This window comes from Rhodonellum psychrophilum GCM71 = DSM 17998 (assembly GCF_000381545.1).
GTDB lineage: Bacteria > Bacteroidota > Bacteroidia > Cytophagales > Cyclobacteriaceae > Rhodonellum > Rhodonellum psychrophilum.
This window is the reverse complement of record NZ_KB906674.1, coordinates 493,514-551,184: the sequence shown is the minus strand read 5'-3', so window position 1 is coordinate 551,184 and position 57,671 is coordinate 493,514. Positions and strand designations below refer to the sequence as shown.

Genomic DNA, 57,671 nt, shown 5'->3' with positions numbered 1-57,671 from the left:
ACATAGGGGAGTTTTACAAAAATACCAAAAATGGCACTTAAATAATTTCTATGAAATGAGTAAATCTCTGTGGCAAAGCTCAATAATTTTATTTCGCCACCTTATACAAGGGCACTGTACTGCAAGGCTCGCCATACATGATGGATTTTGCATGACCTTGTATCTTGGCAACGATCCTTCCATAGGCATACATGGGGACTGGAAATTTACTGCAACCTTTGATCACGACCGGTTTATCTTTGAAATCCACAGGGTTGATTTTTGAAATTGCCTCCTCAAAAAGAAATTGCTCTAGGGACTTCAAATCACCAATGACATATTCCACCCCTATTTTGGTCAATTGAATCCCTACAAGCATAAAGGCCCAGTTCGGAACAATAGCATCCACACTGCAATCTATGGCCACCAATTTCCCTCTGTATGCTTCCCAATCCAAATCTTTCAATGCTAACCGAAAGTCTTTTTCCCTCAACACCAATTCCTGGAATAAATAATCCTTGAGGTCAAAAACCATTCTTTCCTCCGGTCTATAGAAATTTTCTAAATCTATCGTGACAAGAGGGCTGTTTGCTACTTTGTTGATGATTTCACTCATACCAGAAATGGGTTTTTCTTCGATTTCACAATCCTGAATTCCTTGATATAGTTTGGCTCGAAGTAAGCCAAGCTTTCAAAATCAGCCTTCAGAAATTTTTTGTATGCCAATTCACCGATGGATTGGCTAGAATTGAAAAGTGGGACAAATCGCGAATTTGGATGGGAAAGGATCTCTTTGGATTTAGGTACTCCATCACCCAAAAAAAACACCTTCCCCTTTTCCAGGTATTCCATAAAAGGATTATCCTCCAAAATGAACGGCTGAGGGGAGATGAGGGTATCCCCAAGACCATCCATTACCAAAGCATACACTTCCATTCTTCTTGCGTCCAGCATTGGAATGATGGTGTCCGTTGAATCAGAAAAAGGAATGGCCCTAAAGGCAAGTGCTTCAAGCGTTCCAACACCAATAACGGGTTTGTCCAAGGCATAAGCCAAACCTTTGGCAACAGAGACCCCGATCCTTAACCCAGTATAAGAACCTGGACCAGAGGAAACCGCTACGGCATCCAAGGCTGTTTTCTCAAGGCCTGCTTGCTCAAACACATTCCGCACCAGCCCCATCAAACTTCTGGCATGAACGTTATCTTGATGGAGCTCATGGAACGCCATCAGACGTCCATCTTCGTGTAAGGCAACTGAACAAACCGCAGTAGCGGTTTCTATAGATAAAATTAAAGCCATTTGGGGAATTAAGATTCCAAAATCTTACTTACTCCTGTTTGAAGCAATCAACAATTTGGTCATCCTTGATCGATCGTTTAAAACCTCCAAGGATTTTTCGACCTCAGCATCTTTTCGCAACGATGCTTCGATGATACCTTCCTGAAAATAATACCTAGAAACGATTTCCTCCAGCAAAGCATCTTTAATATCCTGTTTGAAAGTGACTAAGTCTTGTTCCTTGCTGTGACTGACCTTCTTCTTCAAGTCTTCAATTTGGACTTTGATTTCGTCATAATACTTTTCTTTTTGGGCGTACTTTTCAAGGTCCTCGATACTTTTTTCCACGTATGTGGTATAATCATATTCTTTTCCTTCGAGAGACTTGATAAATCCGTCGTAGATCTTGTCGGTAATCTCAAATTCCCTTGGTGAAGCGATTTCTTTGTTGGCTCTGAAAAACTCAGTCCCAAAATCAAATACATGGTTTCTGGCCACCAAGCTATAGGCAATAGGTGAATAGGATTTCAATTCTACTTTAGTGTCTGGTTCGATACCAGCGCCATCAAGTACAATCCGCCCATTTTTGGTCTTGAACTCTTTTCTCAAGGAGTCAGGAATGGCAATCGAATTACCATTCTCATCCCGATTGCTATAATCAATGGCTTGGATACAACGGCCACTTGGAATATAATATTTAGCGGTTGTCACTTTCACCTGGGAATTATACGAAAGGGGAATACTCGTCTGTACCAAACCTTTACCGAAAGTTTTCCTTCCTATCAACACTGCTCTGTCATAATCCTGCAATGCCCCCGCTACGATTTCCGCCGCAGATGCACTCCTTTCATTGATGAGGACCACCAATGGAATGTCTTTGTCCAGTGGTGTTTTTGTGGTTTTATAGACAGCGTTGACACTCTCAAGCTTTCCGATGGTCTTCACCACTTCTTTTCCTTTGGGGATAAAAAGGTTGACGATTTCGACGGCCTCTTTTAGGATCCCACCGGGATTGTCCCTTACATCGAGTACCAATCGGGTAATCCCCTGCGACTTCAAGTCGATTAGGGCTTTTCTTACATCTGCTGAAGCATTGGTGGTGAAGTCTGTCAGTTTGATATAACCTGTCTGCTCATCAAGTTTCCCATAGTAGGGGACATTGCTGATGACGATTTTCTTTCTTGTCAAATTTACCGAAAGCGTATCATCGCCTCTTTTCACCTCCACCATTACAGGTGTATTGGCGGGGCCTTTCAAAAGTTTAGAAATATCAGAGGTTAACTTTTCCCTGACATTTACTGTGTCAACCATTAGAATCTCATCCCCTATTCTCAGCCCACCTACTTGTGCCGGGAAACCTTTGTAGGGCATCAATATCATATTTATACCGGTGCGGTTACCGATCAGCGCACCTACGCCACCATACTCCCCTGTGGTCATCAACCTGAAGTCATCCGAATTTTCTTCGGGGATAAACTCAGTATAAGGATCCAATTCTTCGAGCATTGCCGCGATTCCAACCGTGACCAATTTTTCGGGATCGATTTCGTCCACATAATAAGAATCAAGCTCCCGAATCAATGAAGCGAAAATATCCAGGTTTTTGGCAATGGAAAAAAGCTTGTCGTCTTTGTTGGAAAATGAAAAAAGAAGCCCCAGCGTCAAAACCGAAGCGAGCAGGACCAATACCGTTTTGTTTTTTAATTTCATCATATTCTTTTAGAATCAAGAGGAATGTCCCAATGTTTGCAGTTTTTTCAAAATTTTCTGAATTTTTGACTGGATGATTTCAAAGCTGGACTTATCGGTAGAAACGTAAATCAGAGCAATTAATTTCTTGTGCTCTGATTCGTGATTCAAAAGGTGCTTGTGAAGCCTATAGGCTTCCTTTACCCTTCTCTTCACGAAGTTCCTGTGGACAGCTTTTTTAATCTTCTTCTTTGAAACGGAAAAAAGTACCTGATGGGTTCCGTTTTCAATTATTGATTGATCAAGGTAGAGTACCTTGAAGGGATATAAAAAAAAAGAGGAACCTTTGTCAAAAAGTTCCTTTATAGACTTTTTCGAATGTACTCTCTCATTCTTGGGAAGTTTGTAATTCATTGCATTTACTTTCACGTATTAAAAATACGAAATATAATGCAATGGATTACTTCTTCAGCGTTTTTTCGGAGGAAACGGAAAGTTTGTGTCTTCCTTTTGCTCTTCTGGCTTTGATTACTCTTCTACCATTTGCTGTAGACATTCTTTCTCTAAATCCGTGCTTGTTTCTTCTTTTTCTGCGAGAAGGCTGAAATGTTCTTTTCATGACAATATCCTTTAATAATATGTTTGTTTCTTAATTCGCTTTATGGGATCTACCCCGAAAAGGACTGCAAAGATAGATAGGTTTTTTTTATTTACAAACCAGTCGATTACTTTTGTTTGAATCCCAAAAACAAAGATACATGCATTATTTGATTTCCAGAAAATCTGTAGCCTCTCAATTTATCCAAATCGAGATTTCTCTTGCCTGTTTGGATCATGAAACCTTAGACCTTCAGCTGCCTGCTTGGAGACCGGGAAGATACGAAATGGCCAATTATGCTCAAAAAATTCGGGGTTTTCAGGTGAAATTCAGAGGAAAGGATATCGCATGGAACAAGCCCACAAAGGATTTATGGCAATTCAGGGCAGATGAAAAGGGCACTTACCAAATCATCTATGAATTTTATGCCAATCAGATGGATGCTGGAGGCAGCTGGTCAGATGATGTTCAATTGTATTTGAATTTCACAAATTGTGCCTTTGAAGTTTTGCAAAGGAAGATGGAAAACATCACCATCGAACTCAAGATCCCCGAAAGTTTTCAGGTAGCCACGTCTATGCCCAACAGAGAGGGGTTCAAGTTCGAAGCTACGGATTTCCAAAATTTAATCGATAGTCCCTTACTCGCAAGCGAAAATTTAAAACATTTCCAATATAAAATCGCCCATACCACTTTCCACTTGTGGTTTCAAGGTGAAATCCATTTTGATATGGATGGTCTCATTGCCATTTTCCTGGCCTTCACTCAAAAACAAATCCTTGCCTTTGGCGAATTCCCTTCCGAAGACTATCATTTCATCTTTCAATTGCTCCCCTATCCACACTACCATGGCGTAGAACATGCCATGAGCACAGTCATCACCTTTGGGCCTGCAGAAAGCCTGAAGGAAAAGAATAATTTAGACAAACTTATCGGAGTAAGTTCGCACGAGCTTTATCATTATTGGAATGTCTGCCGGATCAGGCCAAAGGAGCTCCTCCCCTTTGATCTCTCTAAAGAAACCTATCTTGACACCGGACTTGTCTTGGAAGGCGTTACGACCTACATGGGTGACTTGATGCTCCTTAAATCGGGGTATTATAGTCTAACCGAATACCTCGCTATTTTGGAAAAACAGATCCAGCGGGAATTCGATGGCTTGGGATGGAAAAACCAATCAATAGTGGAATCAAGTCTTGATCTATGGGTAGACGGCTACAAGCCAGGTATCCCGAATAAGAAAGTCAATATTTATAACCGGGGTGCTTTGATTACCCTCTGTTTGGATTTGATGCTGGTCAGTGAGGGATCCTCGATCGAAGAAATCATGAAAGAAATGTGGTTGAATTATGGTAAAACCCAATTGGGGTACACACTAAACGACTATGAAGAACTGATCACCAAGAAATTTTCCGCCGGAAACAATTCAATCCAAAACTTTTTCCAGTCTTTTGTTTATGGCAAAGAGGACATTTTCAATACCCTTGAAAAATTATTGGCGGGCATTGGTGTCAAGGTGATTCAAGAATACAACTCAGACTTCCTTGTCCATCGGTATGGAATTAAATTCGATCCCTCCGGTAAAATCATCGAGGTACACCCGGAATCGAAAGCCTACTATCAGGTAATGCTCGGTGACAAAATTTTGGAACTCAACGGAATTGAATTTTCAGCAGAGATCACCCACGAACCTTCAGAAGTAACCCTGATCCTTTTGAGATGGGGAAGAATAATCAATGTCGATTTGAAAAAAGATCCCACTTTGTATTTTCCTAATTATTCCTTGATGGCTCCGGATAAAGTTGGGTATCAAGAAATGTGGAAGCCCTAAGAAAAGGACATAATACATTGTTATACTGATGATTATAAATAAATAATTGGCAATTCATTCCAATTTTTAGTAAATTGAAATGTACAATAAATCAATTGAAAAAAATGGATGCTGTAGCCAAAATCGAAAAATGGGCGGACAAGCATCATCCTATTTGGATAGATTATGTCCGCATTGCCTTGGGTTTATTTATCCTTTATAAGGGTATCTTGTTTATTTCCGACACTGATGCATTGATTGGGATTTCAAAAACGGCAGATTTAGCGTTTTTTAATATGGCATTGGCGCACTATGTTGCTTTTGCACATTTGGTGGGTGGTATTTTGATAGCCCTCGGTCTTGTGACCAGGTTGGCGGTGTTATTTCAATTGCCTATACTTTTTTTTGCTGTCTTTTTTGTCAATATCCAACAGGGATTTCTTTCCTTGGGAAACAACCTTGAATTTGAAATTTCATTGGTTATCCTACTACTTCTGATTGTTTTCCTTGTCTATGGATCGGGTAAATACTCCGTAGACCATTGGATGAAAACCCATCCTAATGCATAAAAAAAGGCTTTCCGGAAATGGAAAGCCTTTTTTTCTTAATATGTTTTCAAACTTATTTAAAATCCGCATCCGTCAATTTCTGATTGAAAACGATAGAAGTCACTTTGCCTTCCAAAGCAATTGGCAGCATTGCATTTTTGATAGTCAGTGTCATTGGGATCAACAGCCCATCCACTTCCTGGTAATCTGAATAATCGATGTCACCTGTTGCATCAGAACTCGTTTTCAGTTTCAAACCACTGGCTACACTGTAATATTCCATGATCTTCATTCCATTTGGAAACGTGATGACAAGAGCATTGGCATCTTCCCCGCTTATGGTTTCGGTACCCCTGATTTCCAAGCCAAATCCCATTTCCTTATAATGCTCCTCTGGAAAAAGGTACATCTGGGATTTAATCATTTGCATCATTTCTTCAGTGATCGCCTGCTCCTGCCCCATTGCTGAGATTGTTCCCACACCGTTGACAACGACGGTTTTTTGGACCACATTTCCCATTACACTGGTCTCTTGGATCATGCGACTGTTTTCTTGATCACTGATTCCTTTGATCAAAATTGTATTTCCTTGAAAATCCGCTTCCATGACCCTTACCGAGTTCAGGATTTTTGCAATTTTTTCTTTTCCTCCAACAGCCTTCAAGTATTTTGCAATTACCTCTGATGGATCTATCTCCCTAATCTTTAATTTTGTCTCGGTTTTTGAAGTAAATCTTTTGCTTTCCATGGCCTCAGTGCCAGCCATTGCAGAGACATGAAGTGCTCCTACTGTCAATATTGTTGCGAATAAACCAAGTTTTTTCATGAATGTTGATTTGTTTTAAATTGTTCGATGGGAAAAACAAAAAGAGGGCCAAGACCCTCTTTTTGTTTTTCTTTAATTCATTTCCTCACTAGAAATGGCAACATTGAATTCTATTTTTTCAACTTTACTTTCCAAGGGAACAGGAATCATCGGGGATTTGATGACCGTTTCCATCGGGTATTTTACCCCTTGAATTTCTTCATAGCTCCCAAATGAGGAATCACCCGCCTCAGCATTCTCATTTTTGATTTTCAAACCCGTGGCAACGCTGTAATAATTCACTTGTTTTGAACCGGTTGGATTAGTGACAATGACTTTGTAAGCTTCCTCTCCCTCCACATCTTTGATACCATCTAATTCTATGTTGTATCCTAGATCTTCAAAATGGAGCTCTGGAAAAATAAACATCCCCATTTTTGCAGCCTCGAATTGCTCGTCAGTCAACTCCTGAGTTTGTCCACCTGCGGACATCACGGCCTTTCCATCCTTAATGGTTGTATTGGAGGCAACGTTACCCATCATCATTACTTTTTGGTTGAAAGCCGCTTTTGGCTCATCATAAAGGAATAAAAACGACAATTTCATTCCTTGGATCTCTGCGGAAGATTCAATTTTTGCAGTCTTGATCTTTTTTAGATTTTCTTCTCCGCCGATTGCTGTGATATAATTGTCGATGACTTTACTGGCGGTCATGTCCGCATCTGCCATTTGCATTTCCTTTTCAGGTTCCCCCATATTGGTGAAGGTTTTGATTTCTCCGAAAGCCGTCAGCTTGTCCTTGATTTCGCTTCCATTGCCAACAACGGTGATATACATGTTATCAGGTTTAAGGTGTTTTTTTGCGGCAGCATTTACATCCTCTATGGTGATCGCATTCAATCTCTGTAGGTAGGTAGTATAGAAATCCTTCGGCAATTTATATCTCTCCGTGTTGATGGCGAAATTGGCGATTGTGGAAGGACTCTCCAGTGATCTTCCAAATGAACCACTCAGATTGGCTTTGGCTGTTTCCAATTCAGATTGGGTAATCCCTTTATCGGCCAAGTTCCGGATTTCATAAATCATTTCATGAATGGAACTATCGGTCGCAGTTTGTTTAACGCTGGCATTTGCAGAAAAACTGGTTACCAATTTATCCGCTCCGATGGAGGAATAGGCACCATAGGTATATCCTTTGTCTTCTCTTAGATTTAAGAAAAGCCTTGAAGAAGATCCTCCACCCAAGATATAATTCAACACCCTTGTGGTCAAATACTCAGGATTGTCCAATCTCATTTCCATGGGATAGGTAATGTTAACGACGGTTTGTACTGACGCAGACCTATCTACCAATGCCACCTGATTTTTTTCAGGTAAGGCAGGTTTGGCATACGTTTTCTTTGGCACTTCTCCTTTTTTCCACTTGCTGAAATATTGTTCTACCAATTTCCTTGCTTCTTTTTCATCGATGTCTCCCACGATGGCCAAGTATGCAATGTTGGGCTTGTAATAAGTCTGATAATATCCTTTGATATCCTCCACCGTGATGTTATTGATCGTGGCTTCTGTCTCAGACTCTCCATACGGGTGATCTTTTCCATAAACCAAGGCAGCACTCAATCTTCTTGATATCGAATTTGGATCGTCCTTGCTTGTTGCCAAGCCGGAGATGGATTGTTTTTTCAATTTGTCCAATTCTTCTTGTGGAAAAATCGGATTGAACAAGACATCCGACATCAGTTCCAACACTTTTCCTTGGTGTTTTTTCAAGGAGGAGGCAAAAATGGAATTGGCACTGGCGCTCAACGAACCACCGATGAAATCGATTTCCTGATCCAGTTGGTCTTTCGTCCTGTTCGATGTGCCAGCAGTCATCATTTCTCCCACCAATCCCAGCATACCGGCTTTATTCCCCTCAAAGATCGGGTCACGCTCCAACACCAAAGAGAAAGCTACGCGAGGAAGTTTTGAGTTCTTAACCACAAATACCTTCAAGCCATTCTTCAGGGTAAAGGACTCAGCATCCCCCAATTTGATTTCCCTGGCTGGACCAGCTTCTGGATAAGTCGACCTATCAACCTGAGCCATTCCCGCAGGAATCATCAAGCTCATAATAAAATATAGCAATATCTTTTTCATGTTTCTCTTATTTTAAAAGGATCAAAAATTATTCGGCTGGTTGAGCGGATTTTGGAAGGTAATAAAGTACTACCCTTCCATCGAGATTGAGGTATTGTTTGGCTACTCTCTGGAGATCTTCTCTTTTCACTGCCCTGAAAAAACTCAATTCATTGTTGATGTAATCGGTTCCGCCAAAGAACAATCTTGATTCTGCAAGATTCTGAGCAATTCCAGCCATGGAGCTGTTTTTGCTGACCAAATTGTTTTCTATGATATTCTGGAGTTTTTGGAAGTCATTTTCAGAAATCCCTTCGTCCTGTACTTTTTTCAATAAACCATCCATTTCGGCTTCCAAATCTTTTGGTTCCACCCCCATATTGGTAATTGCATACATCAAAAACACGCCGCCATCTTCCAAATCCAAAGGAATGGCTGCTACCGCAAGTGCTTTCTGCTGATTGTCCACCAATTCCTTGGTCATCAAAGAAGATTTCCCTCCTGTCAAATAGGTAGAAAGCATGGACATTGCATAAGAATCCGGGTGGTTTTTGGGAGGAAGATTGTAAGACTGGATAATAGCTGGAATTTGTATGTTGTCATACACGATATCCCTAACTTCAGCAGTTTTCACTGCCTCTTTCACATTCGGCCTGTAAAACTCGCTGGGTCCTTTAGGAATTTCAGTAAAATAAGCCTTCACCCATTCTTCTGTTTGGTCATAATCAATATCCCCTGCAATGGTCAATGTTGCATTGTTGGGGACATAATACGCTTTGTGGAACGCCATAAATTCTTCCAGCTTCGCTGCATCCAAACCTTCCATGGATCCGATCACCGGCCACATGTAGGGATGTGTAAGGAAAGCACGTTTCATCGTTTCTGGAAGGATGGTGCCATAAGGCCTGTTGTCATAAGACTGACGCTTTTCCTCCTTGATCACCTCACGCTGTGTATCCACGCCAACCTGATCGATTTTGGGATGGAGCATCCGCTCACTTTCCATGTAAATCGCAGTTTCCAGTTGGTTGGAAGGTACTATTTCGTAATAATACGTAATGTCATTTGAGGTGAATGCATTGAGGGTGCCGCCGATCGACTCGATCTTGGACATGTACTCCCCCTTGCCAATGTTTTCTGTTCCCTCGAAAAGTAGGTGTTCGAAAAAATGGGCAAATCCAGTTCTCTCTGGATTTTCATTTTTGGAGCCAACATGATACAATACTGATGTGGCTACAATCGGAGTCGTATTGTCTTGGTGGAGAATCACATGCAGTCCATTGTCCAAGGTAAATTCCTTGAACTCGATTTTGTTTTGAGCGATTGATGAGAGACTTGTCAGTCCGGTCAACAACATTAAAAAGGTAAACTTTCTCATATTGGTTCTATTTGAATTTGGATTTGATTCGGCTTTTTAGTTAAACACATTTTCATAGGGTAAAGGTTTTGCAGAGGGCACCAAAAACAACCAATTATTTATGAATCTCTAAAAAGGGTTGGAAAAATATAATTAATAATCAAAAGAAACAAACTTGGGAACTAATTTATATTTAAATATAGATTAGTTCCCCCTAAACATTAAAAAATTCGATTCTGGGGTACGCGGAGATACTTGAGAATGCTCTCTTAAAAAAAATAATCCCATCACTCTTCTCAGAAATGCTTGAAAAAAAAGCATTAAAAAAAATAAAACCCTTCCCGATTTTCAAGATCGGAAAGGGTTTTGAACTCATGGTGTCAACCTGGTCAAAACTTCTTTGGCTTCGTGCCACTTCAACCGTGGGCCAAACTGACTTACGATTTTGGAACTGGCCATGGACGCAAGTTTTCCACTGGAAGCATAGGAATGTCCATTGGTAATGCCATACATAAAGGCTCCTGCAAACATATCCCCTGCTCCATTGCTGTCAATCGCCGTGGTTTTGTAGGGTTCGATATCGATAAAAGTATCCCCATCGTAAATCATCGCCCCATTCTTTCCTTGGGTGATGACAAAGTGTTTTGCCGCTTTTTTCAGTTCTTCTCTGGCTTCCAGAATATTATCCTTTTCGGTAAAGATCATGGCTTCCTCCTCATTGGCAAAAAGCAAGTCTACGCTGGGTCCAATCACATCATCAAAACCTGCCTTGAAGTATTTGACCATGGCCGGATCGGAAAAGGTCAGCGCAACTTTTGTCCCAGCCGCTTCTGCGATTTTCTTTGCATGGGCCATCGCCTCTTTCCCATTGGGAGAGGTGACCAAATAACCTTCTATGAACAAATACTTGGAATCCTTGATCGCAGCTTCATTGACATCCGCCTTGGAAAAGTTCTGTGTGATGCCCAAAAAGGTGTTCATCGTACGCTCTGAATCCTCGGTCACCATCACCAAACATTTTCCGGTGATGCCTTCGGCAAGATTGTCTGAAACAAGATTGTTATCTACGCCGGAATCTTTCATGTCCTGAACAAAGAAATGCCCCAACTCATCATTGGCCACTTTGCAGCAATAAAAGGAATTCCCACCAAACTGACTGACGGCAATAACTGTATTGGCAGCAGAACCTCCACATTGTTTTTTTGCTTCCTCAGTATCGATCACTTCCATCAGCGCATTTTGGCGCTCTTCGTCCACCAATGTCATCAAGCCTTTTTCAACCTTGTAATCCACAAAAAATTGATCTTTCACTTTGAACTCTATGTCCACCAAGGCATTTCCTATGCCCGTTACATCGTATTTTTTCATGTTTATATCTATTTAATTTTCGGTATTCAATTCATCTTGGCACGCGGTCGCCAGCTATCCAACGCCAAATTCGATGAGGTGTTCAAAAGTCCAGTTGGGGGTTTCCATTCATGTGACAACCCCAATTGTTGAAAATCTCCCGAGCCTTCATTTTCACTTTTATTTAATTATTCAAAAATTTTATGCCTTTCAAAGGGTTTTCTGCTGTCAAAAAGGAGACGGTAGGTGTGATGCGTTTTATAGATTTCGGCGTTGAGCTGCTCACAGACGCGCATCATTTTCGGATTGAAATCACCGATCCAATTCATTTCAATGGTTTTGTATGAGAAATGATCCTGACTGGCAAAGGTTTTATTGTACTGCATGATCATCGCACTTTCCACGCCCATGCCCTGAACTTCGGGGACGACGCCAAATACCAATCCAAGCATCTTGTCAGGCGGATTGAAAGTCTTATTCCAAAGAAACTTTAATTTTCCGATCAAATCCATTTTGCCATTCACAAATTTGAAAATCTGGTTAATTTCTGGAATATTGATGAAAAAAGAAACGGGTTCACCTTTGTGAAATCCAAAATAAATCAATCTAGGATCCATAATGGGTTTCATTTTCGCAAACATGAATTTGGTTTCCTTAAGTACCAAGGATTTGCCCATGTGTCTCGCCCAAGCCTTGTTGTATACCTCCATAAAATATTCAGGCGCCTTTTCCGACAATTCCTTTCCTTGCATGTGCCTGAATTCGAAATCGGAATCTGCCAATATTTTATTGGCCCGCTCTATCATTTTGGGATCAAAACCGAGCCCTTTCACGGGTCTCATATAGGTATATTGTTTGAAATATATCTGAAACCCATAATTTTCAAAAAACGCTTGATAATAGGGGAAGTTCCACGGCATATTGTAATTGGGGGGATAAAAACCATCGACCAAAAGCCCCCACCATTTGTCCCTTTCCCCAAAGTTGACTGGACCATCCATGGCTTCCATTCCCTGCGTTTTCAACCATTCCTTGGCAGTATCCATAAGCAAGAAAGCGGCAGCCTGATCCGCTATACATTCAAAAAAACCCATTCCTCCCGTTGGTTGCTTTTCTTTCCATTTTGGATGGACAAATGCAGCGATTCTTCCTATCGTTTCTCCGTAATCATTTACCAGCAACCATCTTTTGGCTTTCCCTCCCTGCTTAAAAAGTTTATTGGTCTCAGGTTGAAAGATGCCTTCAATATCTTTATCCAAAGGTCTGATCCAGTTTTTCTCGTTTTTATACAGCCTAATGGCCATTTCCAAAAACTCTCTTTCTTGCTTTTTACTGATGACTTCCAGTACCCTCATGGACATTTATATATTTGAATGGCCAAAAATAGAGAGATTAATTCAGGGCGCCAAGGGAGAGAGCCGGTGTGGAAAAAAAGTATTTGGTACTTGGTCTGTGCGCTGAGGGTTGTCGATGCAGGCGATGAATCTAAACCTGAAGGTCACATACTAAATACCCTATACCATAAAACTATCGCTTCGGAGCCAAATTCGGATAATCCGTAATGATACCATCCACGCCCATATCCAAAAGGGCTTCCATCTGTTCGGTGGTATTCACGGTCCAGGGAATGACTTTCATTCCTTTTTTATGCATTGCAGCCACTGCCTCTGACGTGAGTTTTGGGAAGTAGGGGGAATAAATCTGGGGTTGAAAACCCAGTTCATGGAGCTGCTCGGATGATTTGGAGGCGTCCTCCACCAACATGGCCAAAACGACCTCTGGATAAGTTTTGTGGTAATACTGCAACACCCTAAAATCAAAAGATTGGATATTGATTCTTTCCCAATCGATCCTACCATTGATCAATTGAAAAACCTTATCGGAAAAATCCCGCGGCACTGGATGGTAAATCCCATCTCCATCCGGTTGGCTTTTGATCTCAATATTGTAATTGGGTTGAGGCAGTCCAAAATCTTTTACATATTTCTCGACGGCTTCAAATAAGTCTGCCAGTTTTGGTTTGGCGACATTGAAATTGACTTGCTTTGGGAAACCTGAATGAGTTTTCGATCCACAATCATATTTCAACACCTCCGAGAAAGTCATTTTATAAATGTTGTGACCATGATCCCCCGCAGGGATCTGCGCTCCTTCTGGCGTGAGGCAAATCAAAGGATTCATCCAAGGTTCGTGGGAAACGATGATTTCCCCATCTTTGGTTACTGCCAAATCCAATTCCAAAGTGGTCACTCCCAAATCCAAGGCTTTGATCATCGCAGGAATGGTGTTTTCCGGCATTAAGCCTCTGGCACCTCGATGGCCCTGGAGATCGAAAGAAAATTGCGCCTGTGAAATCATGGGAAACAGGATTAGAAAAATGAAAGTCAACTTTTTCATGTCTTTTTTTGGGAAATTAGTCATTGTCTCTTTAAATAATCAACCTAGGGACTTTATAAAATTGTTATTTTTCAAAGTCCCAAAATAAGTTTTACTATTTCTTTGTCCAATTCCTTCCAGTCAGCGCATAGAACCTGGCCTTTAAACTTGTATTCTGCATTGCCAATTCTATTCCAGTCTGAGTTTACTTAATTAACAGTCTTTGTTTACAGTTTTTGACTTCACCAAATCGCTAAAATCCGTTATCCTCCAAACAGTCTGATTTTCTTTCCGTTTCAAGCCCCATTAGGAAGGCCAATGCATCACTCGGATTAAAATTAATTTCTCTGGAATTTGGTCCAAAAAATGGATCCGGTGCAAAAAAAATACCCAATGATCTTGAAATCATTGGGCAGCTATTTTGCTTTTTTTGAAAGCATCAATTTAAAACTTCTCCATATAGATCAAACTCTGTCGCATCAGTGATTTTCACCTGAACGAAATCCCCGACCCTGCAATAATGTTTGGCTGCATCGATCAGCACTTCATTGTCAACCTCCACAGAATCAAACTCTGTTCTTCCGACAAAATGTCCATTTTCTTTTTTATCGATGAGGACTTTGAATTCCTTACCGATTTTTTCTTGGTTCAGATCATAAGAAATCTGCTCCTGGATTTCCATCAAATGGTTTGCTCTTTCCTGTTTGACTTCCTGAGGAATGATGTCTTCCATCGTGTGCGCGTGGGTATTTTCCTCATGGGAATAGGTAAAGACGCCCAATCGTTCAAATTTCATTCTTTCCACGAAATCAACCATTTCCTGGAATTCAGCTTCGCCCTCGCCCGGATGTCCGGCGATCAAAGTGGTTCGGATTGCTATTTCAGGAATCAAATCCCTGATCGAATGGATCAATTCTTCCTGTTTTTCGCGGGTCGTTCCCCTTCGCATGCTTTTAAGCACGGCACTGGAACCATGCTGCAGGGGAATGTCCAAATAATTACAAATATTGGGTCTTTCCTTCATCACCTCAATCACGTCCATGGGAAAACCTGTTGGATAGGCATAATGCAACCTGATCCAATCAATTCCTTCCACGTCGGAAAGTGCGCGCATCAGGTCGGCAAGCCTTCTTTTTTTGTACAGATCCAGTCCATAATAGGTGGAATCCTGTGCAATGAGCAAGAGTTCCTTGGTACCATTGGCAGCTTTGTGCTGGGCTTCCTTGACCAAATCCTCGATGGATCTTGAAACATGTCCTCCTCGCATGATGGGAATGGCGCAGAAAGAACAAGGCCTGTCACAACCTTCGGATATCTTCATGTAGGCATAATGTGCGGAATGGGTGAGCAAACGCTCCCCTACCAACTCATGCTTGTAATCCGCCTTGAATTTTTTCAGAATGGCGGGAAGCTCTCTTGTCCCGAAAAATGCATCTACCTGAGGGATTTCCAATTCCAACTCTTCCCGGTAACGCTGTGAAAGACAACCTGTCACATATACCTTGTCCACCTTGCCCTTCTCCTTGGCTTTCACATATTTAAGAATGGTATCAATGGATTCCTGTTTGGCATTGTCAATAAATCCACAAGTATTGATGATGATGATGTTGTTGTCTTTGGTATTGGATTCATGCGAGGCATCAATCCCGTTCCCTATCAACTGCGTCAATAAAACCTCTGAATCTACCAGGTTTTTGGAACAACCCATGGTGATGATATTGACCTTGTCTTTTTTTAATGTTCTCGCTTTCACTGATTTCCTGCTTTGGGGGCAAAGGTATAAAATTTAAAGGTTGGAACATTGAAAAATTAAAAGATTAGCTTTTTCCAAGTTTGATAGATAGGAGAATTTCCATCATTCAAGAGGTTTTAAATCCAAAAATGCTCTCCGGGAAGAAGAATGAAATTTTGCCGAAGGCTTTTACCAGAGAAGGATGTGATCGTGAAATCCAAAAGGCTGAAAAAACAAGGTTATCAAATCGTTACGATTAAGAGGTTTTTTGCATGCATAATTAAAGTATTCTTAATGATTTGGTTGCCGTTGCCCATTAGAATCTCCCTAGATTTGAGACATACAGCAAACGAACATTTTTTAAGCTTCTTGCATTATTTTTAGGCGTCGACGAAAGTCGACGCCTTTGCTGTTTTTCAGGGACTTGACGCTTCCCAACCTTGTCCACTTTTACTTTTTAGCTTCTTGTATGCCGAGGGAGTCATCCCTGTCAACTTTTTAAATTGGGAGGAAAGATGCTGTACACTGCTATAATTTAGCTTCCACGCCATTTCACTCAGGGAAAGTTCTTCATAAAAAAGCCATTCCTTGACTTTGTCAATTTTCATTTGGATCAGGAATTTCTCGATGGTGATGCCTTCCAAACTGCTAAAAAGATGGCTGATACTGCTGTAATCCTCGGGAATACTTTCGGTGAGGTAACTGGATATTGTAAACCCGGAAGGGATTTCCTCCTTTTGAAATAGTGCCGACAAGAGATTTTTTATCTTTTCTATGCGTTGGACATCCTTTCCTTTTAGGATTTCAAATCCGAGTTGCCGCAAAGCGCCTTCGAAGGCCTCGTTTTGACTACTACTCAATGATTCCTTTATCACCGCCTTACCCAGTACCACTTTCGAGAAAGGGATTCCCTGAACCTCGAGCACATTTTCAACCGCCATCACACAACGGGGACAAACCATGTTTTTGATCAGGATTTCCTCCATGTTCTTTATTTCTAAAGGTATTTAAAATTTGACCTGGCTTAAATTTAGCTCTTTTTAATCCCTCTTACTGCCCAATGCCAAATAGAAAGAGGCCACTCTGTTTTTCCTAGAACCAATATTTTTTCAAAATAAGTCGGTTTCCATGAACAAAAAAGCGCCTATTACTTCAATTCGTTCGAACGCACTATTTCCTTTCTTGTTTTGGTCGCTCCAATAGCCATTTGCTTGAAATGGGATCTCACCAAAATTGCAGTCTTCATCCTTTGTTGCCCAAGAACTTTGTTATAATTTGGTGGGGAAAATAAACCCTCATGATGACTTCACAGAACAGCAACAGCCCTTCGATTATTTTTGACCGCAAGGAATACGATGATCAAACATTGATTTCGCTATATGAATCACTTTTGGTCCCTCGGAGGATTGAGGAAAAGATGTTGATCCTGCTCAGACAAGGGAAGATTTCAAAATGGTTTAGCGGTTGGGGCCAAGAAGCGATATCGATCGGTGCGGTGAATGCCTTGTCCCAGGATGAATATATCCTGCCAATGCACCGCAATCTTGGGATTTTTACGGGGAGAAATATACCCTTGGAAAAACTTTTCGCACAATTCCAGGGCAAAAAATCAGGCTTTACCAAAGGCCGAGACAGGTCCTTTCATTTTGGGACAAACGACTTTAATATCGTAGGAATGATCTCTCATTTGGGGCCTCAAATGGCCGTCGCAGATGGGATCGCCTTGGCAGATATATTGTCGAAGGAACAGAAAGTGACTTTGGTATTTACAGGAGATGGCGCGAGCTCGGAGGGCGATTTTCATGAAGGGTTGAACGTCGCCGCCACGTGGAAACTCCCAGTTATTTTCATGGTAGAACACAATGGTTATGGACTTTCGACTCCGAGTGAGGAACAATTTGCTTTCAAAAACTTCACCGACAAAGGTATTGGATATGGAATGGAGGCGATCCGAATCGATGGCAACAATATTTTGGAAGTATATGACACCATTCTGAAACTGGCTGAGGATATTCGCCAAAACCCAAGACCTGTTTTGGTGGAAGCGATGACTTTCCGAATGCGCGGGCACGAAGAGGCTTCCGGCACCAAATATGTCCCCAAGGATTTGATGGAAACATGGGCGCTAAAAGACCCTGTGGAAAACTACGAACGGTATTTGGAAGAAATCGGTTTGCTGACGCCATTGCTTAAGGAAAAAATCAATCAGGAGATTAAAGCCAGCATCAACGATGCTTTGGAAATTGCCTTTGGCGAGGAGACCATTAAAGCGGATACTTTGGAAGAAATGGCAGATTTGTTTTATCCTTTCGAACAGAAAACCATCCATCCCAATTCGGAAAAGGTGACAGAAAAAAGATTTGTAGATGCCATTTCCGATGGGCTGAGGCAGTCCATGGAAAAGTTTCCGAAACTGGTTTTGATGGGCCAGGATATCGGGACGTATGGGGGAGTTTTCAAAATCACGGATGGCTTTAAAGATGCTTTTGGAGCGGAAAGGGTAAGGAATACACCACTCTGTGAAAGCGCCATTCTCGGCGCCGCCCTAGGCTTGTCCATCAAAGGCTACAAAGCCATGGTAGAAATGCAGTTTGCAGATTTTGTCACCGTGGGCTTCAACCAAATCGTAAATAATCTCGCCAAAAGCCATTACCGCTGGGGACAAAATGCAGATGTGGTCGTGCGCATGCCAACCGGTGCAGGCGTCGCTGCGGGACCTTTCCATTCCCAATCCAACGAGGCCTGGTTTTTTCATACCCCAGGATTGAAGATTGTTTACCCCTCCAACCCCTACGATGCAAAGGGATTGCTCAATTCCGCAATCGAGGACCCGAATCCTTATCTCTATTTTGAACATAAAGCACTCTATCGGTCACTTTCCGGATCGGTTCCAGATGCGTATTATACCATCGAAATCGGGAAAGCCAATCTCGTTTCACAAGGAGATGCTGTCAGCATCATTACTTACGGCATGGGTGTCCATTGGGCAAAAGAAGCTGTGAAGGAAATGGGGATTTCCGCAGACATTTTGGATCTGAGGACTTTGCTGCCATGGGACAAATCAGCCGTGGAAACCACTGTAAAGAAAACAGGCAAGGTTATTTTCCTTCAGGAAGATTGTCTGACTGGGGGGATCGGTGCGGAAATTGTTGCTTGGATTTCTGAAAACTGTTTTGAATTCCTAGATGCACCCGTCATGCGGGAAGGAAGCTTGGATACTCCCGTTCCCTTTGCGCCAAGTTTGGAAAAGAATTTTCTGCCGATAGAACGGTTTAGAGAGAAGTTGGAAAAATTGCTGGCTTATTAAATAGAGGAGTTTATTGTCAGGTTATTTTTTGGTAAATTGGGTTTATGAAAAATGAGGAAAAAATCCCAGATAAAGTAAAGGAGCCCTTTACCGAATATGGCAGGTACAGCTATGCAGATTACCTGACCTGGGAGATAAAGGCACCAGGAAATATCCGTCAAGATAACCAATAGATTTTATAATTTTTTGGAGGGAAAAAACTGCAAAGTTTACCAAGCCCCTTTTGATGTGCGTTTGCCTGTTCATTCAAAAAAGAATGAGGACATTTTTACGGTAGTCCAGCCCGATATCTGTGTGATATGTGACCGAAGCAAACTCGATGAAGCCGGATGTATTGGGGCACCGGATCTGATCATAGAAATTCTTTCTCCCGGTAACAATCAAAAAGAACTCAAATACAAATATAAAGTCTATGAAGAAAGTGGAGTGAAGGAATATTGGATCATCCATCCTGAGGAACAGACTTTGCTGATCTATTCCTTGACCGCTGGCAATTTTGTCCCCTCCAAGCTATTTACAAATGGAGATATTGTTGGTTCCAGATGTATCGAGGGATTCAGTATGGATTTGGAAGATGTTTTCAGGGATTTAGACTAAACAATTCTTTTGCACTTTTCGTAAGTGTTGAATATGAGATTTATGCGACGTTTATTGTTCCTTCTTACTTTTCTTTCTCCATTTTTGGAGACAAATGCCCAAGATTTTATCGGAGGCTTTCAGGTCAAAACCGGGATTCCCATTGGTGATTTTAAAGCTGCTGCTGGTGGCATCTTGTTGCCTGAATTGGCTTTTTGGGCAAATTACCAAATCCCTAAAACCCCTTTGGAAATTGGATTAAGTTTTGGCTATGGCATATATGGCACCAAACTGGAAAAAAGGGATGATCTCTATGTAGGTTTCAACGATGAATTGCGGCTGAGGCGAAACAACAACATGCTCACCATGATGGGTGTTTTTCGGTTTTTCCCAGAGATCTATGGAAAAGTATTCCCATTTATCGAAGCTCAGGCAGGAGGGATCTATGCCTACACGCGGTACAAAATCAGGGCAAGCATATTTGAAGATGTTATTGAGGAAGACCGGGATTTTTCCGATTGGTCGAGAGCCTATCAACTCGGTGGCGGAGTGATGATCCCATTCAAATCCGCACAAAAAGGCCAACTGGAAATTAGACTGATGTATCAAAACAGCACCAGGCTGGACTACCTCACACGCCAAGACACTGAATACCAATATGACCCAGACGGAGAAGTGGATGGTGAATTCGTCTATTCGACAAGGCGATCACCATTTACCATGATCCAACCTTCCATTGGTGTGAGCTTTTATTTTTGAAACCATCATTTCAAATCCATTTTTAGGGGTTTTTGTATCTTATTCATTCACGAAAAAATGAATTCCAATTGCGGTGGCAATAAGAAAACCATCAGCTTTTTTACTGTTTGATTTTCAGTTTGTAAAATATATTGTAATCCCTCTCTTCCTCTGGGTTCGCATTGTCGTTGACATATAAGATTCCATTGGCATCCATGAATTCTAATTCCCCATTTACAGAGAGATTATCAATGATTCCGATCTGCTTTCCGTTCTTGACTACGATATGGTAGGTTTTCACATATTTTTTCTGAGCTTCTTTGAACTCCGGCAACCTGTAATATTCCTCCGATTTGGCTCGAAGTTCGGTGATGACTGATAAAGGAATCTTGGAGCTGAACGAAGCAATCAAGTATTCTCCCGAAAATAGAATATTGTTGAATTTGGGATATTCTGAATCGGAATTCTCAAATTCAGTGGAATGCAGCGGTGACAAGTCTGGCCGGAGCGTATGAGAAAGGTGGATGTCCTTCGTCAAGATTGGCTTTCCTTCCCTGAATTCATAAACAAAAACCTGATTACCGACCATAGGCAACAATGCATATTTTTGTTTGGAATCATGAAGGGCCACAAATGGGAAATCAGGCCCCACAAAACGGTCGTTCAATCTCGGTTCCCATAATTCTGGATAGGATTCCAATATTTCATTTTCCTCAGAATTCAAATTGTAGCGGTAGACCCCACTGATTTTGGCATAATATGCTGTCCCGAGTTTTTTATAATCAGCATCCTCATTCGAAAAAAAGTTCTGCTCTTCCCCAAGCATCAGATCCTGCCCATTTTCGACAAAAGGATGAAAAGTCGTTCTATTGCGGTAAATACTCAATCGATACAGCTCTTTGGCATTGTTGGCAACTTTGCGAATTTGATTACCCTGAAGATCATAAATAAAATAACCAGAGAACGCACCCTGAGCCACAAACCTCTCTTTGTCAATAAATTTATACCCAAAAGCACCGTTGGCACCAGTTCCATTTGGCCCTTCTTTGGAAAGGTTAAATCTGTGGATGATTTCACCTTTTTCATCAACGAAAATGGGGTTTTTGGACTTGGAGTCAAATAGGATAAAAAGTCCGACTTCCTTAGAATAATCCTGCAAGCGCAAGGGAACCAATTCATCCACCATCAAGGAATCTACCAATTCAAGTTCCAGTGAAACAAGAGGATCATCGATTACCCCTTCATCACCTGATGAACAGTGCGAAAAAATCAAGGTGGAAAAAATTAATATAATGGGAAGGGGATGACGTTTCATAAAAAGGATTGTTTTGACAGCATCCCAAAATTGGTAGCCTTATGCTTTAGTGTCGGGAATTATGATTTATATGACAGGATGCTCAATTATTTTTGTCCTGAAAAGACTTTAACCCCTCTCATTTTTTCCTCCACAAAAAGACAGGAAGCGCCAAAAACACCCCAACAATACTGAAGATCAATCCGCCTATCGTACCGATCGCAAGCGAAAACCAGAAGATTTCATTTTGCCCTTCCATGATAAAGGGAATCAAACCAAAGCAGGTTGATAAGATGGTCAGCATAATCGGTATGGCTTTTCCGGCGACAGCCTTCAAGACATTCCTGTTGTAAGTCCCACTGGTTCGGTTATTCAAATCATTGACAATAAAAATTGCCGCATTCACCGCCAAGCCACCCAGCATTACAAATGCAGCATACCCACCTTGGTCAAAATAAAAATCAAATAATGAGAAAATCAAAAACAAGCCTATGAAGGATAGCGGAATAATGGCAATGATGTAAAATGGCTGCTTGAGGTTTTCAAATAGTACCGAGCAGATAAAGAAAATAGCGACCACTAAGATCAAAATCAGACCATATTGTCGTTTGGTTTTGTTGAAATCCCAATTGTAAGATTGTTTTTTTGCGGAATAGCCGATAGGCATGGAAGCTTTCACATCCCCCAAAACCTCATCCAAATATTCATTGCCAAATTTCGCTGAACCCATGTATTCAAATGCCACAATTCTGATGTACTGTCGGTCTTCTTTGTGCAGGGCATTGGTGGTGGTTTCCTTGGTGAGGGTGCCGAAATTACTCACCTTGAATATCTTGTCTTTTCCACCGATCAGACTATTTTCTTCCAAATCAAATTTAGAATATTTTTGCGCGTCTTTTTCCCTGATCACCACTCCGTAATTTTTGTCTGCCAAAGCCAAATACGTCGTGGGGCCCACAGGTTTGGATACGTCATTCAATGCATTGATAACTTCGTATTGGTTGGTTTGTCCAAGGGCAAGGCTTGACTGATCCAAACGAAGTACATATTCTTCAGTTTTCCGCTCATTGTAATTCAATCTCTCATTGGTATTGACTTCTTGGATTCTTTTGTGCAAAAGAAGCTTATCTGCCAAAACCACGGATTGTTTTTCCAATTCATCATAATTATACCCTTTCATTTCCACCCTAAAAGATGGAATCCCATCACCTGTTCCTCCGGTGGAAAATCCCTGTCCCACTCCGTAGATACTCCAACCGGCTCCGGACCAATCCGTGGATTTCACCGAAAGTCTTCCCTTCAATTGGTAAGGCAGAGCTGATTTTTCGTAGGCTTCCTTGAAAGTGATCACGATTTGGGCATATTGGCCGGACTGGATATAGGTGACAAATTGATCGATTCCCTCCACACCTTTCAAAAAGTTCTCAAACTCTTTCATGATAAAATCCATTTGGTCCAAAGTATTCCCAAAAGGAAGCCTGGCGGACACGTAAAGCCGGGTTTTCTCCGCCTCCCGATAGGATGATTTTTCAAAAACGCCCCTGACGAACATCCGGAGAGATCCCCCTAAATACTTATCCACATGTGGCCGTATGTCTTCCTGATAGACAGTGGACCCAATGGTTTTGTTGTACCATTCCTGCCCTTCCCATTTGGCCGGAAGGAAAAACACCGGCAACCCAAAGATCAAAATCAATACGGTAACAAAAGCTTTTCTGTATTTGGCCGTAAACGAAATCCCATTTCTGAAGATCCTGAAAGCCTTTACCCTATTTCTCAGTTGAGGGATAGATAGCACCCTTCCTTTGTTTCCTTTGGACCCAAAAAACATCTCATATAATGCTGGCGTAAACAACAAGGCTACAAAAAGAGACACCGCCAGCATGACCGATACCACCACAGAAAATTCAGTGAGGTTTTTCCGATCCTCCTCTGGTAGGAAAAATACGATCATCAGCGCCGCAATGGTCGTCAAGGAAGCTGCCAACAAGGCCAAAAACACTTTTCGGTTTTTATGCTTGTGCAAATGGTCGACCATGATGATGGCATTGTCCACGATCAAGCCAAATGAAATGGTCAATCCTGCTAGGGAATACAAATGGATATCCACCTTAAGCAGATAAAGTATAATTCCCGAGATACTCAGATTGACGAATATGCCAAGAAAAAGGATCCCTAAGTATTTGATATTTCTATTGATCAGGAAAATAAAGACAATGAGGATCAAGATGGAAAGACCCGATCGCTTGTATATTTTTTGGAGTTCCTTTTCCAAAAACTCCGTGTCATCATTTTCCAAACGCACCTCAAATCCAGCCGGGAGAAGGCTTTTGGAGTTTTCAATCGCAGCTTTGATGTTTTTTGCCAGGATCACCTTGTTCACTCCATCCCTGTTGATGACCGAAAGCGTGACGGAATTATTGCCGTTGATCCTGTAATAGGTGTTGGGTTCGGATTCTTCCAGGGTCAATTGGGCAATATCCCGTAGATAAATTTCCTTCCCTGCCTTGGTAGTGATCAGCAGATTTTCCAGTTGACTGATTTCTTTCAGAGAGCGATCCACTTGGATAAAAAGCGTTTCATTTTTATTGTTGACCACTGCGCCGGGATAAGTTCGCCCAAAAGCATTGGATACAGCCGTGGAAATATTGCTTTTGGAAAGCGATAGTGACTGGAGTTTTTGGATATCATAGGTCACGTAAAGCTGCAAGTCATTTGCTCCCCTGATCGTGACCTCTTCGATTTCTTCAAAGCGATTGAGTGCTGTTTTGAGTACGTCTTCAGCTATTTTTTTGATTTCGAAGGAAGCAAATGGCCCATTCACACTGTAGGTGAGAATAGGGGTTTTGAGATCCGTTCTCCGCTCGGAGGATTGTGTCACCAGGGGATAGGCAACCTTTGGGTCCAACGAGGGATAAACCTGACGGATAATGGAAGCCACTTCGAATTTCTTGAATTCCATGTCCGTCCTTTTGTCAAACCGAAGTGTTATCGATCCACGGTCATAATTGGAAACGGAATTGATTTTTTTCAATTCTGCCAATTGGGACATCGCTCCTTCTAAAGGTGAGGTAGCCAATTTTTCCACCAATTCCGGAGAAGATCTCGGCACATTGTAACTGATGGACAAAATCGGCTCTTGTTCCCTGGGGTTCAGGTCCACCGAGAGCTTCGGCACCAGAGCAATGCCAATGATGGAGAGAACGATAAAAGCGATGACGATTCTAAAAGGAGTCATTTTTTTGAGATAAAAGAATAGGCCAATGGCACAAAATACAGTGCAGTGAATGTCCCGATGGTAAGTCCTCCGATTACCGAAAAGACCAATGGTCGCTGCAAATCAGCACCCAATCCAGCACTGAAAACTACCGGAAGCAAAGCCAAGATGGTCGTGATGGAGGTCATCATAATCGGCTTCAACCTTATTTCTCCGGCCTCAAACAAAGCCTTGTCCAGAATTTGTGATGAATTCATCAAAGGATCACTTTTGTATTTGATCTTCAATCGGTTGATCGTGTCAATTTTCAGGATGGCATCATTGACCATGATTCCCAGCATGACCACCAAGCCAATGGCCGACATCACATTGAGCGAAGTGCCTGTAATCCATAACACCACGAACGCCCCAGCAATACCCAACGGCAAGGTGAAAATCACGATGAGAGGTTGGATGAAACTTTCGAATTGGGCACAAAGGATGAAATAAAGCAAAAGAACGGAAATCAAAAGGATGCCAATCAACTGCCGGATATTTTCACGATCCCGAAAATACTGTCCAAAAAAACTTACACCCAAGTTCCGATCGGCTCCCCATTGGGAAATTTCAGCATTGAAATCGGAAGGATTTTGGCTTTCCAACGTGACAGATTGATAGATACCTCCCTTGTCAGCGGTCACATTCTTGTAGTGGTTTTCGTAAGTAAAAGAGATAAAATTACCAAGGGCGTATTCGTTCCCGTCTCTGCCAATCAAATAATTGGTTTGTAGCATCTGTTCAAAATTAATGTCCTTAGATTTTAACCTGATCGGCGTAATCTCTCCAAACCGCTTGATCTCTGTAATGGAAAAATTGCCGAAAAGCCTTAAAATCTGGTCCTGAATCCTGGATAGATCAATCCCGTAAAGCGCCATTTTTGCTGCATCCAGCCTGAAAATCACCGAGGCTTCTTTTTGCAAGGCCGGCCCACGTTCCCATTGATCCACAGGAAATACTTCCAGCCATTGATCCATTTTAGCTTCCTCAATTGGCTTTTTGGTCGCAAGATCTTTCCATCGGACTTCATAATAAGGCATATTGGAATTAAAAAGCTGATCAAAAGCATTAGGAGCATCCATAATGCCAACAGCCGCTTGGGGAAAATTTTGTGCAATCAGATTTCCCAGCAATCGCATTTGTTCCTCTTTTTCACTTTCGCTTTCAAAAAGGAAATAAAGACTCGCCTTCTGAATAGAGCTTTCCCCATCAAATAACAAAAATTGGCGTACACCAATATCGGATTCCGCTTTGCTGTATTTGCCCTTGATGGATTCCATCAAACTGACAATTCTGTCTTTGTTTTGCAAGGCCGCAATGGGTTCATTCCAGTCAATCTCCACCATCACATCAAACTTTTCAATGGGTGGAAGCCCTTGTGTATCCAAGAAAAAACCGATTGATAATCCTGCAGGAATCAAGATTAAAAAAATACCTAAACTCAATTTCCTTCTAAGGAAAACCTTTCTAAACAATGCTTTGTAGCCCTTTAAAATGCCACTAAATGCTTTGCTGTTTTCATTGTCCATTATTTTATCTCCCTTTGACCTAAAGAAAAAATAATAGAGCATCGGCAGGAAGATAAAGGCCACCATAAGGGAAACAAAAAGGATCGCTGCCACCGAAACCGCCTGATCATAAAACAAGGCACCTGAAATTCCGCTGAGGAAAACCAAGGGTATAAAAACAGCCAGTGTGGTCAAAACGGAGCTGATCAATGCGGACTGCACTTCATTCACCCCTTCTACACAGGCTTCAAAAAGATCCAATCCTTCGGCTCTTTTGCGGGTAATATTGTCCAATACAATGATGGCATTATCGATCAACATCCCTAAGCCCAAGGCCAAACCGCTGAGGGAAATCACATTGATGGAAATGTCAAAAAAGTAAAACACCAAAAAACTGATGATCAGGGAAGTCGGCAAACTGATCCCGATGATTACCGGTGTGCGGTAATTGCCGATAAAGACAAACAACACCGCGAAGGCGAACAGTCCACCGAATAGCAAGCTGGTCTGTAGGTTGCTGATTCCGGCATTGAGCAACATGGATTGATCCTGCGTCAGTTCGAAGGTTACTTCTGGATAATCAGCTTTGAACACCTCCAATGATTCATAAATCAATGGAATCAACAAGTTCATTTTGGCAGAAGCCTGTTTGTGTACCGTGATGACCAAGCCTTCTTGACTCCCAGTAAGATGATACCCCAAGGGCTCTTTAATTTCGTACTTGACCTCAGCCACGCGTCCCAGGTCCACCGCTAGACCATCCTCTCCCGGGACGGGAAGTTTCATGATGTCTTCGGGAGTGTCCACTCTGGTGGCAAGCCGTAGGTAATATCTGAATTGACCATCTTCAACACTGATTCCCGGAAGTTCTTCATTGCCAAATCGGATGGCATTGATCACATTGTCAGTGGTCAAGCCCAAAGCCCTGAGTGCAGCAAGGTTGGGACTGATGGTGATGATACGGTCTTTTTTACCATTGATATCCACTAGGGAGACACCTTCCAATTGCTCCAGTCTCTTTTTCAAGACATTCTCTGCGAGCAAACTGACTTCATTGTAATTGATGCCTTCTTTTGGGGTCACTTGGACCCTGACCACCGGGATGTCATTGGTATTGATTCGGATTACCTGAGGCCTAGGAAGTCCCGAAGGTAAACTGCTGGTAATTCGATCTATTTTTTCATTGACATCGATATAGGCCAATTCCATTTTAGTGCCGTAATCAAAGCTGAGCCGAATGGTACCAACTTCCCCTCCAGCCTTACTTTCCATGTCTTCAAGCCCCTTGAGTGTCATCAAGCCTTCTCTGATGGGAGATAGCACATTTTGCTCAATCGCTTCGGGGGAAGCATTGGGATAATTTATCTTGACCACAATCTGTGGCACATCGATGGGAGGTAAAAGGGAAATCGGAAGAGATTGAAAAACGATAAGGCTAAACACCATCAAGGCGACAAAAGTCATCAAAACCGCGATAGGCCTCGCCAATAAAAATCTAACCATAGCCCTTAGTCTTTTGCGATTTGAATGGGTGCCTGATGGGCCAGCTGAAGATTGTTGGAAGTGATCACCGTGGCATTAACTTCGATACCGGTGAGGATTTCAACTTCTTTCCCGTTGTCTTTGCCGACTTCCACATAATTCCATTTGGATTCATTTTTTTCGACCGTAAAGACCACTGGTCTCCCCGACCGGTAAACCAAAGCCTGTTTTGGCACTACAATACTGTTATTTTGGGGAGAACGGATGACTGCTCTCGCATTCATCCCTGGTAAAAGCCCAGTGTTGCCGCTGACTTGAATACTGACCTGAACGAGACCATTATCATCCACTTTGGGATTGATGCTGCGGACTGTTCCCAGAATGTCTCCAGCCCCTCCGCTTACAGGGAAAATGGAGGCACTTTGACCAATGGAAATCTGACTGATATCCGATTCGAGGACCTTGACTTTTAGCTCCAGCTGATTGACGTTGATGATTTCGAGCAAATCCTCTCCTGAAGAGACCAAACTTCCCTTCTTGATTTTGAGATCTGCTATTCTGCCGGAGATGGAGGCAATGACAACCCCTTTTTGGAGATCCAGTTCCGCCTCTTTCATCTCTATCTCGGAGGTAAACAAACCGCTTTTTGCTTTCAGTTGGTCTTGGATGCGCGCGATTTTTGCTGTATCCCCGGATTCCATGAGGGTTTGAAAACTCAAAATCTCTGACTGGTAATTGGCTTCTGCATTTTTTCTTTGGATTTTGGCTTTCTCGAGATTGAACTGGATATTGGATTCATCCAATCTGGCGAGGATTTTTCCTTTTTCCACAAAATCTCCTTCCTTAACATAAAGCTCGTTCAAAATCCCCTGTCGCTGTACCACGATTTTAACTTGATTGACCGCCTCCAGTTTTCCGGATGCATTAATAAGATAGTCAAAAGATTTTTTTTCAGCAATGGCAATATTCACTAGGGTGGCCGCTACTTCTCCTCGGAAGGATTCTAGGGTTTGGTCCTGACTTTCTGGTTTCTCTTGCTTACAGGAAAGTACAGTCATTAAAAATAAAATGCCAAGAAAAACCAATCTGTTTGGATTCATAAGAAATCATGTTAACCTAATCGTTCACTAATAAACTAAATAATTAAATTCTATCAAAAGGAAAATTTGCTAAATTTAGGAAATCAATTGAATTCCGGAGTCAAAGCATCCTAATGGTATTTATGATAAAATAAGTGTGATTGGCAAGAAACGGCAATTAACCGAAATTGGAAAACGGGAATTGTCCTCAACAAAATCAAAATTCATTCAATGATGGAAGGGCCTGTGAAATAAAAAGGATCTGCTATCTGCTTTTAGGTTCAACCCCAGAATAACTTCCAATAAGCACTCCATTTGAATTTGGAACAACATTTCAGAAAAATTAAAGCAATCCCTTACCGACAAAGAACAATAACGTCTACCGCCATAACAATCATAAATTTTTGATGAAACTACACAATATACTGTCCATAGTCGTTTAGCGATACGCTGAAATCAGCGGGACATTTTAATTGATTTAATTTGGTCTCAATTTAAAAAAAGCATAAAAATAAGTGGCTAGTTATTTTTCACCGAGTAGGACGAAAACAAAAAAGGCAGCCAGATGGCTGCCTTTTTAATTCATGAAATTTAGTATTTATTTTTTGGATAAAGGAAAATAGGCTGATTCCCCTAGTAATTCCTCGATTCTTAGCAATTGATTATACTTTGCCATTCTATCAGATCTTGAGGCTGAACCGGTTTTGATTTGACCACAGTTGGCTGCAACAGCCAAATCAGCAATGGTAGAATCTTCGGTTTCACCAGACCTATGCGACATCACTGTAGTAAAACCAGCTTTGTGAGCAAGGGCAATTGCATTCAGTGTCTCTGTCAAAGTCCCTATTTGGTTCACTTTAATCAGAATGGAGTTTGCTGATTTTTCCTCAATTCCTCTTTGAAGAAATTTCACATTGGTAACAAAAAGATCGTCTCCTACCAATTGAATTTTGTCGCCGATTTTAGCGGTAAGCATGGCCCAACCAGCCCAATCTTCCTCAGCAAAACCATCTTCAATAGAATCTATTGGGTATTTCTCAGAAAGCTCTGCCAAGTAAGCAACTTGTTCTTCTCTGGTTCTGGTTTTCCCGGATTCGCCTTCAAATTTTTTATAGTCATACATCCCGTCCTTATAGAACTCTGAAGCGGCACAATCCAATGCAATGGTAACGTCGTCACCTGCTTTGTATCCTGCCTTCTGAATTGCATCCAAAATGCAACCCAATGCTTCTTCAGTACCACCAGAAAAATTGGGTGCAAAACCACCTTCATCACCTACGGCTGTACTCAAACCTTTATCATGAAGTATCTTTTTCAAATGATGGAAAATTTCAGTACCCATTCTGATGGCCTCAGAAAAGTTGGGTGCTCCAATAGGTCGGATCATGAACTCCTGAAAGGCTATAGGAGCATCAGAATGTGAACCTCCATTGATGATATTCATCATAGGAACAGGGAGTGTATTGGCGTTTACACCGCCGATATATCTGTAAAGTGGTTGTCCTGATTCCATCGCCGCAGCTTTGGCGACTGCCAAGGAAACTCCTAAAATAGCATTGGCTCCAAGTTTACTTTTGTTTGGAGTTCCATCAAGACCAATCATGATCTGGTCAATCAGGTTTTGCTCAAAAATATCCATGCCTACCAATTCTGGGGCAATAATATCATTCACATTGGAAACCGCTTTTAACACACCTTTGCCAAGGTATTTGCTTTTGTCCCCATCGCGTAGCTCTACTGCTTCATTGACTCCTGTGGAGGCTCCACTAGGTACAGCTGCTCTTCCGAATGCACCAGTTTCGGTGTAAACATCCACTTCCACGGTTGGGTTACCCCTGGAGTCTAAAATTTGTCTTGCATGAATAGATTGAATCAATGTCATAATGTAAAAGGTTTATTAGGTTCTAATTATTTTGAATTAAAGATATAAAATCATCAAATAAATATCTCGAGTCATGAGGACCGGGAGAAGATTCAGGATGATACTGGACAGAAAAAGCTGGTTTATCTTTCAATCGGATTCCTGCAACTGTTCCATCATTAAGATGAACGTGTGTAATTTCAATATTTTCGTTTTTTTCAACGTCTTCCCTATTGACCACAAATCCGTGGTTTTGTGAAGTAATTTCACTTTTCCCAGTCACTAGATTTTTGATGGGGTGGTTTAATCCCCTATGGCCATGGTGCATTTTAAAAGTGGAAACACCATTGGCTTCCGCCAATATTTGGTGACCCAAACAAATTCCAAAAAGTGGTTTGCCGGTTTGAAGAATGGATTGCGTAGTTTCCACGGCATATCCCATCACAGCTGGATCTCCAGGTCCATTCGAAAGAAAATAACCATCAGGGTTCCAAGCTTCCATTTCGGCAAGATTGGTTTTGGCTGGAAAAACTTTACAATAGACTCCCCTACTTGCAAGACTCCTCAGTATGTTCTTCTTTATTCCAAAATCTAAACAAGCAACCTTAATATCAGCAGTGTCATCTCCAAAATAGTAAGGTTCGGTAGTGCAAACTTTGGAAGAAAGTTCAAGCCCGTCCATGTTGGGAATTTTCTCAAGCTCGGCTCTTAAACCTTCCAAATCATTTTCAAACTCAGAACTGATTATGGCATTCATTGCTCCTTGCGATCTGATATGTCTTACAAGTTTGCGTGTATCAATATCCGCAATGCCTGAAATACCATGCTTGACAAGGTAGTCTTGTAAGGATCCTGAGGCATCAAGTCTACTGAAAACCTGAGAGAAGCTGTTGACCACAATCCCAGCAATAGATGGGGATTCGGATTCGGATTCGTCATCCATCACACCATAATTCCCTATATGTGATGTGGTGTTGACTATGATTTGACCAGTATACGAGGGATCGGTATAGATTTCTTGATAACCGGTCATTCCGGTATTAAAACAAATTTCACCGCCATTGGTACCAGAATTCCCGATGAGGTTGCCATGAAACACGGTTCCATCTGCCAGGAGTAGAGTTGCTTTTTGTTTGTTCATTTCGAAAATTGGATATTCAAATTTAATGATTTTCTCAGGATATGCCTTGTTAAACTTAAAGGATATAAAAAAAGGGATTGAACTAATGTCCAATCCCTTTATATAAAGAAGCGTTTCGCATAATATTATTCAGCGGATTTATCTTCTTTTTTGTCTTCTGATTCAGTTTCTTCAGCTTTCGGCTCTGCCTTTGCTGCTTTAGGAGTTACCGCAGCAGCTTCTTCTGGTTTGTCAGAACTTCTACGGCTTCTTCTTGTAGTTTTCTTCGCAGGCTTGGCTTCTTTCAACATCAATTCGTTGTAATCTACCAATTCCACGATACACATTTCAGCATTATCACCCAAACGGAAATCCGTTTTGATAATTCTAACATATCCACCCGGTCTATCTCCTACTTTCACAACCACTTCACCAAAAAGTTCTTTAATGGAGTCTTTGTTTTGAAGATAGGAAAAAGCGATACGTCTGTTATGTGTAGTATCTTCTTTAGCTCTTGTAATAAGAGGTTCTACATATTTTCTCAATTCCTTAGCCTTTGCAAGCGTTGTTGAAATACGCTTGTGAAGAATTAGGGAAGTGGCCATATTGGAAAGCATTGCCCTTCTATGGCTAGCTGTCCTACCAAGGTGGTTAAATTTCTTACCGTGTCTCATTTTAATTTATTCTTCATCAAGTTTATACTTAGATAAATCCATGCCGAAGGTCAAGCCTTTTTCTTGAATCAATTGTTCAAGTTCTGCCAAGGATTTTTTTCCGAAATTTCTGAATTTCATCATGTCGGAAATTTCCAATCTGGCTAGGTCGCCTAAGGTTTTTACGTCAGCCGCTTTCAGGCAGTTGAACGCACGAACTGAAAGATCCAAATCACTCAATGAAGTCTTCAAAAGTTTCCTCATGTGAAGAAACTCCTCGTCAATTGGTTCCGGTTCAGTAACTCCAGTAGAATCCAAGACCATAGTTTGATCAGAAAACAACATAAAATGTTGTATCAAAATCTTGGCTGCCTCCTGTAGTGCTTTTTCTGGATGTATGGAACCATCCGTATTAACTTCGAGAATTAGTTTTTCAAAATCAGTTTTTTGTTCTACCCTAGTATTTTCAACGCTGTATTTAACGTTTTTGATAGGGGTAAAAATGGCATCAATAGGAATAACACCGAATATTTGATCTTTTGGTTTGGAATCTTCCGCAGGAAGGTATCCTCTGCCTTTTTCTACTGAAAGCTCTATCTCCAAACTTCTTGAATCATCGAGATGGCAAATCACCAACTCAGGGTTCAACACCTCAAACGAAGAGGTAAACTTAGCGATATCTCCAGCAGTGACGATAGACTGATTTTTAATTTCTACAGTAATTTTTCCATCAATTGCCTCATGGACTTTTTTGAATCTTACTTGTTTCAAATTAAGAATAATATCAGTCACGTCTTCCACTACTCCTTCAATGGTGGAAAATTCATGAACCACACCTGGTAATTTAACAGATGTGATGGCATACCCTTCCAATGAAGATAGCAAAATTCTCCTCAAGGCATTACCAATGGTGACCCCATAACCCTTTTCCAATGGCTTGAAGGTAAACAGACCGTGAAAATCATCTGCTTTCTCCATCACCACTTTTTCGGGCATTTGAAATGCTAGTATGGACATATCATTAGTTCTTTTAAAGTCAGAAAGTTTATTATTACTTAGAGTAAAGTTCGACAATCAGTTGTTCCTTAATGTTTTCAGGAATATCATCCCTTGTAGGAACCAAAACAAACTTACCTGTCAAAGAACTATTATCCCACTCTAACCAAGGATAACGATTTGTTCCTTTACCGGACAAACTTGCGGTAATTGCCTCTAGTGATTTAGACCTTTCCCTTACAGATATTGTATCCCCAGGTTTAAGAGTATAAGAAGGAATGTTTACCACCTCTCCGTTCACTAAAATATGCTTGTGACTGACCAATTGTCTCGCACCTCTTCTGGTTGGAGAAATTCCCAATCTGTATACGGTGTTGTCTAATCTAGCCTCCAGCAATTGAAGAAGATTTTCACCTGTGATACCTTGTTTTCTGGAAGCAATACCAAACATCTTAGCGAATTGTCTTTCCAATACGCCGTAAATGTATTTTGCTTTTTGCTTTTCCATCAACTGGATCGCATATTCGGACTGTTTTTTCCTTCTACCTCTCCCATGCATGCCGGGAGGATAATTTTTCTTCTGAAGTACTTTACTTTGTCCTTCAATAGGCTCACCGAATTTTCTGGCAATTTTTGCCTTTGGACCTCTATATCTAGCCATTATTTATCTAAATTAATAAATTAAACTCTTCTACGTTTTGGTGGACGACAACCATTGTGTGGAAGTGGAGTCACATCGACAATCGTAGTTACATCTAAGCCAACATTTTGCAAAGTCCTGATCGCTGACTCTCTGCCAGACCCAGGTCCTTTTACAAAAACCTCAATTTTTCTCAATCCTAAGTCATACGCAACTTGACCACAATTTTGTGCAGCCATTTGTGCAGCGTAAGGTGTGTTCTTTTTTGAACCTCTGAATCCCATTTTACCGGCAGAAGCCCAAGAGATCACCTGACCAGAATTATTGGTAATGGAGATGATGATATTGTTAAAGGAAGCTTTGATATGCACTTGACCTATCGCCTCTACTTTAACTACCCTTTTTTTACCTTTAGCTTTATCGTTTCTTTTCTGAGCCATAATCTAAATCAAGATTTATTTAGTTGCTTTTTTCTTGTTAGCAACAGTTTTTCTCTTACCTTTTCTTGTTCTAGCGTTATTTTTAGTTCCTTGACCCCTTACAGGTAAACCTTTACGGTGTCTCAAACCTCTATAACAACCTATATCCATCAATCTTTTGATGTTCAATTGAATCTCTGATTTCAAAACACCTTCTGTTCTGTATTCTTCAGCAATCAAATTCCTGATAGCGGTAGATTCTTCATCATCCCACTCTCCAGCTTTCTTATCAAAAGAAATCCCTGCTTTCAGCAGGATCGCTTTGGCCGCACTTCTACCAATTCCGAAGATGTAGGTTAAGCCAATTTCACCACGTTTGTTGTCCGGTATGTCAACACCTGCAATTCTTGCCATAATTTTTAACCTTGTCTTTGTTTAAACTTTGGATTCTTTTTGTTGATCACATAAAGCTTTCCATTTCTTCTGACAACCTTACAATCAACACTTCTTTTCTTAATTGATGTCTTTACTTTCATGACAAATTTATTTGTATCGATAAACAATTCTACCTTTTGAAAGATCATAAGGAGACAACTCTAATTTCACTTTGTCACCCGGCAGGATCTTTATGTAATTCATTCTCATTTTACCTGAAATATGTGCAATCAATTGATGACCATTTTCAAGTTCCACTTTAAACATTGCATTAGACAATGCTTCTACTATTGTACCATCTTGTTCAATAGATGTCTGTTTAGCCATACTTAGAATTTATAATTTTCTTCTATATATTGATGTGTGGTCAAAATTTCTGTTCTATCTTGAAATATGGCCACCGTATGCTCAAAATGAGCTGAAGGTTTCTTATCCGCAGTCCGGATGGTCCAACCATCCCGTTCCTGAACAATATTCCTCGAACCCAGATTCACCATCGGTTCAATTGCAATTACCAATCCAGCATCCAAGATAGGTCCACTTCCTTTTTTTCCATAATTTGGAACTTCCGGTGATTCATGAAGACTCTTTCCCAAACCGTGACCGACCAACTCTCTTACAATTGTATAACCTTTCGATTCTACAAACTTTTGTATGGAATGACCGATGTCACCTACCCTGTTGCCGAAAACCGCTTTTTCGATACCTAGATACAACGACTCTTTTGTAGTCTTTAACAATGACAATACTTGTGGGGAAACTTCACCGACAGGGTAAGTATAAGCGCAATCGCTATGAAAACCTTGGTGAAAGACTCCACAATCTATTGAGATTATATCGCCATCTTTCAAAACATATTCGCTAGGAAACCCATGTACAACGACTTCATTTACTGAAATACAAAGTGTCGAAGGGAAACCATTATATCCTTTAAACGAAGGTACACCATTATTGTCTCTGATGTATTCTTCGGCAATTTTATCTAAGAAGGAGGTTTTAACTCCCTCTTTGATATATTTTGCAACTTCTCCGTGAGCTTTACCTAAAATCTTGGCACTTTCCTTGATTAATTGGATCTCTTCAGCAGATTTATAATGAATCATATTAAGCAACTACGTAATCAGTGGGATTATTTTTCATATTCCCGCTTTTCATCATTCCCTCATAATGCCTCATCAACAAATAACTCTCAATCTGTCTTAAGGTATCCATGATTACACCTACCATGATCAGCAATGAAGTCCCACCATAAAATTGAGCAAATTCACCACTGACACCCGCTATAATTGCAAATGCAGGAAGGATCGCGACCAGAGCCAGTAAGATCGACCCAGGAAGGGTGATTTTAGAGATAATATTATCAATGAAATCACCGGTAGGAGCTCCAGGTTTGATACCCGGAACAAAACCACCATTTCGTTTAAGATCTTCTGCTATCTGTTCCGGATTGACAGTGATTGCAGTGTAAAAGAAAGTAAATAAAATGATCATCGTAGCAAACACCAAATTGTATTGCCATGAAGTAAAATCACTAAATGTACTCCCAATGTAATTCGCGATATCATTATCCGCCGACCAAATTTGTGCGACCAAAGCAGGTACAAACATCAGAGATTGGGCAAAGATAATGGGCATTACACCAGAAGCATTCACTTTAATCGGAATGTACTGACGCTGTCCACCGTATACTTTACCACCAACAACCTGTTTTGCATACTGGACTGGGATTCTTCTTACTGCTTCGGTCAAAGCGACAACTCCTACTACTACAAAGAACAGAACAGCTGCTTCAATGATTAACAAAAGAGCTCCAGAAGTACCTTTGGATAGACCTTCTGCTATAATGGCGCCGGGAAACCTTGATATGATCCCAATCATAATCAGCATAGAAATACCGTTTCCGATACCTTTTTCGGTTATTTTTTCACCTAGCCACATACAAAACATTGTGCCTGCAGCGAGTAAAACCAAAGAACTAAACATGAAAAGGGATGTACTTACCATAACAGCACCAGTTGGAAGGATGGTAGCAGTGATGTAACCAACTCCTTGAGCAACCGTGATGACAATGGTCAGAACCCTGGTAATTTGAGTGATCCTCTTCCTACCAGACTCTCCTTCCTTTTGTAACTTTTGAAAATAAGGAACTCCAACAGTTAATAACTGCAACACAATCGAAGCAGATATATAGGGCATAATACCCAGTCCAAAAATGGAAGCGTTACTAAACGCTCCACCAAGGAAAGTATCTATCAGTCCAAAAATTCCTTCGGGAGCATCTCCTAATTTAGAAGGATCTACGCCAGGTAGGACGATAAAAGATCCTAATCTGAATACAATTAGAAAACCTATTGTATTCAAAATACGAATTCTTAGATCTTCAATAGAAAAGATGTTCTTAACTGTTGAAATAAACTTTTTCATTTATTTAAATCTTGTTTACTGTTCCACCTAATTTTTCAATCGCCTCAACTGCTGACGCGGAGAAATAATGGGCACTTACGTTCAATTTTGATGTAAGTTCGCCTCTTCCTAGAACTTTAACAACATCTTTTTTACCGACTAAGCCATTTTCTACCAAAACATCAACTGAAATGGTGTCTAAAGATAGCTTTTCTGATAATTCTTGAAGAACGTTAAGATTAATAACATTGCATTCAACTCTATTGATGCTTTTAAAGCCGAATTTAGGAACACGTCTTTGAAGTGGCATTTGTCCACCTTCAAATCCAAGCTTAGACTTATATCCTGATCTAGATTTGGCTCCTTTGTGGCCTCTTGTAGAGGTACCACCTCTGCCTGAACCTTGACCACGACCGATTCTTTTTCTATTTTTGGTAGATCCTTCGGCTGGTTTTAATGTATGTAGTTTCATGATTAAACTTCCTCCACTTTAACAAGGTGACTTACTTTTCTTACCATTCCAGCGATCTGTGGAGTATTTTCAACTTCCACAGTCCTGTTTATTTTACCCAGACCAAGCGCCTTAATGGTGTCTTTTTGATCCTTAGGTCTGTCGATAATACTTCTGAGCTGTGTGATTTTTATCTTAGCCATGTTATTATCCGTTAAAAACTTTAGACATTTTTACACCTCTTTGTTGAGAAACATTGATTGCATCCCTTAATTGAACCAAGGCATCAATAGTCGCTTTCACAACATTGTGTGGATTTGAAGAACCTTTGGATTTAGCCAAAACGTCTGTTACGCCAGCACTTTCCAAAACGGCTCTCATTGCACCACCCGCGATTACACCTGTACCAGGTGCAGCCGGCTTGATCAATACGAATCCGCCTCCAAACTTACCTAATTGCTCATGCGGTATAGTTCCTTTCAAAATCGGAACCTTAACAAGATTCTTCTTCGCGTCTTCTATGCCTTTGGTAATAGCATCAGTGACCTCATTGGCTTTGCCTAAACCATAACCTACAATACCACTTCCATCACCAACAACAACGATCGCAGAGAAGGAAAATCTTCTACCTCCTTTTACTACTTTCGCAACTCGGTTTATAGCTACAACTTTCTCCTTAAGTTCAGTATCAGTTGCCCTTATGGGTTTTCTTTTAATTTGTGACATAATTTCTATTAAAATTTAAGGCCACCTTCTCTTGCACCTTCAGCAAGAGCTTTAACATTCCCATGATAAAGGTAACCACTTCTGTCAAATACAACCTCAGTGACTCCATTCGCAACAGCCTTTTCAGCTATTTTCAACCCAACTTCCTTTGAAATCGAAAGCTTGGTGTTTTGCAAAGATCCAAGTTCTTTGGATGATGCATACGCAAGGGTGTTACCCTTAAGATCATCGATCAGTTGCGCATATATACCAGTATTGCTTTTGAATACTGATAAACGAGGTCTAGAATCGGTACCGGAGATCTTTCTACGAATACTCTTTTTGATTCTAAGTCTTCTAGAATTCTTATTGAAAGCCATATTAATTATTTTTTACCAGCGGTTTTACCAGCCTTACGTCTAACAATCTCTCCAGCGAATCGAACACCTTTACCTTTGTAAGGCTCGACTTTACGTAACGATCTTATTTTAGCAGCAACTTGACCGATCAATTCTTTGTCTATACCTTCTAAACTTACGGAAGGGTTTTTACCCTTTGGTGTCTCAGTAGACAAGGAAATCGATTCCGGTAGTGCAAAATAGATGCTATGTGAATATCCAAGAGCCAGTTCTAAAACTTGACCTTGATTAGAAGCTTTATATCCAACACCTACCAATTCCAATTTCTTCTTGTAACCCTCTGAAACGCCAATGACCATATTATTGATCAAGGAACGATAGAGGCCATGAAGAGATTTGTGTCTTTTGGAATCCGTTGGCCTGGTTAAAACAACCTGATTTTCTTCAATTGCTACGATGATATCAGGATTTACATCCTGAGTCAAAGTACCTTTGGGACCTTTAACAGTAACAGTATTGTGTGCTGCCACGTCTACAGTAACACCCGCGGGTATATTTATTGGTTTTTTACCTATTCTGGACATAACGGTTTATTAATAAACGTAACAAAGTACTTCTCCACCTACACCCTCAGTACGGGCTTCCTTATCGGTCATTACACCTTTGGACGTGGAAACGATGGCGACACCCAAGCCATTTATGACTCTGGGTAGTGCGTCATGCTTAACATATTTTCTCAACCCTGGCTTACTAACTCTTGTCAAGTTGACAATGGCGTTTTGCTTAGACGTTGGATTGTATTTCAAAGCTATTTTGATAGTTCCCTGAGGACCATTTTCTTCAAATTTATAGTTTTGGATATATCCTTTGTCATGAAGCACCTTTGTCATCTCTTTTTTGATGTTAGAGGCGGGTATCTCAACGATTCGATGAGAAGCCTTAATGGCATTTCTCAATCTGGTTAGATAATCAGCTATTGGATCAGTCATATTTATATAAGTCTAACTGCGTACCCGTTATGGGCGTGCAAAGTTACACAATGATTTTTAGAATAAAAACTTTTGTCTGATTATTACCAGCTCGATTTCGTAACCCCAGGAATCTTACCAGCAGAAGCCATTTCTCTGAAGGTAACCCTACTGATACCAAACTTTCTCATGTAACCTTTAGGACGACCAGTTAATTTACATCTATTGTGCAGACGCACAGGTGATGAATTTTTTGGTAACTTATCCAAAGCTTCATAGTTTCCAGCAGCCTTTAACTCTGCTCTTTTCTTGGAGTACTTGGCTACAAGACGTTCTCTTTTTCTCTCACGAGCTTTTAATGACTCTCTTGCCATGATTATTCTGGATTATTTTTGTTGATGAAAGGCATTCCAAAAGCTTTTAACAAGGCAAAGCCTTCTTCGTCTGTGTTGGCTGTGGTCACAAAAGTGATATCCATACCAGAGATTCTGTTGACTTTTTCAATGCTGATTTCAGGAAAGATAATCTGTTCTGTCACACCGAGAGTGTAATTCCCTCTTCCGTCAAATCCTTTATCGTTGATCCCTTTAAAATCCCTTACACGTGGTAGAGCAACTGAGATCAATCTGTCAAGGAATTCATACATTCTATGACCTCTCAAAGTAACTTTCGCACCGATGGGCATATCTTCTCTCAATTTAAAATTGGAGATTGAGTTTTTCGCTTTTGTAGCTACAGCTTTCTGACCAGTGATCAATGAAAGTTCTTCAACTCCTTGATCTACCAATTTTTTATCTGCTACTGCAGCGCCAATACCTTTATTCAGGACGATTTTCGTCAATTTAGGTACTTGCATTACAGACTGATACTGAAATTTTTCCTTCAAAGAAGGTGCAATTTCTGCGATGAATTTATCTTTAATTCTTGGATTAGCCATTGATTACCTCCCCAGTTTTCTTAGAATACCTAACTAATTTACCATTTTCGCCCGGCTTTCTTCCAGTCCTAGTCGCTTCACCAGTTTTTGGATCTACAAGCATAAGGTTACTTAGATGAATAGCGGCTTCTTTCTTCTCGATTCCACCTTGAGGACTTGTAGCAGTAGGCTTCACGTGTTTGGTGACCATATTGATCCCTTCCACGATAGCTTTCCTTTTTTCTAAGTTCACTGATTGAACTTTTCCCGTTTTTCCATTATCATCACCGGCGATAATTTTTACTGTATCGCCAGTTTTGATATGCAATTTTGGTTGCTTATTGAATTTTCTTTCCATGATTACAATACTTCTGGGGCTAAAGACACAATTTTCATAAACTGCTTTTCTCTCAATTCCCTAGCAACTGGACCAAAGATACGTGTACCTCTAGGCTCGTCATTGTTATTCAAAAGAACTGCTGCATTATCTTCAAATCGGATATATGAACCGTCTTTTCTTCTAATTTCTTTCCTAGTTCTCACGATAACCGCTTTTGAAACGGTACCTTTTTTCATGCTGCTGGAAGAAATAGCTGATTTTACAGTTACTACAACTTTATCACCAATAGAAGCATATCTTTTCTTGGTTCCTCCCAATACACGGATCACAAGCACCTCTTTGGCACCCGAATTATCCGCTACGCTTAGTCTGGATTCTTGTTGTATCATGATTATTTAGCCTTTTCTATTATTTCTACTAATCTCCAACGCTTATTCTTACTCAGCGGACGAGTCTCACTAATCTTTACAAGGTCACCTGGGTGACACTCGTTGTTCTCGTCATGAACCATAAATTTGGTAGTCTTTGCAACAAACTTACCGTAGATAGGGTGTTTTACCCTTCTCTCCACGGCAACAGTAGCGGATTTCTCCATCTTGTTGCTAACTACTTTTCCTATTCTTTCTTTCCGTAGATTTCTCTCAGTAGTAGCCATCTTAATTCTTATTTAGCTAATTGTTTGGCGCTCAAGGTTGTTTTCAATCTTGCGACCAACAACTTTGTCTCTCTTATTTTATTGGGATTCTCTATTGGAGAAATGGCATGGGCAAAACGTAATTTAGTCAAATTGCTTTGCTCAGCTACAATCCGCTCACTGATTTCACTTTCTGAAAGTGATCTGATTTCTGAGTTTTTCATAGTTTCTATTATCCTACGTAGTCTCTACGTACTACAAATCTTGTACTGACGGGAAGCTTCTGTTGAGCCAATCTCAAAGCTTCCTGTGCAGTTTCCATACTGACGCCAGTGGCTTCAAAAAGGATTGTTCCTGGTTTGATAACCGCAACCCAATATTCCGGAGCTCCTTTACCCTTACCCATACGAACCTCTGCAGGTTTTTTGGTGATAGGCTTGTCAGGGAAAATCCTTATCCATACTTGACCTTCTCTTTTCATCGCTCTGGTCATCGCGATACGAGCTGCTTCTATCTGACGGGATGTAATCCAACCAGCTTCAAGGGATTTGACACCAAAGTTGCCGAAAGAAAGCGTATGCCCTCTTTGCGCCAAGCCTTTGACTCTCCCCTTGTGCATTTTTCTATATTTAGTTCTCTTTGGCTGTAACATGATTTCTCACTTAGGGTGAAAATTAGGGGTTTCTCTTTCTTCTTTTTGGGCCGCCTTCTCTTCTCTTATTACCCCTGGTTGCACTGGCTTTTGGATCATTGGTCGCACCTTGGTTTGGAGATAAATCTCTTTTACCATATACTTCACCTTTGAAGATCCAAACTTTGATACCAATGATACCATAGATAGTATGAGCTTCAGAAATAGCATAATCGATATCTGCTCTCAAAGTATGTAGAGGAATTCTACCTTCTTTGTACATTTCAGATCTCGCCATTTCAGCACCTCCCAGTCGTCCGGAAAGTTTCACTTTTATACCTTCAGCACCCACTCTCATGGTAGCTGCGATGGATTGCTTCATCGCTCTTCTAAATGATATTCGAGCCTGAAGCTGTTGCGCTATAGATTCGCCTACCAATTTAGCATCCATTTCAGGTCGCTTTATTTCAAATATATTGATTTGAACATCCTTGTTGGTTAGCTTTTTGAGCTCTTCCTTAAGTTTATCTACTTCAGCACCACCTTTACCAATCACAACACCCGGACGGGCAGTATGGATGGTTAGCGTGATTCTTTTAAGCGTTCTTTCAATGATTATTTTTGAAATACCTCCTTTTGGAATTCTGGCGTTGACATATTTTCTGATTTGCTGATCTTCGTAAAGCTTCTCAGCAAAATCCTTACCACCATACCAATTCGAATCCCAACCTTTGACTATTCCAAGTCTAAAACCAATAGGGTTTACTTTTTGTCCCATAGTCTATTCTTAATTAGAATTTTCTTTTGTTTCTATTGTATCAGCGGTAACAGGAGTCTTGATATTATCAACAACCAATGTTACATGATTTGATCTTTTACGGATTCTATGTGCTCTACCCTGCGGTGCTGGTCTCAGTCTTTTCAACATACGACCACCATCTACTTGAATAGTTTTGATATATAGATCAGCATCCTCAAGCTTTTCATCAGGATTCTTAGCTTGCCAGTTGGCCACAGCCGAAAGAAGAAGCTTTTCTACTCTAATGGCAGCATGATTGGGTGTGAATTTCAATATGCTCAAGGCATATCCAACCTTTTTGCCTCTGATGAGGTCTACTACCAACCGCATTTTTCGCGGAGAAGTAGGAACGTTATTTAATCTTGCTATCGCTTCCATGATTATCTCTTTCCTTTGTCTTTTTTGGCAACGTGACCTCTAAAGTTCCTTGTTGGTGCAAATTCACCAAGTTTGTGACCGACCATATTGTCCGTTACGAAAACCGGGATAAATTTATTGCCATTATGAACAGCGAAGGTATTGCTTACAAAATCCGGAGAAATCATAGATCTTCTTGACCAAGTCTTGATGACTGATTTTTTTCCAGATTCGTTCATCACATCGACTTTTTTCAATAAGTGATGCTCTATATAAGGACCTTTCTTTAATGAACGTGCCATAATTATTTAGATCGTTTGCTGATAATGAATTTATTTGAATACTTCTTGGGTGATCTGGTTTTCTTTCCTTTGGAAAGTAGACCAGTTCTTGATCTTGGTTGACCACCTGAAGCACGACCTTCACCACCACCCATAGGGTGATCGACAGGGTTCATTGCTACACCCCTTGTTCTTGGTCTTCTTCCCAACCAACGATTTCTACCGGCTTTACCCAATCTCACGTTCATGTGATCTCCATTGGAAACAGTTCCAACAGTTACCATACAAGTACCCAAAATCAACCTCATTTCGCCGGAAGGCAATTTGATGGTGACATATTTACCTTCTCTTGCTACAATTTGACCATAACCACCAGCACTTCTGGCCAAAGCTCCACCTCTACCAGGCTTCAACTCTATGTTGTGGACAATCGTACCCAAAGGAACATTGATTGAATGCATTGCATTTCCAACTTCAGGAGGAGCAATTTCGCCAGATACGATGGTCTGACCAACTTCCAACCCTTCGGGGGCAATGATATATGCTTTTGCACCATCCACATAATACAACAAAGCCAAACGAGCGGTCCTATTTGGATCATACTCTATAGACTTCACTACAGCAGGGATACCGTACTTTGTTCTTTTAAAATCAACGATTCTAAGTCTTCTTTTATGTCCACCGCCCACGTAACGGACGGTCATTTTACCGACATTATTTCTACCACCTGATTTTTTCAAAGGTGCCAATAGAGACTTTTCTGGTTTTGATGCTGTAATCTCATCAAATACCGGAGCAACTCTAAATCTGGTTCCTGGGGTTACAGGTTTTAATTTTTTAACTGCCATGATTCTGATTCAATTAAATTTCTCCGTAAAAATCAATTACTTCACCTTCCGCTACCTGTACAATCGCTTTCTTGAAAGCATTGGTGTAACCGGAAACAACTTTTGCTTTGGTGTATCTTGTCTTATGCTTTGCAGCATAACGCATGGTCCTTACGGCCACTACTTTCACACCAAACATTTTTTCTACGGCATTTTTGATTTCTGGCTTTTTTGCTGTTCTTTCAACCACGAACCCATAGACTCCCTGTTCGTTCATTGCAGAAATCTTTTCCGTAATCAAAGGCTTTTTAAGTATATCCATTTTCTTACTTTAATAAAAGGGTTTCCAACATACTTACAGAATCCTCACAGAGTACAAGCTTATCAGCATGCAATAGTTCGTAAGTATTTACATCATTAACAGTGACAACTTTCGCCTTAGGTACATTCCTGCTTGACAAGTAAACATTCTTGTTTTGTTCCGGAAGAACCAAAAGTGTTTTTTCACCTGATAAAGAAAGACCATTTAATAAAGCAATGTATCCTTTGGTGCTTGGCTTGTCGAATGAAACATTCTCCAAAATCATGACACTATTGTCCTTTGCTTTGTAAGTCAGGGCTGATTTTCTGGCCAACTGCTTCAATTTTTTATTGAGTTTGAAAGAATAATCTCTCGGTCTTGGACCGAAAACTCTTCCTCCTCCTCTAAATATCGGGGATTTGATGGAACCTGCTCTTGCTCCTCCAGTACCTTTCTGCTTTTTGATCTTTTTGGTGGATCCAGCGATTTCGTTACGCTCTTTGGATTTGTGCGTCCCCTGTCTCTGGTTGGCCAAATATTGCTTTACATCAAGGTAGATTGCGTGATCATTGGTTTCGATCGCGAATATATCGTCAGAAAGAGTGATCTTTCTACCTGTGTCTTCACCGTTATGTTTTATTACTGCTAATTCCATTTTCTTACTTCTCTAGAATAACGAAAGAATTTTTTGGACCAGGGACAGAGCCACTTACCAAGATCAAGTTCTTTTCTGGGTAAATTTTAAGTACTCTAAGGTTGATCACCTTTACTCTGTCACCACCAGTTCTACCTGCCATACGCATTCCTTTGAATACTCTGGAAGGCCAAGAACATGCACCAATGGAACCAGGATGTCTCGCTCTGTTGTGCTGACCGTGGGTAGCACCACCTACTCCAGCAAAACCATGACGCTTTACAACACCTTGGAAACCTTTTCCTTTGGAAGTTCCAATCGCATCCAAGAAGTCTCCTTCAATGAATACCTCATCCGCTTTTACGGTTTTCCCAAGATCTACTTGACCTTCGAATTCGATTCTAAAATCTCTGAATTCAACAACCTTCTTTTTTGGCGTAGTACCGGCTTTTTTGAAATGGCCGATCAATGGTCTTGGCGTATTTTTTTCTTTACGCTCACCATAAGCCAACTGAACTGCGTTGTACCCATCTGATTCTACATTTTTTACTTGCGTCACTACGCAAGGACCAGCTTCTATTAGCGTGCATGCGACGTTACGTCCATCGGCACTAAAAATGCTAGTCATTCCTACTTTTCTTCCTATTATTCCAGACATCTTCTGATATATAATACAATTAAACACAAGAGTTTATAAACTTGTGCCCCTTTTTAAGGACTGCAAAGTTAGGAATTTATATCCACGTTACAAACCCCAACTATAATATTTTCAATTATTTACGAAAAAACATTTTAGAATCTCTCCCTTTTTGGGATTTTCAAACTCTTCAATGTTTCAAACTTATACTTTTGGCAAAAGAAAAACCTACACCAAGAGGATGCAGGTTTTTCAATTCCATTAACCAAAAGGATCAGACTTTGATTTCAACGTCCACTCCACTTGGAAGCTCGATTTTCATCAAGGCATCCACAGTTTTTGAACTGTTGGAATAAATATCCACCAATCTTTTATAGGTACAAAGTTGAAATTGGTCCCTTGCTTTTTTATTCACGTGTGGGGATTTCAAAACTGTAAATTTTTCTTTCTTGGTTGGAAGCGGAATTGGACCAACGACAATCGCGCCAGTTGCTTTTACCGCTTTTACAATCTTCTCTGATGACTTGTCCACCAGGCTATGATCGTAAGATTTCAGTTTTATTCTTATTTTTTGATTCATCTTGGCGTAAATTTAAGATTTCTCTCCTTTAACCTTGGCTATTACACCTTCGGCAATATTATTAGGAATAGGCTCATAATGTGAGAAGGTAAGGGAGGCTGCGGCTCTTCCTGAAGTAATAGTCCTCAAGTCCGTCACGTATCCAAACAATTCGGAAAGTGGCACACTGGCTTTCACCACGGTAGCATTTCCTTTTGTATCCATACCTTTCATCAATCCCCTTCTTCTATTCAAATCACCTGTAACTGGACCGGTGAATTCGTCTGGAGTCACTACCTCAACAGCCATGATTGGCTCCAAAAGTTGTGGCTTACATTTCCTTGCTGCTTCCTTGAAACCAATTCTTGCAGCCAATTCAAATGCAAGTGCATCGGAATCGACGTCGTGGAATGATCCGTGGAACAATCTCACTTTCATGGATTCGATCGGGTATCCTGCAAGAGGACCATTTTTCATAGACTCTTGGAAACCTTTTTGGATAGCCGGGATAAATTCCTTTGGAATAACACCACCAACGATTCCATTCACGAAATCCAATCCGCCTTTGATTTCACCTGTTTCTGGATCTGGATCTTTTGGACCAAGTTCAAAAACGATGTCGGCAAACTTACCTTTACCACCTGTTTGTTTTTTAAACACTTCTTTGTGTTCAACTTTAGCAAACAAAGCTTCTTTATAAGCAACTTGGGGAGCACCTTGATTGATCTCAACCTTAAACTCTCTTCTCATCCTATCGATGATGATCTCGAGGTGAAGTTCACCCATACCCCTAAGGATAGTTTGACCAGTCTCTTGATCTGTATGGACGTGAAGGGTTGGATCCTCTTCCACCAATTTGGCAATCGCCATTCCCAATTTATCAACATCCGCTTGAGTTTTTGGCTCAATTGCATATCCGATAACCGGTTCTGGGAAAGTCATGGTCTCAAGGACGATTTTGTTTTTCTCATCACAAAGGGTATCCCCTGTTTTGATATCCTTAAATCCTACACCGGCACAAATGTCACCAGCTTCAACCCTATCGATTGGGTTTTGCTTGTTGGAGTGCATCTGCATCAGACGGGAAATTCTTTCTTTTTTACTTGTCCTTGTGTTGAATACATAAGAACCAGAGTCCAATGTTCCTGAATATACACGCATAAATGCAAGTCTACCCACGAATGGATCTGTTGCGATTTTAAAAGCCAATGCTGCGAATGGCTCTTTGCTGTCTGGATTTCTGATGATCTCTTCTTCTGTATCCGGATCCAATCCTTTTACTGGAGGAAGATCCATTGGAGAAGGCAAGTAAGCGATAACTGCATCTAGCAAAGCTTGTACACCTTTGTTTTTGAACGCAGACCCACAAAGTACCGGAGAAAAATCCATGTTGATTACCGCTTTTCTAATAGCAGCCATCATTTCTTCTTTGGTGATTGAGTTTTCGTCTTCGAAGAATTTCTCCATCAAAGCGTCATCATATGCTGCTACTTGCTCAATCAGGTTTTGTCTGTATTCGGCAACAACTTCTTGAAGGTCCTCAGGAATTTCAATGACTTTATAAGTCATTCCCTGATCTTCTTCGTTCCAAACAATTGCTTGGTTGGTAATTAAGTCAACAACACCCTTAAAAGTATCTTCGGCTCCGATTGGGATTTGAAGAGGAACAGGTTTAGCACCTAATTTTTCTTTGATTTCCAATATCGCTTTAAAGAAATCAGCACCTGCTCTGTCCATTTTGTTGACAAAACAGATTCTTGGAACACCATATTTATCGGCTTGTCTCCAGACCGTTTCGGATTGTGGTTCCACTCCGGATACTGCGCAAAACAATGCAACAGCTCCATCAAGTACTCTCAGAGAACGTTCAACTTCAACAGTAAAGTCAACGTGACCTGGAGTATCGATCAAATTGATCTGATATTCTTTACTGCTAGGAAGCGCAACTCCTTGATCTGTTGGATATTTCCATTTGGTGGTTGTGGCAGCAGAAGTGATGGTAATCCCTCTTTCCTGCTCTTGTTCCATCCAATCCATAGTAGCGGCTCCATCATGGACCTCTCCTATTTTGTGGGATATACCTGTATAATAAAGAATACGTTCTGAAGTGGTGGTCTTTCCGGCATCAATGTGAGCCATGATACCAATATTTCTTAGGAACTTTAAATCTTTAGCCATTATAATTAAAATCTAAAGTGTGAGAATGCTTTGTTGGCTTCTGCCATTCTGTGCGTATCATCTTTCTTCTTCACTCCGGCACCTTCGCCTTTCGCTGCGGCGATGATTTCACCAGCTAGTCTGTCCATCATTGTCTTCTCACCCCTTCTTCTGGCGTAAGTAATCATCCACTTGATTCCAAGGGATACTTTTCTTTCAGGTCTAACTTCCATTGGCACCTGGAATGTAGCACCACCAACTCTACGACTCTTCACCTCTACAGATGGAGTAATATTGTTAAGCGCCTTCTTCCAAACCTCAAGACCGTTCTCACCTACCTTGGTTTCTACTTTTGCAACTGCATCGTAGAAAATCCTATAAGCAATACTCTTCTTCCCATCGACCATCAGACAGTTCACAAACTTTGTTACCAAAGTATCATTAAACTTCGGATCAGGAAGAATATATCTCTTTTTTGGTTTCGCTTTTCTCATTTCTTTGAATGTGTAATATTTAAATTATTTTTTCTTTGCCGGAGCTGCTGCGCCACCTTTGCCAGCCTTCGGTCTTTTAGCACCATACTTGGAACGACCTTGTTTACGGTCTTTAACTCCTGCAGTATCAAGTGCACCTCTGATGATGTGATAACGCACACCCGGAAGATCTTTCACACGGCCACCTCTAATCAAAACAATAGAGTGTTCCTGCAAATTATGTCCTTCTCCTGGAATGTAAGCATTCACTTCTTTTCCATTTGTCAATCTTACCCTGGCCACTTTTCTCATCGCTGAGTTTGGTTTCTTGGGCGTGGTAGTGTACACTCTGGTACACACTCCCCTACGCTGAGGGCACGCATCCAAAGCTCTAGACTTGGATTTGGTCTCAAGGGTTTTTCTACCTTTTCGTACTAACTGTTGTATAGTAGGCATTAACTGTTAAAATTTAGTTTTTCCTTACTTCTTTAAACTTGTGAATTTTGGACTGCAAAGGTAAACAAATCGGTAAAACAAACAAAATTAAGATGTTATATTTTAAATTAAGTCTTCACTGACTTTTCATTAATCCTCTCCCCAATCCCTACTCATTATTACATTACAAAAACCGATTCATCAAAATGTTGACATTTTGTAATCTCAACATTCCTCAATAGGTTTTTCCAATTATGCTTCGCCTGGTCTTCCTCCAAAATTAACTGGAAACTGAGGCACCCCTCCTCCATTGTTGATCTTCCCAAAAGCATTTTCGTACTTTTCGATATTGTCTTTCAAAGCAGCCAACAATCTTTTGGCATGATCAGGAGTCATGATTATCCGTGATTTCACTTTTGCCTTCGGCACTCCAGGCATCAGTCTGATAAAATCAACTACAAACTCAGAGTTGGAATGGGCAATCATGGCCAGATTAGAATAAATTCCTTCCGCAATTTCTTCTGACAACTCGATATTAATCTGTTGATCCGGGATGGATTTTGGTGTTTTATCGTCTTCCATGATTATTTGATTAAAAAAAGGCCTGTAATGATACAGGCCTTTTTAGGGTAAAATCAATTGTTTATTACTTTACTGCCTCTTTCGATTTTTTGATAGATCTCTCCTTCTCACTGGATAATCTTTCATACTCCTCCAAAGAGCCCACTATTATTTTTTGGAATGGACGTTGACCCGTTCCTGCAGGGATAAGGTGACCAACGATCACGTTTTCTTTCAATCCCAACAATTCGTCACGCTTCCCACGGATCGCCGCTTCACTTAATACTTTGGTTGTTTCCTGGAAGGAAGCCGCTGAAATAAAGCTTTCGGTACCCAATGATGCTGCTGTGATCCCTTGCAATGTAGGCTTGGAAACTGCCGTTTCTGCATCTCTTACCTGCACAAGTTTCAGATCTTTTCGCTTCAGGCTGGAGTTTTCGTCCCTTAATCTTCTGGAAGAAAGGATCATTCCTGGCTTCAAGGTAGAAGAATCTCCTACTTCCATAACCACCTTTTTATCCAAAATGCTATCATTCTCCTGTCTAAAGGCCCACTTATCAACAATCTGACCTTGAAGGAATCCTGTGTCACCTGCATCAAGTATTTCAACTTTTTGCATCATTTGGCTTACAATCACCTCAATGTGTTTATCATTGATTTTCACACCTTGAAGACGGTAAACTTCTTGGATTTCATTCACAAGATATTCCTGAACAGCCGTTGGGCCTTTGATGGAAAGGATATCGTTTGGCGTGATGGCACCATCCGAAAGTGGTTCACCCGCTCTGATAAAATCGTTTTCCTGAACAAGAATATGCTTGGAAAGTGATACCATGTATCTCTTTTTTACACCATCCTTAGATTCAATAAAGATTTCCCTGTTACCCCTTTTGATACCGCCATAAGTCACTACACCGTCGATTTCTGAAACCACAGCCGGATTGGATGGGTTTCTGGCTTCGAACAATTCCGTAACTCTTGGAAGACCTCCGGTAATATCTCTTGTCTTACCAACAGATCTTGGTATTTTCACAAGGATTTGACCGGATTTCACAGTCTCTCCTTCTTCAACAGCAAGGTGAGCTCCTACCGGAATATTGTATGCTTTAAGATCCTCACCATAATTGATCACCACGGCAGGGTTCTTGGTTTTATCTTTTGTGTCAATGATTACCTTTTCACGATAACCCGTTTGATCATCGGCAACTTCCTTGAAAGTGATACCTTGGATGATTGAATCAAACTCCACTTTACCATCGTATTCTGAAAGAATGACGGCATTATATGGATCCCAAGTACACAATGAATCTCCCTTGGCTATTTTTTGACCATCTTTTACATTCAAGAGTGCACCATAGGGGACGTGATTGGAAACCAATGTCTTGCCTGTTTTGGCATCGTTGATTTTGATCTCACCCGATCTTCCCATGACAATGGCAACATCGCTGCCATCTTTGCTGGTCGTTTGGATCCATCTCAATTCCTCTTCGAATTCAATGACACCTTCAAATTTGGCATTGATACTTGCTTCTACTGAAATATTGGATGCAGTACCCCCAACGTGGAAAGTTCTTAATGTCAACTGAGTACCTGGCTCACCAATGGACTGTGCAGCGATAACACCGACAGATTCCCCATTCTGAACCATCCTACCCGTGGCAAGATTACGTCCGTAACATTTTGCACAAACTCCTCTTCTGGTTTCGCAGGTCAATACAGACCTAATCTCAACCTCCTCGATCGTAGATTCATCTACTTTCTTGGCAACCTCATCGGAAATCTCTATTCCGGCGGTAATAAGAAGCTCTTCCGACACAGGGTCATAGACATCATGAACAGAAACCCTACCTACTATTCTTTCGGATAGCGGCTCTACGATCTCGTCATTGTCTTTCAATGGCTGTACAATCAGTCCTCTTAATGTACCACAATCATCTTCTGAGATAATCATGTCCTGCGCCACATCCACCAATCTTCTGGTCAAGTAACCAGCATCGGCAGTTTTAAGGGCTGTATCAGCAAGACCCTTACGGGCACCGTGAGTAGAAATAAAGTATTCCAATACATCAAGACCTTCCTTAAAGTTGGAGAGAATCGGGTTTTCGATGATTTCACCAACCGAACCTTGAAGGTTTTTCTGTGGTTTGGCCATCAGCCCTCTCATTCCGCCCAACTGACGAATTTGTTCTCTCGAACCCCTTGCGCCGGAGTGCATCATCATATAAATGGCATTGAACCCTTGGTTATCCTCCTCCATCTGTTTCATCAGAATGTTGGTAAGGTTGGAATTGGTTCTTGTCCAAATATCAATTACTTGATTGTATCTTTCATTGTCTGTGATCAGACCCATGAGGTAGTTGTTCCAAACTTGGTCCACATCACCCTTTGCCTTATCGATCAAAACATCCTTTTCTTCCGGAATAATAACATCGTTCAATCCCATGGATAGACCGCCTTCATATGCCATTTGAAATCCAAGATGCTTGATATCATCCAAGAAATGTACAGTTTTTGCGATACCGCAAATCTTTACGATCTCCGAAATAATTTGCTGTAACTTCTTCTTGGTCAAAAGTTCGTTTACATAACCTACTTCTTCAGGAACAAATTGGTTGAAAATCAATCTACCGGCAACGGTTTCAATGATTTTTTCAACTCTGTCTCCGTTGTCTTCTCTTACCATTACCTTACACTTGATAAAGGCGTGAAGAGAAACTTGTCCTTCATTCAAGGCTATAATAACTTCTTCCTGTCCGTAGAAAGTCATTCCTTCTCCCAAAACAATTTCATCTGGCGTGGATCGCTTACCTTTTGTAACGTAATACAATCCGAGAACCATATCCTGCGAAGGTACCGTAATCGGTGCTCCATTGGCAGGATTCAGAATATTGTGGGAAGAAAGCATTAAAGTAGAGGCTTCCAAGATCGCTTCATGTCCCAAAGGAACGTGAACAGCCATCTGGTCACCATCGAAATCGGCATTGAATGCGGTACATACCAAAGGATGCAATTGTATGGCTTTTCCTTCAATCAACTTCGGTTGGAATGCTTGAATACCCAATCTGTGTAGGGTAGGAGCACGATTCAAAAGAATCGGATGACCTTTCAATACATTCTCAAGGATATCCCAAACAACCGGATCCTTACGATCAACGATTTTCTTTGCAGATTTTACGGTTTTCACAATTCCTCTTTCTATCAATTTTCTGATAATAAAAGGCTTGAAAAGTTCCGCTGCCATATTCTTGGGCAAACCGCACTCGTGAAGCTTTAATTCCGGTCCTACAACAATCACTGAACGTCCAGAATAATCAACCCTTTTTCCCAAAAGGTTTTGACGGAAACGACCTTGTTTACCTTTCAACATATCTGAAAGTGACTTCAAGGCTCGATTGCCATCAGATCTTACAGCGTTTACTTTTCTTGAATTGTCGAAAAGTGAATCCACTGCTTCCTGTAGCATCCTTTTTTCGTTTCTCAAGATCACCTCAGGCGCCTTGATATCAATCAATCTTTTCAGACGGTTGTTTCTGATGATCACCCTTCTGTACAGATCATTCAAATCTGAAGTGGCAAATCTACCACCATCCAAAGGAACCAAAGGTCTCAACTCCGGTGGAATCACAGGAACCATACGAACCACCATCCACTCGGGACGGTTTTCGATCCTGGTTCTTGCATCTCTAAAAGCTTCTACAACTTTCAACCTTTTCAAAGCTTCCGCTTTTCTTTGTTGAGAAGTATCGGTAGCCGCCTGATGTCTTAGGCTATAGGAAAGATCATCAAGATCCAACCTGGACAACAACATCTCGATGACTTCCGCGCCCATTTTGGCGATGAATTTATTTGGATCGGCATCATCAAGCATTTGGTTTTCCTTAGGGAGTTTATCCATAATGTCCAAATACTCATCTTCAGTCAAAAAATCAAGATACTGAATGCCATCTTCACCTTTGATACCTGCTTGAACCACTGCATACCTTTCATAGTAAACAATTTGATCAAGTTTTTTGGTAGGCAAGCCCAATAGGTAACCTATTTTGTTGGGAAGGGATTTGAAGTACCAGATATGCGCAACAGGAACGACCAATTCAATGTGGCCCATTCTTTCTCTACGCACTTTCTTTTCGGTAACCTCAACGCCACAACGGTCACAAATAATCCCTTTATATCTTATGCGCTTATATTTTCCACAATGACATTCCCAGTCTTTCACGGGACCGAAAATTCGCTCACAAAACAATCCACCCATTTCAGGCTTGTAAGTTCTGTAATTGATAGTTTCAGGCTGCGTCACTTCTCCATGAGAGCTATCCAGGATTGATTCCGGAGAAGCTAAACTAATGGTGACTCTGGAAAAGTCGTTGTTTAGTTTTTTGTTTTTTCTGAACGCCATAATTCTTTATGAATATGTGAAGGGCTTTATAGGCCCATTTTTTTTGAATTAGTCTAATGTAATTTCGAGTGCCAAGCCTCTTAGTTCATGAACCAATACATTAAAGGATTCCGGAATATTTGGTTTCGGAAGGTTTTCCCCTTTTACAATTGCTTCATATGCCTTGGCTCTACCCACTACATCATCAGACTTCACGGTAAGTATTTCTTGCAACACATGAGAAGCACCAAATGCCTCCAATGCCCATACTTCCATTTCCCCAAAACGCTGACCACCAAACTGGGCTTTACCACCCAATGGCTGTTGTGTAATCAAGGAGTATGGTCCGATAGACCTTGCGTGCATCTTGTCATCTACAAGGTGCCCAAGTTTAAGCATGTAAGTGATCCCTATCGTAACCGGTTGATCAAACTTCTTACCCGAAAGACCATCATAAAGGTATGTTCTACCATATGGAGGCAATTTCGCTTCGGCTAATTCCGCAGCGACTTCTTCCATGGTCGCACCATCAAAAATTGGTGTAGAATACTTTCTTCCCAATTCTTTACCGGCCCATGCCAATACAGTTTCGAAAATCTGTCCGATATTCATCCTTGAAGGAACACCAAGTGGATTCAATACAATGTCCATTGGCGTACCGTCTTCTAAGAATGGCATGTCCTCTTCTCTCACGATTTTCGCAACAATACCTTTATTACCGTGACGCCCAGCCATTTTATCTCCAACTTTCAACTTACGTTTTTTGGCAACATAAACCTTGGCAAGTTGAACGATACCGGCAGGCAATTCATCTCCTACCTCAAGCGTAAACTTATCTCTTTTGAATATACCTGAGATCTCGTTTCTGGTGTTTGTATAGTTTTTGACCAATTTCTGGATCAAACTATTTGTATGGGCATCTTCTGTCCAATCATCCAAAATGATATCAGAAATCAAATTCGCTTCTTCCTGTACATTGTAATTGCTTTCGTCCCTATATGGGTTTTTGGCAGGGAACAAGTTGTGATCGATGTTTTTGAAGCTGAATTTAACTCCTTTACTAATGATTTCGTCACCAAACTTATGCCTCACTCCAAGGGAAGTTTTACCATCCAATAAAGTCACTAATTTGTTGATCATTTGAGCCCTAACACCCAAAAGATCTTTGGCATATTTTGACTTCAATTTTTCAACCTCAGCTTTGGATTTGATTCTCAAATCCTTGTCTTTTTTCGGTCTTGAGAAAAGTTTGGTTTCAATCACGACTCCATTCAATGAAGGCGAGGCTTTCAAAGATGCATCTTTTACATCTCCAGCCTTATCTCCAAATATCGCCCTAAGCAATTTTTCTTCAGGAGTTGGGTCTGTTTCACCCTTTGGCGTAATCTTACCAATAATGATATCTCCTTCCTTCAGTTCTGCACCTATTCTGATAATCCCGTTTTCATCCAGGTTTTTCACAGCTTCTTCAGAGACGTTAGGAATCTCAGAAGTCAATTCTTCTTCCCCTCTCTTTGTATCTCTAACTTCAAGCTGGAATTCTTCAATGTGGATGGACGTAAATACGTCCTCACGTACGACTCTTTCAGAAATAACGATCGCATCTTCAAAGTTGTAACCTTGCCAAGGCATATAAGCAACCCTTAGGTTCTTACCAAGAGCTAGCTCACCTTTGTTGGTGGAATATCCCTCAACCAAAACCTGACCTTTAGAAATCTTTTCTCCCTTCAAAACCAAGGGGGTAAGGTTTATGGTTGTGTCCTGATTGGTTCTCCTGAATTTGATCAGGTCATATGTTTTATATTCGTCACTGAAATTGACTAAAATGTCATCTTCGGTAAGTTTATATTTAACGATGATTTTTTTGGCATCTACATAATCTATCACACCATCCATCTCCGCAATGATCAACGATCTTGAATCGATCGCAGCTCTTGCTTCCAGACCTGTACCCACGATTGGCGCTTCTGCTTTCAATAATGGAACAGCCTGGCGTTGCATGTTAGATCCCATCAAAGCTCTATTCGCATCATCATGTTCCAAGAAAGGAATAAGTGAAGCAGCAACAGAAACAATCTGATTCGGTGCAACATCCATAAAGGTGATTTCTTTTGGATCCAGTACCGGAAAATCTCCTTCAAATCTCGCCTTTACTTTCTCGTTTATGAAGTATCCCTTCACATCCAAAGGTGCATTTGCCTGCGCAATGTTGTTGTCATCTTCTTCCTCAGCGGTAAGGAATACGATATCATTGACATCCATACTCACTTTACCTTCCTTCACCTTACGGTAAGGTGTTTCTAAGAAGCCCATTGAATTCACTTTGGCGTGAACGCAAAGCGAGGAAATCAAACCAATGTTTGGACCCTCTGGGGTTTCAATGGTACAAAGACGGCCGTAATGCGTGTAATGCACATCTCGAACTTCGAATCCTGCTCTCTCTCTGGAAAGTCCACCTGGACCCAAAGCTGACAATCTTCTTTTGTGTGTCAACTCAGCCAATGGATTGGTTTGATCCATGAATTGGGAAAGCTGATTCGTTCCAAAAAATGAATTGATAACAGAAGAAAGCGTTCTTGCATTAATCAAATCAACTGGTTTGAAATCTTCGTTGTCACGAACGTTCATCCTTTCACGGATGGTTCTCGCCATTCTAGAAAGTCCAACACCAAATTGACTGTACAATTGCTCGCCTACAGTTCTTACCCTTCTATTACTCAAGTGATCTATATCATCCACAACTGCTTTAGAATTGATCAGTCCGATCAAATATTTTACAATGCTGATAATATCTTCAGTAGTAAGAACGATCTTTTCAGAATCAATACTTAACCCTAATTTTTTGTTGATTCTATACCTACCAACTT

General features: G+C 40.9%; 59 protein-coding genes and 1 pseudogene (1 of these 60 cut by a window edge). 5 read left to right on the top strand and 55 right to left on the bottom strand.

What is annotated here, in order from left to right; translation table 11 throughout:
• Positions 1–88 precede the first annotated feature (88 nt).
• From F824_RS0105780 to rpmH, 5 genes are read right to left on the bottom strand one after another with little or no spacing between them, the layout of a single operon-like run.
• Entirely contained in the window at positions 89–595 is a 507-nt protein-coding gene (locus tag F824_RS0105780) for a DUF2480 family protein (RefSeq protein WP_019596917.1), read from the bottom strand.
• Complete coding sequence (tsaB, locus tag F824_RS0105775) at positions 592–1,281, bottom strand: tRNA (adenosine(37)-N6)-threonylcarbamoyltransferase complex dimerization subunit type 1 TsaB (protein WP_026333524.1); 690 nt, start codon at positions 1,279–1,281, stop codon at positions 592–594. Before tsaB ends, F824_RS0105780 begins: the two co-directional genes overlap by 4 nt.
• A 24-nt stretch (positions 1,282–1,305) precedes the next feature.
• On the bottom strand, positions 1,306–2,970 hold the full coding sequence (locus F824_RS0105770; protein ID WP_033405126.1) for a S41 family peptidase: 1,665 nt from the start codon (positions 2,968–2,970) through the stop codon (positions 1,306–1,308).
• Between the two features lie 15 nt (positions 2,971–2,985).
• Positions 2,986–3,363, bottom strand: a complete 378-nt coding sequence (rnpA, locus tag F824_RS0105765) for a ribonuclease P protein component (protein WP_019596914.1) — start codon at positions 3,361–3,363, stop codon at positions 2,986–2,988.
• 46 nt (positions 3,364–3,409) lie between these two features.
• Positions 3,410–3,568: a 50S ribosomal protein L34 gene (gene rpmH / locus F824_RS0105760; RefSeq protein WP_019596913.1), complete on the bottom strand. Its 159-nt coding sequence runs from the start codon at positions 3,566–3,568 to the stop codon at positions 3,410–3,412.
• Between the two features lie 139 nt (positions 3,569–3,707).
• Here rpmH and F824_RS0105755 point away from each other — a divergent pair, with 139 nt between their 5' ends.
• Positions 3,708–5,378 (top strand): M61 family metallopeptidase, encoded by a 1,671-nt coding sequence (locus F824_RS0105755; RefSeq protein WP_031326961.1) that lies wholly within the window; start codon positions 3,708–3,710, stop codon positions 5,376–5,378.
• Positions 5,379–5,482: 104 nt separating this feature from the next.
• Positions 5,483–5,926 carry a DoxX family protein gene (locus F824_RS0105750; protein WP_026333523.1) on the top strand — a complete coding sequence of 148 codons (444 nt, stop codon included), beginning with the start codon at positions 5,483–5,485 and terminating at the stop codon, positions 5,924–5,926.
• A 52-nt stretch (positions 5,927–5,978) separates the two neighbouring features.
• Here the strand turns inward: F824_RS0105750 and F824_RS0105745 are convergent, their stop codons facing one another.
• The 8 genes from F824_RS0105745 to F824_RS0105700 all read right to left on the bottom strand — a co-directional run bounded on the left by F824_RS0105745 (position 5,979) and on the right by F824_RS0105700 (position 16,626).
• Positions 5,979–6,731: a LolA-like protein gene (locus F824_RS0105745; protein WP_019596910.1), complete on the bottom strand. Its 753-nt coding sequence runs from the start codon at positions 6,729–6,731 to the stop codon at positions 5,979–5,981.
• Positions 6,732–6,803: 72 nt separating this feature from the next.
• Positions 6,804–8,849 carry a M16 family metallopeptidase gene (locus tag F824_RS0105740; protein ID WP_019596909.1) on the bottom strand — a complete coding sequence of 682 codons (2,046 nt, stop codon included), beginning with the start codon at positions 8,847–8,849 and terminating at the stop codon, positions 6,804–6,806.
• 28 nt (positions 8,850–8,877) lie between these two features.
• On the bottom strand, positions 8,878–10,206 hold the full coding sequence (locus tag F824_RS0105735; protein WP_026333522.1) for a M16 family metallopeptidase: 1,329 nt from the start codon (positions 10,204–10,206) through the stop codon (positions 8,878–8,880).
• A gap of 351 nt (positions 10,207–10,557) precedes the next feature.
• Positions 10,558–11,553, bottom strand: a complete 996-nt coding sequence (locus F824_RS0105725) for an adenosine kinase (protein WP_019596906.1) — start codon at positions 11,551–11,553, stop codon at positions 10,558–10,560.
• 167 nt (positions 11,554–11,720) lie between these two features.
• A complete protein-coding gene (locus F824_RS0105720) occupies positions 11,721–12,887 on the bottom strand; it encodes a hypothetical protein (protein WP_019596905.1) in 1,167 nt (388 codons plus the stop codon).
• A 172-nt stretch (positions 12,888–13,059) separates the two neighbouring features.
• Positions 13,060–13,929 carry a glycerophosphodiester phosphodiesterase family protein gene (locus F824_RS0105715; protein WP_033405125.1) on the bottom strand — a complete coding sequence of 290 codons (870 nt, stop codon included), beginning with the start codon at positions 13,927–13,929 and terminating at the stop codon, positions 13,060–13,062.
• Between the two features lie 418 nt (positions 13,930–14,347).
• Complete coding sequence (gene rimO / locus F824_RS0105705; RefSeq protein ID WP_019596901.1) at positions 14,348–15,661, bottom strand: 30S ribosomal protein S12 methylthiotransferase RimO; 1,314 nt, start codon at positions 15,659–15,661, stop codon at positions 14,348–14,350.
• A gap of 395 nt (positions 15,662–16,056) precedes the next feature.
• Entirely contained in the window at positions 16,057–16,626 is a 570-nt protein-coding gene (locus F824_RS0105700) for a helix-turn-helix domain-containing protein (protein WP_019596900.1), read from the bottom strand.
• A 311-nt stretch (positions 16,627–16,937) separates the two neighbouring features.
• Between F824_RS0105700 and F824_RS0105695 the strand changes: the two genes are divergently transcribed.
• From F824_RS0105695 to F824_RS0105685, 3 genes and pseudogenes are all read left to right on the top strand, one after another.
• Entirely contained in the window at positions 16,938–18,947 is a 2,010-nt protein-coding gene (locus F824_RS0105695) for an alpha-ketoacid dehydrogenase subunit alpha/beta (protein ID WP_019596899.1), read from the top strand.
• Positions 18,948–18,991: 44 nt separating this feature from the next.
• Positions 18,992–19,544: pseudogene (locus F824_RS26620) on the top strand (Uma2 family endonuclease).
• Between the two features lie 42 nt (positions 19,545–19,586).
• The gene (locus tag F824_RS0105685; RefSeq protein ID WP_031326960.1) at positions 19,587–20,282 is read left to right on the top strand and encodes a hypothetical protein; all 696 of its coding nucleotides are present in this window, start codon (positions 19,587–19,589) and stop codon (positions 20,280–20,282) included.
• A 100-nt stretch (positions 20,283–20,382) separates the two neighbouring features.
• On the opposite strand, the gene F824_RS0105680 is transcribed toward F824_RS0105685, so the two are convergent.
• The 42 genes from F824_RS0105680 to rpoB all read right to left on the bottom strand — a co-directional run.
• Positions 20,383–21,576, bottom strand: coding sequence for a DUF4221 family protein (locus F824_RS0105680; protein ID WP_019596897.1), 1,194 nt, complete (start codon positions 21,574–21,576; stop codon positions 20,383–20,385).
• Positions 21,577–21,694: 118 nt separating this feature from the next.
• Positions 21,695–24,793: an efflux RND transporter permease subunit gene (locus F824_RS0105675; RefSeq protein ID WP_019596896.1), complete on the bottom strand. Its 3,099-nt coding sequence runs from the start codon at positions 24,791–24,793 to the stop codon at positions 21,695–21,697.
• On the bottom strand, positions 24,790–27,819 hold the full coding sequence (locus F824_RS0105670; RefSeq protein WP_026333520.1) for an efflux RND transporter permease subunit: 3,030 nt from the start codon (positions 27,817–27,819) through the stop codon (positions 24,790–24,792). Before F824_RS0105670 ends, F824_RS0105675 begins: the two co-directional genes overlap by 4 nt.
• A 5-nt stretch (positions 27,820–27,824) precedes the next feature.
• Positions 27,825–28,898, bottom strand: coding sequence for an efflux RND transporter periplasmic adaptor subunit (locus tag F824_RS0105665; RefSeq protein ID WP_019596894.1), 1,074 nt, complete (start codon positions 28,896–28,898; stop codon positions 27,825–27,827).
• 577 nt (positions 28,899–29,475) lie between these two features.
• Positions 29,476–30,759 (bottom strand): phosphopyruvate hydratase, encoded by a 1,284-nt coding sequence (eno, locus tag F824_RS0105660; RefSeq protein WP_019596893.1) that lies wholly within the window; start codon positions 30,757–30,759, stop codon positions 29,476–29,478.
• 22 nt (positions 30,760–30,781) lie between these two features.
• Positions 30,782–31,879 carry a glutamine-hydrolyzing carbamoyl-phosphate synthase small subunit gene (gene carA / locus F824_RS0105655; protein WP_019596892.1) on the bottom strand — a complete coding sequence of 366 codons (1,098 nt, stop codon included), beginning with the start codon at positions 31,877–31,879 and terminating at the stop codon, positions 30,782–30,784.
• A 125-nt stretch (positions 31,880–32,004) separates the two neighbouring features.
• Entirely contained in the window at positions 32,005–32,532 is a 528-nt protein-coding gene (rplQ, locus tag F824_RS0105650; RefSeq protein WP_019596891.1) for a 50S ribosomal protein L17, read from the bottom strand.
• A 6-nt stretch (positions 32,533–32,538) separates the two neighbouring features.
• Entirely contained in the window at positions 32,539–33,528 is a 990-nt protein-coding gene (locus tag F824_RS0105645; RefSeq protein ID WP_026333519.1) for a DNA-directed RNA polymerase subunit alpha, read from the bottom strand.
• Positions 33,529–33,562: 34 nt separating this feature from the next.
• On the bottom strand, positions 33,563–34,168 hold the full coding sequence (gene rpsD / locus F824_RS0105640; protein WP_019596889.1) for a 30S ribosomal protein S4: 606 nt from the start codon (positions 34,166–34,168) through the stop codon (positions 33,563–33,565).
• A 20-nt stretch (positions 34,169–34,188) separates the two neighbouring features.
• Positions 34,189–34,587, bottom strand: coding sequence for a 30S ribosomal protein S11 (gene rpsK / locus F824_RS0105635; protein WP_019596888.1), 399 nt, complete (start codon positions 34,585–34,587; stop codon positions 34,189–34,191).
• Positions 34,588–34,602: 15 nt separating this feature from the next.
• Complete coding sequence (gene rpsM, locus F824_RS0105630) at positions 34,603–34,980, bottom strand: 30S ribosomal protein S13 (RefSeq protein WP_019596887.1); 378 nt, start codon at positions 34,978–34,980, stop codon at positions 34,603–34,605.
• Between the two features lie 5 nt (positions 34,981–34,985).
• Positions 34,986–35,102, bottom strand: a complete 117-nt coding sequence (rpmJ, locus tag F824_RS27110) for a 50S ribosomal protein L36 (RefSeq protein ID WP_081624975.1) — start codon at positions 35,100–35,102, stop codon at positions 34,986–34,988.
• A 7-nt stretch (positions 35,103–35,109) separates the two neighbouring features.
• Positions 35,110–35,328 carry a translation initiation factor IF-1 gene (gene infA, locus F824_RS0105625; RefSeq protein WP_009034195.1) on the bottom strand — a complete coding sequence of 73 codons (219 nt, stop codon included), beginning with the start codon at positions 35,326–35,328 and terminating at the stop codon, positions 35,110–35,112.
• 2 nt (positions 35,329–35,330) lie between these two features.
• On the bottom strand, positions 35,331–36,104 hold the full coding sequence (gene map / locus F824_RS0105620) for a type I methionyl aminopeptidase (protein WP_019596886.1): 774 nt from the start codon (positions 36,102–36,104) through the stop codon (positions 35,331–35,333).
• Position 36,105: 1 nt separating this feature from the next.
• On the bottom strand, positions 36,106–37,425 hold the full coding sequence (secY, locus tag F824_RS0105615) for a preprotein translocase subunit SecY (RefSeq protein WP_019596885.1): 1,320 nt from the start codon (positions 37,423–37,425) through the stop codon (positions 36,106–36,108).
• 4 nt (positions 37,426–37,429) lie between these two features.
• Positions 37,430–37,876, bottom strand: a complete 447-nt coding sequence (gene rplO, locus F824_RS0105610) for a 50S ribosomal protein L15 (RefSeq protein ID WP_019596884.1) — start codon at positions 37,874–37,876, stop codon at positions 37,430–37,432.
• Between the two features lie 2 nt (positions 37,877–37,878).
• A complete protein-coding gene (gene rpmD, locus F824_RS0105605; RefSeq protein WP_019596883.1) occupies positions 37,879–38,058 on the bottom strand; it encodes a 50S ribosomal protein L30 in 180 nt (59 codons plus the stop codon).
• Positions 38,059–38,062: 4 nt separating this feature from the next.
• A complete protein-coding gene (rpsE, locus tag F824_RS0105600; protein WP_019596882.1) occupies positions 38,063–38,581 on the bottom strand; it encodes a 30S ribosomal protein S5 in 519 nt (172 codons plus the stop codon).
• Between the two features lie 8 nt (positions 38,582–38,589).
• Positions 38,590–38,940, bottom strand: a complete 351-nt coding sequence (gene rplR / locus F824_RS0105595) for a 50S ribosomal protein L18 (protein WP_019596881.1) — start codon at positions 38,938–38,940, stop codon at positions 38,590–38,592.
• A gap of 5 nt (positions 38,941–38,945) precedes the next feature.
• Positions 38,946–39,503, bottom strand: a complete 558-nt coding sequence (gene rplF, locus F824_RS0105590) for a 50S ribosomal protein L6 (RefSeq protein ID WP_019596880.1) — start codon at positions 39,501–39,503, stop codon at positions 38,946–38,948.
• Between the two features lie 9 nt (positions 39,504–39,512).
• A complete protein-coding gene (gene rpsH / locus F824_RS0105585) occupies positions 39,513–39,908 on the bottom strand; it encodes a 30S ribosomal protein S8 (RefSeq protein WP_019596879.1) in 396 nt (131 codons plus the stop codon).
• An 83-nt stretch (positions 39,909–39,991) separates the two neighbouring features.
• Entirely contained in the window at positions 39,992–40,261 is a 270-nt protein-coding gene (gene rpsN, locus F824_RS0105580) for a 30S ribosomal protein S14 (RefSeq protein WP_019596878.1), read from the bottom strand.
• 2 nt (positions 40,262–40,263) lie between these two features.
• Entirely contained in the window at positions 40,264–40,824 is a 561-nt protein-coding gene (rplE, locus tag F824_RS0105575; protein ID WP_019596877.1) for a 50S ribosomal protein L5, read from the bottom strand.
• Positions 40,817–41,161, bottom strand: coding sequence for a 50S ribosomal protein L24 (gene rplX, locus F824_RS0105570; RefSeq protein WP_019596876.1), 345 nt, complete (start codon positions 41,159–41,161; stop codon positions 40,817–40,819). Before rplX ends, rplE begins: the two co-directional genes overlap by 8 nt.
• A gap of 2 nt (positions 41,162–41,163) precedes the next feature.
• Positions 41,164–41,532, bottom strand: coding sequence for a 50S ribosomal protein L14 (rplN, locus tag F824_RS0105565; RefSeq protein WP_019596875.1), 369 nt, complete (start codon positions 41,530–41,532; stop codon positions 41,164–41,166).
• A gap of 2 nt (positions 41,533–41,534) precedes the next feature.
• On the bottom strand, positions 41,535–41,798 hold the full coding sequence (gene rpsQ, locus F824_RS0105560; RefSeq protein ID WP_019596874.1) for a 30S ribosomal protein S17: 264 nt from the start codon (positions 41,796–41,798) through the stop codon (positions 41,535–41,537).
• 8 nt (positions 41,799–41,806) lie between these two features.
• On the bottom strand, positions 41,807–42,001 hold the full coding sequence (gene rpmC, locus F824_RS0105555) for a 50S ribosomal protein L29 (protein ID WP_019596873.1): 195 nt from the start codon (positions 41,999–42,001) through the stop codon (positions 41,807–41,809).
• A gap of 8 nt (positions 42,002–42,009) precedes the next feature.
• The gene (rplP, locus tag F824_RS0105550) at positions 42,010–42,429 is read right to left on the bottom strand and encodes a 50S ribosomal protein L16 (RefSeq protein ID WP_019596872.1); all 420 of its coding nucleotides are present in this window, start codon (positions 42,427–42,429) and stop codon (positions 42,010–42,012) included.
• A 22-nt stretch (positions 42,430–42,451) separates the two neighbouring features.
• Positions 42,452–43,186 carry a 30S ribosomal protein S3 gene (rpsC, locus tag F824_RS0105545; RefSeq protein WP_019596871.1) on the bottom strand — a complete coding sequence of 245 codons (735 nt, stop codon included), beginning with the start codon at positions 43,184–43,186 and terminating at the stop codon, positions 42,452–42,454.
• A gap of 9 nt (positions 43,187–43,195) precedes the next feature.
• The gene (rplV, locus tag F824_RS0105540) at positions 43,196–43,585 is read right to left on the bottom strand and encodes a 50S ribosomal protein L22 (protein ID WP_019596870.1); all 390 of its coding nucleotides are present in this window, start codon (positions 43,583–43,585) and stop codon (positions 43,196–43,198) included.
• 2 nt (positions 43,586–43,587) lie between these two features.
• The gene (gene rpsS / locus F824_RS0105535) at positions 43,588–43,866 is read right to left on the bottom strand and encodes a 30S ribosomal protein S19 (protein ID WP_026333518.1); all 279 of its coding nucleotides are present in this window, start codon (positions 43,864–43,866) and stop codon (positions 43,588–43,590) included.
• Positions 43,867–43,868: 2 nt separating this feature from the next.
• Positions 43,869–44,693, bottom strand: coding sequence for a 50S ribosomal protein L2 (gene rplB / locus F824_RS0105530; RefSeq protein ID WP_019596868.1), 825 nt, complete (start codon positions 44,691–44,693; stop codon positions 43,869–43,871).
• Between the two features lie 13 nt (positions 44,694–44,706).
• Positions 44,707–44,994 (bottom strand): 50S ribosomal protein L23, encoded by a 288-nt coding sequence (rplW, locus tag F824_RS0105525; protein ID WP_019596867.1) that lies wholly within the window; start codon positions 44,992–44,994, stop codon positions 44,707–44,709.
• 4 nt (positions 44,995–44,998) lie between these two features.
• The gene (rplD, locus tag F824_RS0105520) at positions 44,999–45,628 is read right to left on the bottom strand and encodes a 50S ribosomal protein L4 (RefSeq protein ID WP_019596866.1); all 630 of its coding nucleotides are present in this window, start codon (positions 45,626–45,628) and stop codon (positions 44,999–45,001) included.
• A 4-nt stretch (positions 45,629–45,632) separates the two neighbouring features.
• Entirely contained in the window at positions 45,633–46,265 is a 633-nt protein-coding gene (gene rplC, locus F824_RS0105515) for a 50S ribosomal protein L3 (RefSeq protein ID WP_019596865.1), read from the bottom strand.
• Between the two features lie 253 nt (positions 46,266–46,518).
• Positions 46,519–46,824 carry a 30S ribosomal protein S10 gene (gene rpsJ, locus F824_RS0105510; protein ID WP_014772294.1) on the bottom strand — a complete coding sequence of 102 codons (306 nt, stop codon included), beginning with the start codon at positions 46,822–46,824 and terminating at the stop codon, positions 46,519–46,521.
• A 12-nt stretch (positions 46,825–46,836) separates the two neighbouring features.
• Positions 46,837–48,981, bottom strand: a complete 2,145-nt coding sequence (gene fusA, locus F824_RS0105505) for an elongation factor G (RefSeq protein ID WP_022582111.1) — start codon at positions 48,979–48,981, stop codon at positions 46,837–46,839.
• A gap of 5 nt (positions 48,982–48,986) precedes the next feature.
• Positions 48,987–49,454, bottom strand: a complete 468-nt coding sequence (gene rpsG / locus F824_RS0105500; RefSeq protein WP_019596863.1) for a 30S ribosomal protein S7 — start codon at positions 49,452–49,454, stop codon at positions 48,987–48,989.
• Positions 49,455–49,478: 24 nt separating this feature from the next.
• On the bottom strand, positions 49,479–49,889 hold the full coding sequence (gene rpsL / locus F824_RS0105495; RefSeq protein WP_019596862.1) for a 30S ribosomal protein S12: 411 nt from the start codon (positions 49,887–49,889) through the stop codon (positions 49,479–49,481).
• A 231-nt stretch (positions 49,890–50,120) separates the two neighbouring features.
• Positions 50,121–50,450: a DUF3467 domain-containing protein gene (locus F824_RS0105490; RefSeq protein ID WP_019596861.1), complete on the bottom strand. Its 330-nt coding sequence runs from the start codon at positions 50,448–50,450 to the stop codon at positions 50,121–50,123.
• Between the two features lie 64 nt (positions 50,451–50,514).
• Complete coding sequence (rpoC, locus tag F824_RS0105485; protein ID WP_019596860.1) at positions 50,515–54,825, bottom strand: DNA-directed RNA polymerase subunit beta'; 4,311 nt, start codon at positions 54,823–54,825, stop codon at positions 50,515–50,517.
• A gap of 48 nt (positions 54,826–54,873) precedes the next feature.
• Positions 54,874–57,671, bottom strand: partial view of a DNA-directed RNA polymerase subunit beta gene (gene rpoB, locus F824_RS0105480; RefSeq protein ID WP_019596859.1) — the 3' portion only. 1,078 nt of this gene lie beyond the right edge of the window; the window shows 2,798 of its 3,876 coding nt (coding positions 1,079–3,876); the start codon falls outside the window, past its right edge — the gene reads right to left on this strand; its stop codon occupies positions 54,874–54,876.

Coding starts and splice junctions, on each gene's coding strand:
- F824_RS0105780 (WP_019596917.1), bottom strand. CDS start 595: ATGAGTGAAATCATCAACAAAGTAGCAAACAGCCCTCTTGTCACGATA.
- tsaB (WP_026333524.1), bottom strand. CDS start 1,281: ATGGCTTTAATTTTATCTATAGAAACCGCTACTGCGGTTTGTTCAGTT.
- F824_RS0105770 (WP_033405126.1), bottom strand. CDS start 2,970: ATGAAATTAAAAAACAAAACGGTATTGGTCCTGCTCGCTTCGGTTTTG.
- rnpA (WP_019596914.1), bottom strand. CDS start 3,363: ATGAATTACAAACTTCCCAAGAATGAGAGAGTACATTCGAAAAAGTCT.
- rpmH (WP_019596913.1), bottom strand. CDS start 3,568: ATGAAAAGAACATTTCAGCCTTCTCGCAGAAAAAGAAGAAACAAGCAC.
- F824_RS0105755 (WP_031326961.1), top strand. CDS start 3,708: ATGCATTATTTGATTTCCAGAAAATCTGTAGCCTCTCAATTTATCCAA.
- F824_RS0105750 (WP_026333523.1), top strand. CDS start 5,483: ATGGATGCTGTAGCCAAAATCGAAAAATGGGCGGACAAGCATCATCCT.
- F824_RS0105745 (WP_019596910.1), bottom strand. CDS start 6,731: ATGAAAAAACTTGGTTTATTCGCAACAATATTGACAGTAGGAGCACTT.
- F824_RS0105740 (WP_019596909.1), bottom strand. CDS start 8,849: ATGAAAAAGATATTGCTATATTTTATTATGAGCTTGATGATTCCTGCG.
- F824_RS0105735 (WP_026333522.1), bottom strand. CDS start 10,206: ATGAGAAAGTTTACCTTTTTAATGTTGTTGACCGGACTGACAAGTCTC.
- F824_RS0105725 (WP_019596906.1), bottom strand. CDS start 11,553: ATGAAAAAATACGATGTAACGGGCATAGGAAATGCCTTGGTGGACATA.
- F824_RS0105720 (WP_019596905.1), bottom strand. CDS start 12,887: ATGAGGGTACTGGAAGTCATCAGTAAAAAGCAAGAAAGAGAGTTTTTG.
- F824_RS0105715 (WP_033405125.1), bottom strand. CDS start 13,929: ATGAAAAAGTTGACTTTCATTTTTCTAATCCTGTTTCCCATGATTTCA.
- F824_RS0105700 (WP_019596900.1), bottom strand. CDS start 16,626: ATGGAGGAAATCCTGATCAAAAACATGGTTTGTCCCCGTTGTGTGATG.
- F824_RS0105695 (WP_019596899.1), top strand. CDS start 16,938: ATGATGACTTCACAGAACAGCAACAGCCCTTCGATTATTTTTGACCGC.
- F824_RS0105685 (WP_031326960.1), top strand. CDS start 19,587: ATGCGACGTTTATTGTTCCTTCTTACTTTTCTTTCTCCATTTTTGGAG.
- F824_RS0105680 (WP_019596897.1), bottom strand. CDS start 21,576: ATGAAACGTCATCCCCTTCCCATTATATTAATTTTTTCCACCTTGATT.
- F824_RS0105675 (WP_019596896.1), bottom strand. CDS start 24,793: ATGACTCCTTTTAGAATCGTCATCGCTTTTATCGTTCTCTCCATCATT.
- F824_RS0105670 (WP_026333520.1), bottom strand. CDS start 27,819: ATGGTTAGATTTTTATTGGCGAGGCCTATCGCGGTTTTGATGACTTTT.
- F824_RS0105665 (WP_019596894.1), bottom strand. CDS start 28,898: ATGAATCCAAACAGATTGGTTTTTCTTGGCATTTTATTTTTAATGACT.
- eno (WP_019596893.1), bottom strand. CDS start 30,759: ATGACATTGATTCAATCTATTCATGCAAGACAAATTTTAGACTCCAGG.
- carA (WP_019596892.1), bottom strand. CDS start 31,879: ATGAACAAACAAAAAGCAACTCTACTCCTGGCAGATGGAACCGTGTTT.
- rplQ (WP_019596891.1), bottom strand. CDS start 32,532: ATGAGACACGGTAAGAAATTTAACCACCTTGGTAGGACAGCTAGCCAT.
- F824_RS0105645 (WP_026333519.1), bottom strand. CDS start 33,528: ATGTCCATACTAGCATTTCAAATGCCCGAAAAAGTGGTGATGGAGAAA.
- rpsD (WP_019596889.1), bottom strand. CDS start 34,168: ATGGCTAGATATAGAGGTCCAAAGGCAAAAATTGCCAGAAAATTCGGT.
- rpsK (WP_019596888.1), bottom strand. CDS start 34,587: ATGGCTCAGAAAAGAAACGATAAAGCTAAAGGTAAAAAAAGGGTAGTT.
- rpsM (WP_019596887.1), bottom strand. CDS start 34,980: ATGGCAAGAATTGCAGGTGTTGACATACCGGACAACAAACGTGGTGAA.
- rpmJ (WP_081624975.1), bottom strand. CDS start 35,102: ATGAAAGTAAAGACATCAATTAAGAAAAGAAGTGTTGATTGTAAGGTT.
- infA (WP_009034195.1), bottom strand. CDS start 35,328: ATGGCTAAACAGACATCTATTGAACAAGATGGTACAATAGTAGAAGCA.
- map (WP_019596886.1), bottom strand. CDS start 36,104: ATGATTCATTATAAATCTGCTGAAGAGATCCAATTAATCAAGGAAAGT.
- secY (WP_019596885.1), bottom strand. CDS start 37,425: ATGAAAAAGTTTATTTCAACAGTTAAGAACATCTTTTCTATTGAAGAT.
- rplO (WP_019596884.1), bottom strand. CDS start 37,876: ATGAAACTACATACATTAAAACCAGCCGAAGGATCTACCAAAAATAGA.
- rpmD (WP_019596883.1), bottom strand. CDS start 38,058: ATGGCTAAGATAAAAATCACACAGCTCAGAAGTATTATCGACAGACCT.
- rpsE (WP_019596882.1), bottom strand. CDS start 38,581: ATGTCACAAATTAAAAGAAAACCCATAAGGGCAACTGATACTGAACTT.
- rplR (WP_019596881.1), bottom strand. CDS start 38,940: ATGGCTTTCAATAAGAATTCTAGAAGACTTAGAATCAAAAAGAGTATT.
- rplF (WP_019596880.1), bottom strand. CDS start 39,503: ATGTCCAGAATAGGTAAAAAACCAATAAATATACCCGCGGGTGTTACT.
- rpsH (WP_019596879.1), bottom strand. CDS start 39,908: ATGACTGATCCAATAGCTGATTATCTAACCAGATTGAGAAATGCCATT.
- rpsN (WP_019596878.1), bottom strand. CDS start 40,261: ATGGCAAGAGAGTCATTAAAAGCTCGTGAGAGAAAAAGAGAACGTCTT.
- rplE (WP_019596877.1), bottom strand. CDS start 40,824: ATGGCTAATCCAAGAATTAAAGATAAATTCATCGCAGAAATTGCACCT.
- rplX (WP_019596876.1), bottom strand. CDS start 41,161: ATGGAAAGAAAATTCAATAAGCAACCAAAATTGCATATCAAAACTGGC.
- rplN (WP_019596875.1), bottom strand. CDS start 41,532: ATGATACAACAAGAATCCAGACTAAGCGTAGCGGATAATTCGGGTGCC.
- rpsQ (WP_019596874.1), bottom strand. CDS start 41,798: ATGGCTACTACTGAGAGAAATCTACGGAAAGAAAGAATAGGAAAAGTA.
- rpmC (WP_019596873.1), bottom strand. CDS start 42,001: ATGAAAAACTCAGAAATCAGATCACTTTCAGAAAGTGAAATCAGTGAG.
- rplP (WP_019596872.1), bottom strand. CDS start 42,429: ATGTTACAGCCAAAGAGAACTAAATATAGAAAAATGCACAAGGGGAGA.
- rpsC (WP_019596871.1), bottom strand. CDS start 43,186: ATGGGACAAAAAGTAAACCCTATTGGTTTTAGACTTGGAATAGTCAAA.
- rplV (WP_019596870.1), bottom strand. CDS start 43,585: ATGGAAGCGATAGCAAGATTAAATAACGTTCCTACTTCTCCGCGAAAA.
- rpsS (WP_026333518.1), bottom strand. CDS start 43,866: ATGGCACGTTCATTAAAGAAAGGTCCTTATATAGAGCATCACTTATTG.
- rplB (WP_019596868.1), bottom strand. CDS start 44,693: ATGGCAGTTAAAAAATTAAAACCTGTAACCCCAGGAACCAGATTTAGA.
- rplW (WP_019596867.1), bottom strand. CDS start 44,994: ATGGATATACTTAAAAAGCCTTTGATTACGGAAAAGATTTCTGCAATG.
- rplD (WP_019596866.1), bottom strand. CDS start 45,628: ATGGAATTAGCAGTAATAAAACATAACGGTGAAGACACAGGTAGAAAG.
- rplC (WP_019596865.1), bottom strand. CDS start 46,265: ATGTCTGGAATAATAGGAAGAAAAGTAGGAATGACTAGCATTTTTAGT.
- rpsJ (WP_014772294.1), bottom strand. CDS start 46,824: ATGAATCAAAAAATAAGAATAAAACTGAAATCTTACGATCATAGCCTG.
- fusA (WP_022582111.1), bottom strand. CDS start 48,981: ATGGCTAAAGATTTAAAGTTCCTAAGAAATATTGGTATCATGGCTCAC.
- rpsG (WP_019596863.1), bottom strand. CDS start 49,454: ATGAGAAAAGCGAAACCAAAAAAGAGATATATTCTTCCTGATCCGAAG.
- rpsL (WP_019596862.1), bottom strand. CDS start 49,889: ATGCCTACTATACAACAGTTAGTACGAAAAGGTAGAAAAACCCTTGAG.
- F824_RS0105490 (WP_019596861.1), bottom strand. CDS start 50,450: ATGGAAGACGATAAAACACCAAAATCCATCCCGGATCAACAGATTAAT.
- rpoC (WP_019596860.1), bottom strand. CDS start 54,825: ATGGCGTTCAGAAAAAACAAAAAACTAAACAACGACTTTTCCAGAGTC.